39 protein-coding genes and 1 tRNA gene (1 of these 40 running past the window's edge) are annotated in these 46,294 nt (G+C 68.3%); 23 read left to right on the top strand and 17 right to left on the bottom strand.

Translation table 11 applies throughout. The features are described from left to right. Positions 1-258 precede the first annotated feature (258 nt). Genes tilS through AC5P8R_RS15860 form a run of 3 tightly spaced genes read left to right on the top strand, consistent with a single transcriptional unit; the run spans position 259 to position 2,710 of the window. Complete coding sequence (gene tilS / locus AC5P8R_RS15870; RefSeq protein ID WP_495223608.1) at positions 259-1,545, top strand: tRNA lysidine(34) synthetase TilS; 1,287 nt, start codon at positions 259-261, stop codon at positions 1,543-1,545. A 36-nt stretch (positions 1,546-1,581) separates the two neighbouring features. Further along, the gene (locus tag AC5P8R_RS15865) at positions 1,582-1,842 is read left to right on the top strand and encodes an exodeoxyribonuclease VII small subunit (RefSeq protein ID WP_014647931.1); all 261 of its coding nucleotides are present in this window, start codon (positions 1,582-1,584) and stop codon (positions 1,840-1,842) included. Further along, positions 1,832-2,710, top strand: coding sequence for a polyprenyl synthetase family protein (locus AC5P8R_RS15860; RefSeq protein WP_014647932.1), 879 nt, complete (start codon positions 1,832-1,834; stop codon positions 2,708-2,710). The genes AC5P8R_RS15865 and AC5P8R_RS15860 overlap by 11 nt, the downstream gene beginning before the upstream one ends. A 76-nt stretch (positions 2,711-2,786) precedes the next feature. On the opposite strand, the gene AC5P8R_RS15855 is transcribed toward AC5P8R_RS15860, so the two are convergent. Both AC5P8R_RS15855 and pmbA read right to left on the bottom strand, forming a co-directional pair. Further along, positions 2,787-3,158, bottom strand: coding sequence for a DUF4870 domain-containing protein (locus AC5P8R_RS15855; protein WP_014647933.1), 372 nt, complete (start codon positions 3,156-3,158; stop codon positions 2,787-2,789). A gap of 87 nt (positions 3,159-3,245) precedes the next feature. After that, positions 3,246-4,613 (bottom strand): metalloprotease PmbA, encoded by a 1,368-nt coding sequence (gene pmbA / locus AC5P8R_RS15850; protein ID WP_014647934.1) that lies wholly within the window; start codon positions 4,611-4,613, stop codon positions 3,246-3,248. A gap of 68 nt (positions 4,614-4,681) precedes the next feature. Between pmbA and yjgA the strand changes: the two genes are divergently transcribed. After that, positions 4,682-5,269 carry a ribosome biogenesis factor YjgA gene (gene yjgA, locus AC5P8R_RS15845; protein ID WP_014647935.1) on the top strand — a complete coding sequence of 196 codons (588 nt, stop codon included), beginning with the start codon at positions 4,682-4,684 and terminating at the stop codon, positions 5,267-5,269. A 41-nt stretch (positions 5,270-5,310) separates the two neighbouring features. Here yjgA and tldD read toward each other — a convergent pair whose 3' ends face one another. From tldD to AC5P8R_RS15825, 4 genes are read right to left on the bottom strand one after another with little or no spacing between them, the layout of a single operon-like run. Continuing rightward, positions 5,311-6,756, bottom strand: a complete 1,446-nt coding sequence (gene tldD, locus AC5P8R_RS15840; RefSeq protein ID WP_014647936.1) for a metalloprotease TldD — start codon at positions 6,754-6,756, stop codon at positions 5,311-5,313. A gap of 58 nt (positions 6,757-6,814) precedes the next feature. Further along, on the bottom strand, positions 6,815-10,672 hold the full coding sequence (locus AC5P8R_RS15835; protein ID WP_495223607.1) for a YhdP family protein: 3,858 nt from the start codon (positions 10,670-10,672) through the stop codon (positions 6,815-6,817). Positions 10,673-10,702: 30 nt separating this feature from the next. Next, the gene (rng, locus tag AC5P8R_RS15830; RefSeq protein WP_005418079.1) at positions 10,703-12,190 is read right to left on the bottom strand and encodes a ribonuclease G; all 1,488 of its coding nucleotides are present in this window, start codon (positions 12,188-12,190) and stop codon (positions 10,703-10,705) included. Then, positions 12,183-12,791: a Maf family nucleotide pyrophosphatase gene (locus AC5P8R_RS15825; protein ID WP_032961948.1), complete on the bottom strand. Its 609-nt coding sequence runs from the start codon at positions 12,789-12,791 to the stop codon at positions 12,183-12,185. The genes rng and AC5P8R_RS15825 overlap by 8 nt, the downstream gene beginning before the upstream one ends. A gap of 129 nt (positions 12,792-12,920) precedes the next feature. Here AC5P8R_RS15825 and AC5P8R_RS15820 point away from each other — a divergent pair, with 129 nt between their 5' ends. The 4 genes from AC5P8R_RS15820 (at position 12,921) to AC5P8R_RS15805 (ending at position 19,110) form a co-directional block, all read left to right on the top strand. Next, positions 12,921-13,658 (top strand): SIMPL domain-containing protein, encoded by a 738-nt coding sequence (locus AC5P8R_RS15820; RefSeq protein WP_049406598.1) that lies wholly within the window; start codon positions 12,921-12,923, stop codon positions 13,656-13,658. A gap of 219 nt (positions 13,659-13,877) precedes the next feature. After that, positions 13,878-14,528 carry an energy transducer TonB gene (locus AC5P8R_RS15815; RefSeq protein WP_495223606.1) on the top strand — a complete coding sequence of 217 codons (651 nt, stop codon included), beginning with the start codon at positions 13,878-13,880 and terminating at the stop codon, positions 14,526-14,528. Between the two features lie 197 nt (positions 14,529-14,725). Beyond that, a complete protein-coding gene (locus AC5P8R_RS15810) occupies positions 14,726-17,521 on the top strand; it encodes a TonB-dependent receptor (RefSeq protein ID WP_014647941.1) in 2,796 nt (931 codons plus the stop codon). A gap of 167 nt (positions 17,522-17,688) precedes the next feature. Then, complete coding sequence (locus AC5P8R_RS15805; RefSeq protein WP_046431885.1) at positions 17,689-19,110, top strand: basic amino acid/polyamine antiporter; 1,422 nt, start codon at positions 17,689-17,691, stop codon at positions 19,108-19,110. A gap of 49 nt (positions 19,111-19,159) precedes the next feature. Here AC5P8R_RS15805 and AC5P8R_RS15800 read toward each other — a convergent pair whose 3' ends face one another. The 9 genes from AC5P8R_RS15800 to AC5P8R_RS15760 form a co-directional block, all read right to left on the bottom strand. Beyond that, positions 19,160-20,125, bottom strand: a complete 966-nt coding sequence (locus tag AC5P8R_RS15800; protein WP_052728164.1) for an alpha/beta hydrolase — start codon at positions 20,123-20,125, stop codon at positions 19,160-19,162. A gap of 77 nt (positions 20,126-20,202) precedes the next feature. After that, positions 20,203-20,279: transfer RNA gene (locus tag AC5P8R_RS15795), tRNA-Asn, on the bottom strand. Positions 20,280-20,301: 22 nt separating this feature from the next. Beyond that, positions 20,302-20,772 (bottom strand): 23S rRNA (pseudouridine(1915)-N(3))-methyltransferase RlmH, encoded by a 471-nt coding sequence (rlmH, locus tag AC5P8R_RS15790; protein ID WP_014647944.1) that lies wholly within the window; start codon positions 20,770-20,772, stop codon positions 20,302-20,304. A 66-nt stretch (positions 20,773-20,838) separates the two neighbouring features. Further along, positions 20,839-21,249, bottom strand: coding sequence for a ribosome silencing factor (gene rsfS / locus AC5P8R_RS15785; RefSeq protein ID WP_005418109.1), 411 nt, complete (start codon positions 21,247-21,249; stop codon positions 20,839-20,841). A gap of 58 nt (positions 21,250-21,307) precedes the next feature. Further along, a complete protein-coding gene (gene nadD / locus AC5P8R_RS15780; protein ID WP_014647945.1) occupies positions 21,308-21,973 on the bottom strand; it encodes a nicotinate-nucleotide adenylyltransferase in 666 nt (221 codons plus the stop codon). A gap of 3 nt (positions 21,974-21,976) precedes the next feature. Then, positions 21,977-23,014 (bottom strand): DNA polymerase III subunit delta, encoded by a 1,038-nt coding sequence (holA, locus tag AC5P8R_RS15775; RefSeq protein WP_046431874.1) that lies wholly within the window; start codon positions 23,012-23,014, stop codon positions 21,977-21,979. A gap of 12 nt (positions 23,015-23,026) precedes the next feature. After that, positions 23,027-23,602: an LPS-assembly lipoprotein LptE gene (locus AC5P8R_RS15770; protein WP_495223605.1), complete on the bottom strand. Its 576-nt coding sequence runs from the start codon at positions 23,600-23,602 to the stop codon at positions 23,027-23,029. A 137-nt stretch (positions 23,603-23,739) separates the two neighbouring features. After that, positions 23,740-26,505 carry a leucine--tRNA ligase gene (gene leuS / locus AC5P8R_RS15765; RefSeq protein ID WP_329890529.1) on the bottom strand — a complete coding sequence of 922 codons (2,766 nt, stop codon included), beginning with the start codon at positions 26,503-26,505 and terminating at the stop codon, positions 23,740-23,742. 105 nt (positions 26,506-26,610) lie between these two features. Continuing rightward, positions 26,611-27,210 carry a DUF998 domain-containing protein gene (locus AC5P8R_RS15760; protein WP_046431876.1) on the bottom strand — a complete coding sequence of 200 codons (600 nt, stop codon included), beginning with the start codon at positions 27,208-27,210 and terminating at the stop codon, positions 26,611-26,613. A gap of 323 nt (positions 27,211-27,533) precedes the next feature. Here AC5P8R_RS15760 and trxA point away from each other — a divergent pair, with 323 nt between their 5' ends. The 5 genes from trxA to AC5P8R_RS15735 all read left to right on the top strand — a co-directional run bounded on the left by trxA (position 27,534) and on the right by AC5P8R_RS15735 (position 33,105). Beyond that, positions 27,534-28,391 (top strand): thioredoxin, encoded by an 858-nt coding sequence (gene trxA, locus AC5P8R_RS15755; protein WP_014038035.1) that lies wholly within the window; start codon positions 27,534-27,536, stop codon positions 28,389-28,391. 107 nt (positions 28,392-28,498) lie between these two features. Then, positions 28,499-30,199, top strand: coding sequence for a FecR family protein (locus AC5P8R_RS15750; RefSeq protein ID WP_041863677.1), 1,701 nt, complete (start codon positions 28,499-28,501; stop codon positions 30,197-30,199). Then, positions 30,196-31,821, top strand: coding sequence for a CHASE2 domain-containing protein (locus tag AC5P8R_RS15745; protein WP_069116173.1), 1,626 nt, complete (start codon positions 30,196-30,198; stop codon positions 31,819-31,821). The genes AC5P8R_RS15750 and AC5P8R_RS15745 overlap by 4 nt, the downstream gene beginning before the upstream one ends. A gap of 67 nt (positions 31,822-31,888) precedes the next feature. Then, on the top strand, positions 31,889-32,341 hold the full coding sequence (locus AC5P8R_RS15740; protein WP_014647953.1) for a DUF4442 domain-containing protein: 453 nt from the start codon (positions 31,889-31,891) through the stop codon (positions 32,339-32,341). A 47-nt stretch (positions 32,342-32,388) separates the two neighbouring features. Further along, positions 32,389-33,105 carry a hypothetical protein gene (locus AC5P8R_RS15735; RefSeq protein ID WP_495223604.1) on the top strand — a complete coding sequence of 239 codons (717 nt, stop codon included), beginning with the start codon at positions 32,389-32,391 and terminating at the stop codon, positions 33,103-33,105. Between the two features lie 8 nt (positions 33,106-33,113). Here the strand turns inward: AC5P8R_RS15735 and AC5P8R_RS15730 are convergent, their stop codons facing one another. Next, the gene (locus AC5P8R_RS15730; protein ID WP_014647955.1) at positions 33,114-34,430 is read right to left on the bottom strand and encodes a hypothetical protein; all 1,317 of its coding nucleotides are present in this window, start codon (positions 34,428-34,430) and stop codon (positions 33,114-33,116) included. A gap of 76 nt (positions 34,431-34,506) precedes the next feature. Here AC5P8R_RS15730 and AC5P8R_RS15725 point away from each other — a divergent pair, with 76 nt between their 5' ends. From AC5P8R_RS15725 to rnfB, 9 genes are all read left to right on the top strand, one after another. Then, positions 34,507-35,190, top strand: a complete 684-nt coding sequence (locus tag AC5P8R_RS15725) for a DUF502 domain-containing protein (RefSeq protein ID WP_014647956.1) — start codon at positions 34,507-34,509, stop codon at positions 35,188-35,190. Continuing rightward, complete coding sequence (locus AC5P8R_RS15720) at positions 35,187-35,972, top strand: queuosine precursor transporter (RefSeq protein ID WP_495223603.1); 786 nt, start codon at positions 35,187-35,189, stop codon at positions 35,970-35,972. The genes AC5P8R_RS15725 and AC5P8R_RS15720 overlap by 4 nt, the downstream gene beginning before the upstream one ends. 94 nt (positions 35,973-36,066) lie before the next feature. Next, positions 36,067-38,007, top strand: a complete 1,941-nt coding sequence (locus tag AC5P8R_RS15715; RefSeq protein WP_014647957.1) for a DUF885 domain-containing protein — start codon at positions 36,067-36,069, stop codon at positions 38,005-38,007. A 16-nt stretch (positions 38,008-38,023) separates the two neighbouring features. After that, positions 38,024-39,094 carry a serine hydrolase domain-containing protein gene (locus tag AC5P8R_RS15710; protein ID WP_014647958.1) on the top strand — a complete coding sequence of 357 codons (1,071 nt, stop codon included), beginning with the start codon at positions 38,024-38,026 and terminating at the stop codon, positions 39,092-39,094. Then, complete coding sequence (gloA2, locus tag AC5P8R_RS15705; RefSeq protein ID WP_495223602.1) at positions 39,091-39,495, top strand: SMU1112c/YaeR family gloxylase I-like metalloprotein; 405 nt, start codon at positions 39,091-39,093, stop codon at positions 39,493-39,495. Before AC5P8R_RS15710 ends, gloA2 begins: the two co-directional genes overlap by 4 nt. Before the next feature lie 418 nt (positions 39,496-39,913). Further along, positions 39,914-40,357: a DUF2147 domain-containing protein gene (locus tag AC5P8R_RS15700; protein ID WP_032958676.1), complete on the top strand. Its 444-nt coding sequence runs from the start codon at positions 39,914-39,916 to the stop codon at positions 40,355-40,357. A gap of 102 nt (positions 40,358-40,459) precedes the next feature. Next, entirely contained in the window at positions 40,460-42,541 is a 2,082-nt protein-coding gene (metG, locus tag AC5P8R_RS15695; RefSeq protein ID WP_495223601.1) for a methionine--tRNA ligase, read from the top strand. A 78-nt stretch (positions 42,542-42,619) separates the two neighbouring features. Beyond that, positions 42,620-43,210: an HAD family hydrolase gene (locus AC5P8R_RS15690; RefSeq protein WP_032958670.1), complete on the top strand. Its 591-nt coding sequence runs from the start codon at positions 42,620-42,622 to the stop codon at positions 43,208-43,210. 25 nt (positions 43,211-43,235) lie between these two features. After that, entirely contained in the window at positions 43,236-43,649 is a 414-nt protein-coding gene (gene rnfB, locus AC5P8R_RS15685) for an Rnf electron transport complex subunit RnfB (protein WP_014647962.1), read from the top strand. A 50-nt stretch (positions 43,650-43,699) separates the two neighbouring features. Here the strand turns inward: rnfB and AC5P8R_RS15680 are convergent, their stop codons facing one another. Beyond that, complete coding sequence (locus tag AC5P8R_RS15680; RefSeq protein ID WP_005418155.1) at positions 43,700-44,047, bottom strand: RidA family protein; 348 nt, start codon at positions 44,045-44,047, stop codon at positions 43,700-43,702. 192 nt (positions 44,048-44,239) lie between these two features. Between AC5P8R_RS15680 and mprF the strand changes: the two genes are divergently transcribed. Continuing rightward, positions 44,240-46,294, top strand: partial view of a bifunctional lysylphosphatidylglycerol flippase/synthetase MprF gene (gene mprF / locus AC5P8R_RS15675; RefSeq protein WP_180834825.1) — the 5' portion only. The gene runs 510 nt beyond the window's last position; 2,055 of the gene's 2,565 nt are visible here — the first part of the coding sequence; it begins with the start codon at positions 44,240-44,242; its stop codon lies off the right edge, out of view.

The raw sequence follows: 46,294 nt of genomic DNA, 5'->3' as shown, positions 1-46,294 counted from the left end.
TGCGGGAGTGTCCGCGGCATGGATGCCGCGGCCAAGCCCCCATGGGTGAGGGCGCTTTGCTTGCGAAGCACTGCTTCGCAAGCGCCCGAACGCACAGCCGCCAGCGGCTGGGCCGGCCTGGGGGTTTACGGCGTCTCCCGCTACCGGACCCACCCCGCCTCCCCTCAGGAAACCAGCTTCTGCTGTTGCTGTTGCCGTTGCTCTGGATCGTAGCGGGTGCAGGGCGCAGCCCTGCCGAGCAACCCTATACTTGCCGCCGTGACTGCCTTCCCTGCCCTCGTTCTGCTGGATGCGCCACTGCTGGTGGGCTACAGCGGCGGTGTCGACTCGACCGTGCTGCTGCACTGGCTGTGGCGCAGCGCCAAGGCCTCCGGCACGGCGCTGCGCGCGGTGCACGTGCACCATGGCCTGCACCCCGATGCGGACGACTGGGTGCTGCATTGCCAGCACCAATGCGCAGCGCTGGGCATCGAACTGGCCGTGCATCGCGTGCAGATCGCCCCTACATCGGGCCTGGGCCTGGAAGGCGCAGCACGGCAGGCGCGACGCGCCGCGTTCGCCACCGAACTGCGCGACGGCGAAACACTGGCGCTGGCGCAGCACCTGGACGACCAGGCCGAGACCTTCCTGCTGCGGGCCCTGCGTGGCTCCGGCGTCGATGGTCTTGCCGCGATGTCCGCAGACAGCCGCGTAGGCGAACACGGTGTGTGGCGACCGCTGCTGGCGGTGCCGCGCCGTGCGCTGCTCGATTACGCGCACCAGCACGCGCTGCGCTGGGTTGAAGACCCCAGCAACGCCGACGACCACGCCGATCGCAATTTCCTGCGCCTGCAGGTGCTGCCGTTGCTGCGCCAGCGCTGGCCGCACGCCGCCGCGGCATTGGCGGGCAGCGCCCTGCATTGCCGGCAGACCCGCGAACTGCTGGACGAGGAGGACGCCGAGCTGATCGTGCATCTGGAGGTGGCACCGCGTGTGCTGTCGCTGCAGCTGCTGCGCCAGGTGTCACCGGGCCGCGCCGCGCGCGTGCTGCGTGCCTGGGTGATCGGCCATGGGGCCGCCCCACTGCCGGCCACGGTGCTGCAGCAGGCGCTGGACGAGCTGCTACCAGCCAGCAACGATCGCCAGGCGCGGGTGCGCTGGCACGATCATGCCATCCAGCAATGGCGCGATCACGCCTATCTCCTGCCCGCGCAACTGCCGGCGCTTCCCCATGATTGGCAGGCCGGATGGGATGGACGCGCGCCATTGGCGCTGCCCGATGGCGGTCAGCTGCACCTGCACGGCGCCGAGGCCTTCGAACGGCCGCTCCAGGTCCGTGCGCGTGTGGGCGGCGAACGCATCCTGCTGCCCGGTCGCCAGCATTCGCATGCGCTGAAGGACTGCCTGCAACGCGAACACCTTGCCCCCTGGCGACGCGCCCAGCTGCCGCTGGTCTTCGATGGAGCGCAGCTGCTTGCCGCCGCCGACGTGGTCATCGCAGCTCCCCTGCAGGCCTGGTTGCAGGCCCACGACGCGCAGCTGCAGTGGCGTCCCGGCGGCTGGTGAATTGACCCCCGCGCGCAGCCCGTCCACACTTGCCGCATGGCCAAGAAGTCCCCCGAAAACGCCTCCCCGGTCGCCCAGTTCGAGCAGTCGCTCGAATCGCTGGAGCAGCTGGTGGAGCAGATGGAAACCGGCGAGCTGAGCCTGGAAGCGTCGCTCAGTGCTTACGAACGCGGCGTCGGTCTGTACCGTCAGTGCCAGCAGGCGCTGGAGCAGGCCGAATTGCGCGTGCGCCTGCTCAGCGATCCGGCCCAGCCGGAAACGGCCGAGCCTTTCGATCCGCCCAACCATGACGGCTGAAGCCCTGTTCGCGCGCTGGCGCGACCGTATCGAAAGCCAGCTCGATGCCGCCCTGCCCTCGCCCGCCGAAGCACCGCAGCGCCTGCACCAGGCCATGCGCTATTCGGTGCTGGGCGGTGGCAAACGCATGCGCCCGCTGCTGGTGTATGCCAGTGGCCACCTGTTCGGCGCGCAGCCGGAACAGCTGGACGCGGCGGCGATGGCTGTCGAGCTGATCCACGCCTATTCGCTGGTGCATGACGACCTGCCGGCGATGGACGACGACGCCCTGCGCCGCGGCAAGCCGACCACCCACATCGCCTTCGACGAAGCCACCGCGATCCTGGCCGGCGACGCCCTGCAGACGCGTGCCTTCGGCCTGCTGGCCGATGCGCCGCTGCCGGCCACGCTGCGCGTGGCCTGCCTGCAGACCCTCGCTCACGCGTCCGGCGCCTCCGGCATGTGCGGTGGCCAGGCGCTGGACATCGATGCCACCGGCCAGCAGCAGACCCTGGCGGCACTGACCCGCATGCATGCGCTGAAGACCGGCGCGCTGATCCGTGCAGCGGTGCGCATGGGGGCGCTGTGCGGCCAGGCCCACGAGCCGCAGCTGGCCCAGCTCGACAGTTTCGCCGATGCACTCGGCCTGGCCTTCCAGGTCCGCGATGACATCCTCGATGTCGAAGCCAGTTCCGAACAGCTGGGCAAGACCGCCGGCAAGGACGAGGCGCAGGACAAGAGCACCTTCCCCGCGCTGCTCGGCATGGACGGCGCGAAGGCGCAGCTGCGCGAACTGGCCGCACGCATGCAGGCCACGTTGGCCGGCCATGGCGAAGAGGCCGATGCGCTGCGCGCGCTGGCAACGCTGGCGGTGGAACGCGATCACTGATCGCCGCCGGTGGCGCTGCCCTCAAACAGGAACGCCCGGCAATGCCGGGCGTTCCTGTTTGCGCATGCGGCCGGTATTACTTGATCAGGCGCAGGGTGAACGGGTAGCGATAGGCTTCGCCGTTGTTGGCCTTGACTGCGGCAATGATGCAGAACACCAGGTTGATGATGCCCACGATCGGCGCCAGGATGCCGCCGATGATCACCACCATCAGGATGATGCTGATGACCATGGCGATGGTCACGGTGATCTGGAAGTTCAGCGCTTCCTTGGCCTGGTCGGTCACGAAGGCCTTGCTGGCGTCATCCTTGTTGATCAGCCAGATGATCAGGGCGCCGATGAACCAGGTGAAGATGCCCAGCAGGTGCGCAGCCAGCGCCATGGTGCGCTGGTCGGCCGGGGCATCGGTGGTTGCCGGCGGCGGCGGGACGTTATCGAATTCGCTCACGACAAAACTCCTTTTCATTGGGTGGTCTTGACCCACCAGCACCAAGCTGGTTGCGTCAGGCGCGCATAGCTTACGTCATCAATGCCATCAATCATTACCGGCGACGGTCATCCGCCCCAGCAGGATCGAACCGGTCCGGATGTGCGAGCGCGGGTCGACGTCGCTGCCGACCGCCTCGATGCTGCTGAACATCTCGCGCAGGTTGCCGGCGATGGTGACGCCGTCCACCGGGTACTGGATCTCGCCGTTCTCGACACGGAAGCCGCCCGCGCCTCGTGAGTAATCGCCGGTCACCCCGTTCACGCCCTGCCCCATCAGCTCGGTCACCAGCAGGCCGTCACCCATCTGCCGGGCGATCTCTTCCAGCGGGCCGGCATTGGCCGCCAGCTGCAGGTTGTGCACGCCGCCAGCATTGGCGGTGGTCTGCAGGCCCAGCTTGCGCGCCGAATAGCTGCCCAGCACGTAGCGCTGCAGTACGCCGTCACGGACCAGCGCCGAACTACGGGTGGCCACGCCGTCGCCGTCGAAGGCGGCCGAGCGCAGGCCACGGCGCAGGTGCGGCAGCTCGTCGATCTGCATCCATTCCGGGAACAGGCGTTGGCCGACGCTGTCCAGCAGGAAGCTGGCCTGGCGGTACAAGGCGCCGCCGGACACCGCCGACAGCAGGTGGCCGACCAGGCTGCGCGCCACTTCCGGGGCGAACAGCACCGGCATGCTGCCAGTAGCCAGTGAACGCGGCTGCAGGCGGGCCACGGTGCGCTCGGCGGCACGACGGCCGACCAGGCCCACGTCTTCCAGGTCCTCCCGGGCAAGCGCGCTGGTGTACCAGCCATCGCGCTGCATGCCATCGCCCTGCCCGGCGATCAGCGCGCAGCCGACCGAATGGTGGGTGCCGCGCTCACGACCAAAGAAACCATGCGAATTGGCATACACCGACAGGCTCTGCATGCTCGACACCGATGCGCCGTCGGAATTGCGGATCTGCGCGTCGGCCTCGCGACCGGCCGCCTCGCAGGCCAGGGCAAGGTCCACCGCCTCATCGGCCTGCAGCGCCCACGGGTGCCAACCGTCCAGCTCCGGGAAGTCGGTGGCCATCAGTGCGGCCTCGGCCAGGCCGGCAGCCGGGTCATCCTCGGTATGCCGGGCAATCGCGCAGGCCTGCTCGACCGTAGCGGCCAGGCTGGCCTCGTTCAGGTCACCGGTGCTGGCACTGCCCTTGCGCTGGCCGAAATAGACGGTCACGGCGATGCCGCGGTCACGCGTGGACTGCACGGTCTCGACCTCGCCGAGGCGGACATTGACCTCCAGTCCGCGGTCCTCGCTGCAACTGACCTCGGCCTGGCTGGCGCCCAGCGCGCGGGCGCGGTCGAGCAGCTGCTGGGAGAGGTCGGCCAGCCGTTCCAGCCGGGCCGGGCTGTCGTCGCCGACGGCCACTTCAGGGGCGATCACGTTCAATGCTTTATCCTGTACAGGTTGGGCCCGGCATCACGCCGGGCGACTTTTTTTGAGATCAGGTAGGGACGATGCGCGGACGCGACGAAGAAACCGGTGAATTCCACGACAAGAGCCGCAGCCAGAACCGGCGCGACGCGCTCGACGTCCTGGCCCTGGGCGAGAAGCTGGTGTCGTTGACCCCGGCCCAGCTGGCGCGCCTGCCGATCCCGGAAGACCTGCTGCCGCATATCGCCGAGTGCAAGCGCATCACCGCCCACATCGCCCACAAGCGCCAGCTGGCGTTCCTGGCCAAGCACATGCGCCGCGAGGACGAGGCAACGCTGGACGCGATCCGCGATGCGCTGGACGCCAACAGCGAGACTGGCCGCCGCGAAGTGGCGATGATGCACCGCGTGGAAGACTGGCGCGACCGCCTGTTGGCCGACGGTGACAAGGCGCTGGCCGCCCTGCTTGACGACTACCCGCAGGCCGACCGCCAGCAGCTGCGCACCCTGGTACGCAACGCGCAGGCCGAAAAGGCGAAGAACAAGCCGCCGCGCGCCTACCGCGAGATCTTCCAGGTGCTGCGTACGCTGATGCTGCCGGCGGCGCTGGGCTTGAAGACGGCAGGCGACGAACACGCCGGCGATCCGGTCGACGAGGCCGACGAGGACTGAGTCCGCGCCGGCCCGGGCGGTGGCCGCGGCCATCGCCACGCTCAGGCCTGCGTACCGCCGACGGTGATGCCCTCGATCAACAGCGAGGGCTGGCCGACACCCACGGGCACACTCTGCCCGTCCTTGCCGCAGATGCCCACGCCCTCGTCCAGGGCCAGATCGTTGCCGACCATGCGCACCTTCTGCATGGTCTCCGGGCCGTTGCCGATCAGGGTCGCGCCCTTCACCGGGGTGGTGATGCGGCCATCCTCGATCAGGTAGGCCTCGGTGGCCGAGAACACGTACTTGCCGCTGGTGATGTCGACCTGGCCACCGCCGAAGTTCACCGCGTACAGGCCCTTCTTCACCGAACGGATCATCTCCTGCGGGTCGTGCTCGCCGGCGCGCATGTAGGTGTTGGTCATGCGTGGCATGGTCAGGTGCGCGAACGATTCGCGGCGCCCGTTGCCGGTCGGGGCCATGCCCATCAGCCGCGCGTTGAGGCTGTCCTGCATGTAGCCGACCAGGATGCCGTCCTCGATCAGCGGGGTGCACTGGCTCGGGTGGCCTTCGTCGTCGATGTTCAACGAACCGCGGCGACCGTCGAGGGTGCCGTCGTCGACGATGGTCACCCCCGGTGCGGCGACGCGCTCGCCGATGCGGCCGGCGTAGACGCTGGTGCCCTTGCGGTTGAAGTCGCCTTCCAGGCCGTGGCCGACCGCTTCGTGCAGCAACACGCCCGGCCAACCCGGGCCGAGCACCACCGGCATCATGCCGGCCGGCGCCGGCACCGCGTCCAGGTTCACCAGCGCCTGGCGCAGCGCTTCCTGGGCCAGGGCTTCGGGGCGGCCGCTGGCGAACAGCGCTTCGTAGCCATAACGGCCACCACCACCGGCGTAGCCGGACTCGCGACGGCCGTTGTGTTCGACGATGACCTGCACGTTCAGGCGTACCAGCGGGCGCACGTCGGCCGCCAGCACGCCGTCGCTGCGGGCGATCAGCACCGTATCGACGCCGCCGGACAGGCTCACCATCACCTGCTTCACGCGCGGGTCGGCGGCACGCAGGTAGCCATCCAGGCGCTTGAGCACCTCGACCTTGGCCTCGTTGCCGATGCCGTCGATCGGGTCCAGCGCCGGGTACAGCGCGCGCGCATTGCCGCGCAGCAGCGAACGTCCGGTCTGCGCACCGCCCTCGCGCGAGATCGCGCGCGCCGACTGCGCCGCCGCCAGCAGCGCATCGGCATGGATGTCATCGGAGTAGGCGAAGCCGGTCTTCTCGCCGGAAATCGCCCGCACGCCCACGCCCTGCTCGATGGAATGGGCGCCGTCCTTGACGATGCCGTCTTCCACGCTCCAGCTCTCGCGGCGGGCGTGCTGGAAATAAAGGTCGCCGAAGTCGACACCAGGGCCGAGCAGCTGCCCGAAGGTGCGCTCCAGGCCGGCGGTATCCAGGCCGCCGGGGCGCAGCAGGCGGTCTTGGGCAAGCGTCAGGGCGATATCAGTCATGGTTTCGATCTGGGGGTGCGGGGGCGCTCAGGCAAGCCCCGTGAACAGGAAGCCGTGCTCAGCGCGAGCGCGGCAGGTCGGTGACGGTCGGCGGAATGGCCGGTGCAGGTGCCGGCACGGGCGGTGATGGGGTCTTGTCGCGGCTGCGCTCGATCACTTCCACCTTCGGCTCCTTCCATGGACCGGTCACCTTGTAGGTACGGGCGCCAATCTCGCCCAGCGGCTTGGACAATACCGCATTGGTGGCCGCGCCCAGCGCCGCCCCCACCGGGCCGCCGGCCACCGCACCGACCACGGTCAGCAGGTTGCCCGCGCGCGGGTTGACGTCGATGGTCTGGTCGAACTGCTGGTTGCGCAGGTCGGCCTGGCCACGGATGGTGATGTTGGCCGCCGGGCCTTCGATCAGCACCTTGTCGGTGCGCGCCATGCCCTGACCGAACTGCATGCTGCCCTCGATCTGGTTGAACGCGAAGCCCTTGGAGAAGAAGTCGCGGAAATCGAACATCAGCCGCCGCGGCAGCTGCGCGACGCTGAGCAGGCCCAGCACGCGGCCGGCGCCCGGCTCCAGCTCCAGCAGCTGGCCATTGCGCGCATGCAGGTCGAGGCTGCCCTGCAGGTTGCCCAGCTGGAAGTCCGACGGCCCCCCGCTCCAGGCCGCCTGCAGCTGCGCCTGGCCGGAACCGCCGCGCAGCTGGCCGCCGTAATCAAGGTTCTGCATCAGCCCGCCCAGGTCCTCGCTGCGCACCTGCGCGGTCAGTTCGGTACGGGCGCCGCCCGTACGGCCGAGCCAGCGGCCGGTGATGTCGATTTCCTGGTCCGGCGCGCGGAAGCGCAACGCGTCCACGTTCAGGCCGTTGGCTAGTGGGCGCGTGCGCAGCACCGCCTGGCCCAGCACCACCTTGCCGAACTTCAGGTCGGCGATGTCCAGCGCGAACGGCGGCAGCTTGGCCGGGTCCATGTCATTGGCACCGGCCTGTACCCGCGCCGGCGCGGCGGCCGCACCCGGTGCCGCCGGCAGTGACTGCCAGTGCACGCGGTCAAGCTGGCCGCTGATGGTGCCGCCGTCGGCGTTGGGTACGGTCAGGCGGCCGGCCAGCGACGGCCCGTCCAGGCGCACGTCCAGTGCCTGCGGGCCCGGGTGCAGCTGCAGCCGGGTCTGCTCGAAGACTCCGCCGATCAGCTTGAGCTGGCCGACCTGCACGTCGACCGCGCGCAGCGGCATCGCGTCGTCGTCACTCCCCCCGCGCGCCAGGCTGATCCACTCCAGCGCATCCAGGGTCGGGCTGCGGCCATTGACCGTCAGTCCGCTCGCCGGCGGCTCGCGGTCGACATGGTCGCTGCCCAGCGTGACCTGCACACCGGTCTGGTTGTTGTGGCTGCGCGCGGCCAGGGCCAGGCGCTGGCCGAACGCCACATCGATGCGGCCGGCGCCCATCGGCAGCTGCGCGGCCACCGTGGTCGCCAGCGGCTCGGCGGCCGGCTTGTCCAGCGGCGCCGGCAGGTCGAGCCGGGTGCCGACCAGGTCCGAACTCAGTCGCAGCTCGCTCGGCGGCGCAGGCGCGCCGGGCGCCACCTTGGGCAGGTTGACGCCGATGGTCCAGGCCGAATTGCCGTTGATGTAAGGCTTGAGCCAGGCCATCTCCGGAGCACGGTCGATCAGCACGCTGGCATCGAGGCGGGCGGTCAGCTGCGACTCGAAGGCGCGCGTGCTGTCATGCACGTAACCGCCGGCACGCAGGCTCAGCCGTCCTTCCTGGCCGAGGTGGCGCACCGCCAGGTCCTCGGCGCCGAAACCGCCATTGCTGTAGCGCGCCTGCCCGTGCATGTTGTCAAAGGTCAGCTGGAAGCGCTTGTCGACCAGCTTCACGCCGGCCAGATCGACCGTGCCCTGCAGGTGGCCCTCGCCCTCGTCCTGATGCAGCGGCTGCAGCAGATCGAAGGTCACATGGGCCGGACCACTGGCGACCAGATTGTCCAGCGTATCGCCGTAATCCTTGTGCAACGGGCTCTGGCGCAGCATCGCCAGCAGCTTGCCGGCCTCGCTCGGCGCGTCGGCACGTACGTACAACGGCTGGTGCCCGAAGTCCGGAATGCCCGCTTCGAATTTCTGTACCGCCACGCCGGCAAGATCACCCCGTCCACGCATGTCGAAGCCAGGGCCGATGAAGGCGATGTCGGCGTCGACCTGGCTCATCAGCGGCCAGTCGTGCTGGAAGCGGATGTCGCCATTGGTGATGTGGCCGGTGGCCTCGAAGCGGCCATCATTGTTGTCGAACGGCCAGTCGTCCAGGTCACCGGTGACCAGGCCGACGCCATTGCGCACCTGGCCGCCAGCCAGCGCCATGTCCAGCCAGTCGGTGGCGCCCTTGCTCATCTTGGAGTGGATCCAGAAGCGCTTGGCCGCCGTCATCGGCACGTCGTCCAGCTTCGCGGCCAGCTGCAGCCACGGCCGCGTGCCGTCGCCCTGGAACCAGACCCCGCCGCGCACGTCGGCCGCGTAGTCGGTGCCTTCCACACGCATCGCCGGCGTCCCGATCCGCCAACCACCGCCCTCGTCGCGCCAGCCCACGATCTGTCCGGCCAGGTGCAGGTCATGGCGCACGCCGAAGCCGGTCGGCCAATCGAACTGCAGCTGCCGTTGCGGTTGCAGCTGCAGGCTGAAGCCGTCGGCGTCGCCTTCAAAGCGCCCGCCCAGGCCGCGCAGGCCGGGCGAGTTGCCCACGCTGGCGAAACCCAGCGACTGCAGTTCACCCTGCGCCCACAGGGGGCCATCGCGTTCGCCCGACAGCTGCAACGCGCGCACGTCCAGCTGCGGCCTGGACAGGAACAGCCAGCGACGCAGGCCCGGCTCAAGGCGATCACTCAGGGCCAGCGCACGCAGTGCGATGCCGGCCTGCACTTCACCGGAACGGACCTGCAGCTGTTTGCCGACCTGCAGCTGCAGGCCATCGAGGCGCTGCTCGCCGTCTTCATTCTTCAGCCGCAGCTGCGGTACCTGCAGCGCCCAGCCCTCGGCCTGGCGCTGCCAGCGCAGGCGGGCCTGCAGTCGCTGCAGCTGCAGCTGCGGCGCCGCCATGCCGGGTATCGGTGCGCCATCGATACGCACGTCGCGCAGGTCCGAATCCGTGGTCAGCGCCACCGGCGCGAAATCGCGCAGGGTCAACCACAGGTTCAACTCGCCCTTGCCCTCGCGCAGGCGCACGCCGCCAGCCGCCAGCAAGGGCGCCCAGGCGTGGAAATCGACCGGGTCGGCGCCCAGCCAGGCCTCGCCGTTGCCGCGCGCACGGTCCACGTCCAGCACCGCGGTCAGCGGCAGCGCTTCGGGCTGCGCCCAGGCGCGTACGCCCACGCGCAGGCGATCGCCATTGACCCGCATGCGCAGGTCGATGCGCGGCAGCGTGGTGTCGATGCCCAACGTCGGCGCGTGCACGCCCAGGCGCCCCCCGATCACCTGCAGCTCGCCCAGCCGGCGCAGCGCATCCAGCGGATCGCCGCCGTTGTCCGATTGCGGCAGCCCGCGCACCGTCCAGCGTCCGTCCTCGCCCTGCTGCAGATCCAGCGCCAGGCCACGCAGGCGCAGCTCGGTCAGCGAGCGCCCGGGCAGCAGCCCGCTGTACATCGATACCAGCACCTCGGCCTCGCCGATCGCCAGGCCCTGCCCGGCGCCGATGCGCAGGCCTTTCAGCTGCAGCAGCGGGCCACGACGGGTCCAGGCGGTCTGCAGCTGGTCGAAACGCACCGGCTGGCCGGCACGCTCGCTCAGCCAGGCGGCAATCCTGTCAGGATGACGCTCGGCCAGCGGCAGCAGCTGGCTGAGCGTGCCCACCAGCAGTGCAAGCCCGACCAGGCCCACCGCACAGGCGGCAATGAAATGACGGCGGATCCTTCGCGGTCGCAGGCGCGGCGGCGCGCTCATCGGCCACCGCCGGCCTGCAGCCGGCGAGGATCAGAGCAGAACGACATCGAATTGCTCCTGCAGGTACTGCTCGTCCGCCTGGAAGCGGATGCTCTTGCCGAGGAACTCTTCCAGCTCGGCCACCGCCGAGGATTCCTCATCGGTAATGCGCGCGACCACCTTGGTCGAGGCGATCACCAGCAGGCGCGCAGCGTCGAACTGGCGCACGGCACGGGTGATCTCGCGGAAGATCTCGTAGGTCACCGTCTCGGTGGTCTTGATGCTGCCGCGGCCGCTGCACTGCGGGCAGGTCTCCGACAGCTGGCGCTCCAGGCTTTCCACCGTACGCTTGCGGGTCATCTCCACCAGGCCCAGCGGCGAGAAATCATAGACCGTGGTCTTGGCATGGTCGCGGGCCAGCGCCTTTTCCAGCGTGCGCAGCACCTGGCGACGATGCTCCGCATCATCCATGTCGATGAAGTCGATGATGATGATGCCGCCCAGGTTGCGCAGCCGCAGCTGCCGCGCCACCGCCTGCGCCGCTTCCAGGTTGGTGCGGAACACCGTTTCTTCCAGGTTGCGCTGGCCGAGGAACGAGCCGGTGTTGACGTCGATGGTGGTCATCGCCTCGGTCTGGTCGATCACCAGGTAGCCACCGGATTTCAGCGGCACCTGCTTGTCCAGCGCGCGGCCGATCTCGTCCTCCACGCCGAACATGTCGAAGATCGGGCGGTCACCGGAGTACAGCTCCAGCTTCTCGGCCAGCACCGGCATGTACTTGGCGACGAAGGCCTGCAGTTGGCCGAAGGTTTCCTTCGAGTCCACCTTCACCTTGTCCACGTCCTTGCGGATCAGGTCGCGCACCGACCGCAGCGGCAGGCTCAGGTCTTCATAGATGATGCTGCACGACGGCGCTTCGCGGCCGCGGCGCTCGACCACGTTCCACACGCGCGACAGGTAGGCGATGTCCTCGGCGATGGCCTCGGCCGGCTGCCCTTCGGCGTTGGTGCGCACGATGTAGCCGTAGCCGCCGTGCTGCGCCGACAACTCGGTCACCAGCGCCTTCAGGCGGGCGCGCTCGGTTTCATCCTCGATGCGCGCGGACACCCCCACCACCTTGGACTGCGGCAGCAGCACCATGTAGCGCGAGGGAATGCTGATCTGCGTGGTCAGGCGTGCACCCTTGGTGCCGATCGGGTCCTTCACCACCTGCACCACGATGTCCTGGCCGTCACGCAGCAGCTCGACGATCGGCACGCTGGCCGGCGGCGGCAGGGTCGTGTTCTCGGTGTCGGCACTGGCCACCGGGGCCGGGCGCACCACGTCGTTGGCGTGCAGGAACGCGGCGCGCTCCAGGCCGACCTCGACGAACGCGGCCTGCATGCCGGGCATGACCCGCTGCACCTTGCCCTTGTAGATGTTGCCGACCACACCCCGGCGCCAGCCGCGCTCGATGTGCAGTTCCTGCAGCATGCCGTTCTCGATCACCGCGACCCGGGTTTCGCGGGGGGTCACATTGACCAGGATTTCCTCAGACATCGGCAGCCTCCCTGGCGGCATCGGCAGTGGGGGCCGGCACGCCACAGCGCGCCAGCAGACGATCGGTATGCAGCAATGGCAGCCCCATGACGCCGGAGTAGCTGCCGGAAAGATGTTCGATCCAGCGCTCGGCCCCGCCCTGGATGGCGTAGGCCCCGGCCTTGTCCAACGGCTCGCCGGTGGCGACATAGGCGGCGATGTCGGCGGCGGCGATCGGGGCGAAGGTCACTTCGGAAATGACCAGTTCGCTGTCCAGCCCGTCGGCGCCGACCACCACCACCGCAGTCATCACCTGGTGGGTGCGCCCGGCCAGGCGCGCCAGCATCGCGCGCGCGCCGGCGGCGTCGGCCGGCTTGCCGAACACTTCACCGTCCAGCACCACCTCGGTGTCCGAGCCGAGCACCCGCGCCTGCGGGTCTTCGGCCAGCACCCGGGCCAGCCCGGCGCGCGCCTTGTCGGCGGCGACCCGGCACACATACTGTTCGGCACTCTCGGTCGCGGCGCGCTGCTCGACGACCTCCAGGTCCAGGGCCTGGAAGGGGCGTCCGAGTCGGGCCAGCAACTGGTTGCGTCGGGGGGAGCGGGAAGCAAGATAGAGCATCGGCACAGCATAACCTGAGCCCGTCACCTGAATCGTCGGCAACCCGTTACGGAACGCGTACAACCCCGTACAGGCTCACAGCGCGTTCATCGCTACGACACCACCCTCACCGCACAACAAGGAGATCCCATGCGCCTGACCGCCACCCCGCTGCTGCTCGCCCTGTCCCTCGCCCTTGGAACCTCGATGACTGCCCATGCTGCTCCTTCGTCGCCCTCGATCGCCGCCGCGGCCGAAGGCACCCTGCTGAACATTTCGGCCAACGCCGAGGCCACCCGCGTGCCGGACGTCGCCACCCTGTCGGCCGGCGTGGTCACCCAGGCCGCCGACGGCAACAGCGCCATGCGCCAGAACGCCCAGCAGATGGACAAGGTGTTGGCCGCGATCAAGGCCGCCGGCATCGCCGAGCGCGACGTGCAGACCAGCGGCGTCAGCCTCAACCCGCAGTACCGCTATGCCGACAACGAGGCGCCGAAGATCACCGGCTACCAGGCCAGCAACACGGTCAGCCTGAAGGTCCGTGACATCGCCAAGCTCGGCAAGGTGCTCGATGCGCTGGCCGCTCAGGGCGCCAACCAGATCAACGGTCCGCAGTTTGAGATCGACCAGCCCGAACCGGTCTATGACGAAGCCCGCCTGGCCGCGCTGAAGAAGGCCCAGGCCCGCGCCCAGACCTATGCCAAGTCGCTGGGCCTGCAGGTGCGCCGCATCGTCAGCATCTCCGAGAACAGCAGCGGCGGTTTCCGCCCGATGCAGATGATGCGCACCATGGCGGCCGGTGCGGCGATGGACAAGGCCACCCCGGTCGCACCGGGCGAATCGACCGTCTCGGTCAACCTGGACGTGGTGTTCGAACTGGGCCGCTGATCGCGTCCGCCGCGGTCGACGACACAGGCGGGTCCCGCAGGGGGCCCGCCTTTTTCGTGCCCTCCGCCGACACTGGCTGAAGGCCAGCCCAACGATCATGCCCCTGCCTCTAGGCAGTAGCCGTCGTGCCGCGCTACTGATGGACTGCCAGCCGCGTGCGGCAACCCCGCCACGGGCCCTGGTGCGTTGAGGACTTCGTCACTGGCATGGAGGTGGATCATGGTTCGTACGTACCCCGTTGCATCCCTGCATTTCGACGCCGCCCGGGTGGCCGCCTGGAGCGCGGCGATCGCCCTGCACCTGCTGGCCTTCCTGTTGCTGCTCATCCCTGCGACCTACCAGGCCGTGCAGGTCCCGCGTGAAAAGACGCCGGTCCGGCTGATCGAGAAGATCCCGCCACCGCCAACGCCGCCGGTTCCGGTCACGCCCAAGGAGATCGTCCAGGTGGTGCCGAAACCGCGAACGCAGCCGGTGGTGCCGCCACTGCCCGCGCCCACCGCGACCGTGGAGGAGACCCAGGGCATCGCGTTGCCGGCCACCGAACCGGCTCCGCCGCAGCTGGCGCCCAGCATCGACACGTCCACCCCTCTGGCCGGCGCCCAGCTGCAGTACCGCAGCGCCCCGCCGCCGACCTACCCCATCCAGTCCCTGCGCAACCACGAACAGGGCACGGTGCTGTTGCGGGTGGAAGTGGACAGCCATGGCCAACCGGTCGCGGTCAGCGTCGAGCGCAGCAGCGGCTCGCGCAACCTGGACCAGGCCGCCCGCCAGCAGGTGCTCCGGCACTGGCGCTTCGAGCCTGCCCAGCGTGACGGCGTGGCAGTTCCGGCCATCGGCCTGGTACCGGTGCAGTTCTCGTTGCCCGACTGAGCCCCACCACCGGCCCGGCCTCGCGCCGGGCCGGTCCCTGCCGCTGCCCGGGAAATGCGGAGAGGCCAGGGACCAAGCGTTACCGATTAAGCAAAATTTCACGACTTCGTCACCTGCAGGAAACCTAGATTGGCGCGTCCCGGTATCGATCCGGCGACAGCCCTCAACGCTACGGTTTTCCAGTTAGGAGAGAAGCTGTGAAACACCCGATCCAACGGCCCGCCAGCCGCCGCCGCAGCACCCTGGCATCGTCCATCACCCACATCCTCACCGGCGGCGCCCTGCTGCTGGCCGGCGCCGTCGCTTCCTCCTCCGCCTTCGCGCAGGAAAAGGCCACCAACCTCGACCGCATCACGGTCACCGGCTCCAACATCCCGCGCACCAACACCGAGACACCGTCGCCGGTGCAGGTGGTGACCCGCCAGGAAATCGACCGCACCGGCAAGACCTCGCTGGCCGAGTACCTGCAGACCATCACCGCCGATGGCGCCGGCTCGATTCCCAAGACCTTCGGCAACGGTTTCGCCGGCGGTGGTGCCGGCATCTCGCTGCGCGGCCTGGGCGCCGGCTCGACGCTGGTACTGTTGAACGGCCGCCGCATGGCCACCTATGGCCTGGCCGATGACGGACAGAAGGTCTTCACCGACCTCAGCACCATTCCGCTCGATGCCGTCGAGCGCGTGGAAGTCCTGAAGGACGGCGCTTCGGCGATCTACGGCTCCGATGCCATCGCCGGCGTGGTCAACATCATCCTGCGCAGCGACTTCCAGGGCGCCATCCTGCGTGGCTCCTACGGCCTGTCCGGTGACAGCGATGGCGACGCCCGGAAGGCAACCCTGACCGCCGGTACCGGCGACCTGGCCACCGATGGCTGGAACGCCTTCTTCAGCCTGGACGTTGGCAAGACCGACGCGATCAAGATCAGCGACCGCAAGAACCGCAAGTGGATCGGTACCGGTGACACCCGCCCGTGGGGCTATGACAAGACCGCCCAGTTCCTCGGCGGTGCCTACACCCGTGGTGGCACCTCCGGCGGTTCCGGCCCGAACGGCTCCTACCTCGACGCCACCGGCCATCTGGTGCCGCTGCCGGGTTGCGCCGGCCTGACCACCATCGGTGGGCAGACCCCGGCCAGCATCGCCGCCGATGGCTGCCTGTGGGATCCGGCGCAGCAGTACCGCGACCTGATTCCGGAAGAGAAGTACGTCAACGTGTTCGGTCGCGCCAGCTTCGCCTTCGGTGAAGGCGGCGAGATCTACACCGAGATCGGCTACTCGAAGAAGGAAACCATCTTCAGCAACACCCCGTCCGGCGTGTCGGGCGGCTGGGGCTATCCGGGCGGCCCGGTCAATGCCAACAGTGGCCCCGGTGCCACCGTGCTGGGCCCGAACCATCCCGACAACCCGACCCCGGGCACGGCGCGCCGCGTGCGTTACTCGGCCTGGGATGTCGGCCCGCGCGTGACCGACAACACCAATGAGTTCAACCGCTTCCTGGTCGGCATCAAGGGCAACTGGGGCGACTGGAGCTACGACACCGCCTACCTGCACTCGGGCACCGACCTGACCAACAAGCGCACCGGCTTCCTGCGCTACAGCGCCGTCCAGTGTGCACTGGGCAATGCCAACTGCGCCGGTGGCGTGTGGCGTATCGGTGATGATGCCGGCAAGAACTCGCAGGCGCTGTACGACTACATCTCGCCCACGATCAGCGCCCGCGCCAAGTCCAGCCTGGACATGTTCGACTTCACCGTCTCGCGCAGCCTGATGGACCTGAAGGGTGGTCCGCTGGGCCTGGCGATCGGTACCGAGTGGCGCAAGACCAGCAACAGCCTGACCCCGCAGACCTACACCGACCAGGGCGACATCATCGGCCTGGGCTACTCGGCCTATGACGGCACCCAGAACGTCTATGCCGGCTACGTCGAACTGTCGGCACCGGTGCTGGAACAGCTGGAACTGTCCGGCGCCCTGCGTTACGACAAGTACGAAAGCGGCGAAGGCAAGGCTACGCCGAAGCTGGGCGTGAAGTGGACCCCGGCCGACTGGATCGCCCTGCGCGCCAGCTACGCCGAAGGTTTCCGCGCGCCGAACCCGGCCGAGAACGGTGACGGTGGCCTGGCCGCCTTCTCCACTGCGGTCGACCCGGTGCGTTGCCAGATCAGCGGCGGCGCTGCCAGCGAATGTGGCGCCAATTCGGTGGCGATCATCACCAAGCCGAACAAGCTGCTGAAGCCGGAAGAGTCCAAGAGCTACTCGGTCGGCATCGTGCTGCAGCCGACTTCGACCACCTCGATGACCGTCGATGCCTGGCAGATCAAGCGTACCAACGAGATCGTGCAGGGCAGCACGGCGGCGGCGATCCTGGCCGGCAACGTGCTGCGCGACAGCAACAATCTCAATGGCGTGGCCAACAGCGGCACCATCCTGGCGGTCAACACCGGCTACGTGAATGCCAGCTCGTCGCGCGTGCGCGGTATCGATACCGATATCCGCCAGACCTTCGAGATCGGCCCGGGCCAGCTGGAGCTGGACCTGCAGTGGAGCCACATCCTGAAGTTCGAGCGCACCGAAGGCGGCGACACGGTTGATTACGTGGGTACCCACGGCAACTGCGACGTCACCAACTGCATCGGTACGCCGAAGGACAAGGTCAACTTCGGCACCACCTGGAAGCAGGGCCCGTGGAGCGTCAGCGGCATCGTCAACTACATCAGCAAGATGGACAACATCGACAGCCGTGGTGGCAGCTACCTGGCCTTCTACGCTGACGGTACGCCGGTGAAGAAGATCTCTTCGTTCACCACGATGGACCTGTCCGGTCGCTGGAGCATCAACGACTCGTTCGAACTCAACGCCTCGGTGGCCAACGTGTTCGACCGCATCGCCCCGCTCGATCCGACCACCTACGGCGCGGTGAACTACAACCCGATGCACTTCTCCGGTGCGCTGGGCCGTTACTACACCGTCGGCTTCAAGTACACGTTCAAGTAAGACCGGTTGCAGCGTCACCTTCGAAGGCCCGGGCCGTTGCCCGGGCCTTCGTCGTTTTCACGCGGGCCGGTTCCTGCAGGCTGGCGCTTGCCTGCTGACTCTTGCGGACATGTTCACGAGGACATGGCTACCGTATGCTCGCGGCATTCGCGCCGCAGGGGATCTCCATGGCCGCGACATCGCAACGGCTGGGCCTGCCCGCGTTGACTGCACTGGTAGTCGGCTCGATGGTCGGCGCCGGCATCTTTTCACTGCCGCAGAACGTCGCGCGCAGCGCCGGCCCGGCCGCCGCCTTGATCGGCTGGGCGGTCAGTGGCGCCGGCATGCTGATGCTGGCCTTCGTGTTCCAGGCCCTGGCCAATCGTCGCCCCGACCTGGATACCGGCATCTACGCCTATGCGCGCGAAGGCTTCGGCAACTACATCGGCTTCTCCGCGGCGTGGGGCTACTGGGTGGCGTCGGTGCTCGGCAACGCCAGCTTCTTCGTACTGATCTTCAGTGGCCTCGGCCACTTCGTGCCGGTCTTCGGTGAAGGCAATACACCCGCCGCCGTAGCCGCTTCATCACTGCTGCTGTGGACCGTGCACCTGCTGGTGCTGCGCGGCCTGCGCACGGCCGCCATCGTCAACGGCCTGGTGACGGTGGCCAAGCTGCTGCCCATCGCGTTGTTCCTGATCCTGGCGGCGGGCGCGTTCCGCATGGACGTGTTCCGCGCCGATTTCCTCGGTACGCCCGCACTCGGCGACCTCGGCCAGCAGCTGCGCGGCATGATGCTGGTGACCGTGTGGGTGTTCATCGGCATCGAAGGGGCCAGCATCTATTCGCGGCGTGCCGCGCGCCGTGCCGACGTCGGCCGTGCCACGGTGATCGGCTTCCTCGGGGTCTGGCTGCTGCTGGTACTGGTCAGCCTGCTGTCGATGGGCGTGCTGTCGCAGGCCGAACTGGCCGGGCTGCCCAATCCGTCGATGGCCTACGTGCTGCGCGCCATCGTCGGCGAATGGGGCGCGACGGTGATCATCATCGGTTCGATCGTCTCCGTACTCGGCGCATTGCTGGCCTGGGTGCTGCTGTGCGCCGAAGTGCTGTATGCCGCCGCCGGTGACGGCACCATGCCGGCCTTCCTCGGCCGCGAGAACGCGCGTGGCGTGCCGGCCAATGCACTGTGGTTGAGCAATGGCCTGATCCAGTTGTTCCTGCTGATGGTGCTGGTCAGTTCGGGCAGCTACACCGGGCTGGTGCTGCTCGCTGCGTCGATGAGCCTGGTGCCCTACTTCCTGTCCACCGCGTTCGGCGTGCAGCTGGCCTGGCGCGGGCAGGCCTACGCCGGCGAACCAGGCGTGCGCTGGCGCGATTTCGGGGTCGCACTGCTGGCCAGCGCCTATGCGCTGTGGCTGGTGTATGCCGGCGGCCTGGACAACCTGCTGCTGTCGGTACTGCTGTACGTGCCCGGCGTGGTGTTGTTCGCTTTGACCCGGCGCCAGCGCGGCGAGCGGGTATTCACGCGCTGGGAGTGGGTACTGTTCGGCGCGATCCTGGCGGTGGCGATCGCCACGCTGGTGGCCTTCTGCAGAGGTGAGCTGGCACTGTAGAGCCGAGCCCGCGCTCGGCTTCACACAGGCAGCCGAGCATGGCTCGGCTCTACAACTGGCGATCCGCCAGCATGCCGATATCCTGCATCCAGCGCTCGGCCAGCTGCGGCCACGCCGCGACCGGTGCATCCTTCATGCGCAGCCCGAATGCGTGGCCGCCGCGTGCAAACAGATGCATTTCCACCGGCGCGCCCGCGTCCGCCAGGGCACGGTAATAGGCCAGCGATTCGCGCACGTCATCGGTGCGATCGTCGGTGGCCTGCGCGATGAACGTCGGCGGCACCTTGTCATCCACGGTGATGTCCCTGACCAGCGACAATCCCTTCCCGTGCCCTGCCCACAGGTGCCCGGAATACATCACCATCGCGAAATCGGGACGGCTGGGTTGCTTATCCGCAGCATCGACCGGCGCGTAGCTGCGCAGCGCGTGCGTGCTCAGTCCCGCCACCACGTGACCACCGGCGGAAAAGCCGATCGCCCCGATCCGCTTGGGATTGATTGACCAGCGCTCGGCCTGTGCGCGCAGCAGGCCCATTGCACGCTGTGCATCCTGCAGGGCCATCGGCACTTTCGGAATGTCGCGGCAGTTGCACTCGGGGTCCCAGTTCGGGCCAGAGGCTGGCACCCGGTACTTCAGCAATGCACAGGTGATGCCCTGTGCGGTCAGCCAGCCGCAGATCTCGCTGCCTTCCAGGTCCATCGCCAGCACCCGATAGCCTCCGCCAGGCACCACCATCACTGCGGTGCCGGTGGCCGGTCCCTTCGGTGGAAACACGGTGAGGGTCGGCGCAGCGACGTTCTGCAGCATCATCCAGTGTTCGCCACTGGCTTCGGAGATCACTTCGCTGACCTGCTCGGGCCCCTTCAACTTCGGCGGCGCGATCACCGTGCCCTGCGGCCACAACGGAAGCTCGGTGGTGCCCTGTGGCGGATGCCAGGTGGAAGGCGCGGCCTTCGTTGTGGCGAACGGCACCATCGCCAGCAGCAGGAAGCTCGAGGACAGCAGCACGCGCATGATCGGCATCCATGGTTGCAGCAGCAGAGTGTAGCGACAAAAAAAAACCTGCATCTTGCGATGCAGGTTTCTCAAGGTGGCGCCCGAAGTTGGACTCGAACCAACGACCCCCTGATTAACAGTCAAGTGCTCTAACCGGCTGAGCTATTCGGGCAGACGACTAGTATAACCACTCTTCACGCGCGATGGTAGGGGTGATTGGCAATCATTGCGGCGGCCCGATACAGCTGCTCGGCCACCACCAGGCGCACCAGCATGTGCGGCAGCGTCAGCGGTCCGATCGACCACTTCTCATCGGCCAGCGCGGACACCTCCGGCGAATGCCCTTCCGGGCCACCAATCAGGAACGCCAGGTCGCGGCCCTGCCCGCGCCAATGCTCCAGGCGCTGTGCCAGCTGTTCGGAACTCAGCTGTCGTCCTGGCACATCCAGTGCCACCACATAGGCGTTCTTCGGCAGCGCAGCGATGACCCGCTTGCCTTCCTCTTCAGTGGCGCGGCGCGGATCACGCCCCTTGCCGCGCAAGCCGGGCTCGATTTCCACCAGCTCGAACGGCAGCCAGTGCGACAGCCGCTTCTGGTACTCGGCGAAGCCCTGCGCGACCCAGCTGGGCGCGCGTTCACCGGTGGCGATCAGGCGGGCTTTCATCTACACGGTCCTCCAAAACGTCGACGGCGCCATCGGCGCCGTCGAAGGGATGCATCAACGTGCGGCTCAGGCCACTTCGTCGTCGCTGGACGGCGGCTGGTCGCCAACGGTCCACAGGCGCTCGAGGGCGTAGAACTCACGCACGCGCGGCAGCATCACGTGGACGATCACGTCGCCCAGATCGACCAGCACCCACTCGGCTTCGCGCTCGCCTTCAACACCCAGCGGCATCACGTCGATGTTCTTGGCGAAGCGCACGACTTCATCGGCGATCGACTTGACGTGGCGGGTCGAGGTGCCCGAAACGACGATCATGTAGTCGGCAACGCTGGACCGGCCGCGCACGTCGATCTCGACCAGGTCCTTGGCCTTCAGGTCTTCGGTGGCTTGGCGGACGCTGGCCAGCAGTTCCGGCACGGACGGCGGCGGGCTGGGCAGATCGACCTTGATGGTCTGGGGCTGGGTCTGGTTGCTCAAAGTGGATCGACTCGATAAACGTGGGGGCGATTATACGGGGATGGCACGGCGGCGCCATTCACGCTGTGGCCGGGCGGTACAGCCCGTGTGCAGCGACGTAGTCCGCGACGGCCGGCGGCAGCAGGGCGCGCCAGGGGCCACCGGCGGCGATCTGCGAGCGCACGGCGCTGGCCGATTCCTCGCGCAGCGGGTGGTGCAGGCGCAGGATGCGCCCGGCCGGGCTGGCGAACAGGGCCTGTTCGTTGTCGGCCCAGCGCCCCTGCAGGGCACGCCCCAGTTCACCGTCGATCGACGCCTGCAGCGGGCTGCCCGGCCGCTCGGCCACCACGAAGTGGGCCAGCCCGAACAGGGCCTCCCATTCGTGCCAGCCGGACAGGCCCAGCAGGCTGTCGGCGCCCACCAGCCAGGCCAGTGGCCGGCTTGGGCCCAGCTCGCCACGCAGCTCGCGCAGGGTATCGACGGTGTAGGACGGACGACCGGGATAGCGCGTGGCACGGTCCAGTTCACGACGGTCCAGCAGCAGGCCCGGTTCGTCGCCGATGGCCAGCGACAACATGGTGCAGCGCTGCTCGGCGGTAGCGCCGGGCACCGCACGGTGCGGCGGATCGCCTGCCGGCAACATGCGCACGGCCACCTGCAGTTCGTCCCGGGCGGCTCGCGCGATTGCCAGATGCCCCAGGTGCACCGGATCGAAGGTGCCCCCGTAATAGATCCGCAGGCTCATCGCTCAGGCCCGCGCCAGCAGGCGCACGGCACGCGGTTCGGCCACGGCCACCAGCAGGCGCTCCAGCGCCAGCCAGGCATCGCCGTCGGCCCGCCCCTTGGCGATGCGGTCGACCAGCCCGGCTTCGGCCACGAAGCGTTCCCAGCGCTTGCCTTCCGGGTGCCGCTGCAGCGCGCGCTTGTAGGGCGCCTGCCGTGATTCCCAGATGCCACGCGATTTCATTTCGGCGGCCAGGTTGCCGCCACGGGCCTGCACACGGGCCAGGCCGGCACCGGCCAGCAGTTCACGGATCACGATCGGCATCAGTGCGGCCACCGCTTCGCCTTCGCCGCGCAGGCCAGCCAGCATGCGCAGCACGGCCGGCGGCTGGCCGGAGAACGTCGCCTCCACCAGCCGGAACACGTCGTAGCGGGCAGCGTCAGCCACCAGCGATTCCATCCGCTCCACATCCAGCGGCTGGCCATCGGCCAACAGCGCCAGCTTGTCGATTTCCTGGGCGGCGGCCAGCAGGTTGCCCTCCACCCGCTCGGCCAGGCGTTGCACGGCGGCCGGGTCGGCACGCAGGCCCTTGCCGCGCAGGCGGCGCTCGATCCAGTCCGGCAGTTCGTGCGGCTTGATCGCCCAGGCCACCGACAGCACGCCGATGCGGCTGACCGCCTCGGCCCACTTGCCCTGATGGGCCTTGCTCCATTCATTGGCGGTGATCATCAGCACCACGTCCGGCGCCGGATTGGCGCAGAACTGGCTGATCACTTCGGCGCCGTCCTTGCCGGGCTTGCCGCTGGGCAGGCGCACCTCGACCAGGCGGCGGGCGCTGAACAGGCTGGGCGCATTGAAGCTGGCGTCGAGCTGGTTCCAGTCGAAATCCCGCCCGTCGGCGTCGAACACTTCGCGTTCGCCGATGCCGGAGGCGCGCGCGCGCGCGCGGACGGCATCTGCCGCCTCCAGCACGCGCAGGGTTTCCGGGCCTGCGATCAGGTACACCGGCGCCAACGGGATGTCAGCGCCCTGGCTGGCCAGCTGCTCCGGACGCAGTTCCATCGTCGCTGCCGCTCAGTGCTTGGCGTCGGCGGCCGGCACCGCACCCTCGATCGGCTTGGCCTTCGGCGCGGACAGGCTGCCGCCCTTCTCGATCTCGGCGCGGACCACGCTGTCGATACGGCGGATGATCGAGGCGGACATTTCCCGGCGCAGCTCCGTGGCCAGGATTTCGCGTTCGGTGGTGGTACCGGTGGCGTCGGTCGGCGGCGACACATAGTCGCGCGACAGTTCGATCACCTGCTGCGGCACCAGTTCGCTGCCATCCTCGCGACGGAAGATGAAGATCACCGCGTAGCGCAGGCTGTATTCCTGTGCGCGGCCCTGCGAGTCGATGGCGATCGGCAGGTCACCCCAGCGCTCGGACAGCACCTGCAGCTGGGGGTTGGGTCCCTTGCTGTCCTCATCGGCCAGCTTGGCACCGGAGGCCAGCAGGCTGCGGTTGAGCAGCTTGACCAGTTCACTGTACGGGGCGGTGGAGACCACCTTCACCGGGGCAGTGTCGGTCGGCAGCATCAGCTTGTTGCGCAGATGGAAACCGCAGCCGGCGAGGCCGAGGACAAGAACGAGGGCAAGCAGGATTCGGGTCATGGAGACAGTCTGGCGGAGCCGGGCGATCACGGCAACACACAGCGTGCCCGAAGCCGCGTGAATGCAGGGCCATCAGGCGCCCGGCCCTGCTCATGGAATGGCACCGGCCACCGCGCGGGTGACCGGTGCCGGGGACATCAGGCAGCGACGATGTTCACGATCTTGCCCGGGACGATGATGATCTTGCGCACCGTCAGGCCTTCCATGAACCTGGCCGCGTTGGGCTCGGCCAGGGCCAGCGCCTCGACCTGCTCGCGCGCGGCATCGGCCGCCACCTCGATGGTGCCACGCAGCTTGCCGTTGACCTGCACCGCCAGGGTCAGCGCATCGCGCACCAGCGCGCTGCTGTCGGCCTGCGGGAACGGCTGGTCTTCCAGCAACGTCTCGCCATGACCCAGCACCTGCCACAGGGCGTGGCTGGCATGCGGGGTGATCGGGTTGAGCAGCAGCACGATCGCCTGCAGCGCTTCCTGGCGCACCGCGCGGCCCTGCTCGCTGCCATCCTCGAACTTGGCCAGCGCGTTCATCAGCTCCATCACCGCAGCGATCGCGGTATTGAAGCTGTGGCGGCGGCCATAGTCGTCACCGACCTTGCCGATGGTTTCATGGGTCTTGCGGCGCAGCGCCTTCTGGTTGGCATCCAGCGCCGCGGCATCCAGTGCCGGGGCGGCACCGTCGGCAGCGTGCTTCTGCACCTGGGCCCAGAGGCGGCGCAGGAAGCGGGCCATGCCGTCCACGCCGGCTTCGTTCCACTCCAGCGACTGTTCCGGCGGTGCGGCGAACATCGAGAACAGGCGCACGGTATCGGCGCCGTACTTGCCGACCATCGCCTGCGGGTCCACGCCGTTGTTCTTCGACTTGGACATCTTCTCGGTACCACCGACCACCACTGGCTGGCCGTCGGCGATCAGGGTGGCGCCGGTGATGCGGCCGCGCTCGTCGCGCTGCACTTCCACGTCGGCCGGGTTGATCCAGTCCTTCGAGCCGTCCGGGTTCGGGCGGTAATAGGTTTCGGCGATCACCATGCCCTGGCACAGCAGGTTGCGCGCCGGTTCGTTGCTGTCCACCATCCGCGCGTCGCGCAGCAGCTTGTGGTAGAAACGGAAATACATCAGGTGCAGGATCGCGTGCTCGATGCCACCGATGTACTGGTCCACCGGCAGCCAGTAGTTGCCGCGCTTGTCGACCGCATCACGGGCACCCGGCGAGGTGTAGCGGGCGTAGTACCAGCTCGACTCCATGAAGGTGTCGAAGGTGTCGGTCTCGCGCTCGGCCGCGCCGCCGCAATCCGGGCAGGTGGTCTTGCGCCATTCCGGGTCGGTCTTGATCGGCGAGCCGGTACCGGCGAAGGCCACGTCTTCCGGCAGCACCACCGGCAGCTGCTCTTCCGGCACCGGCACCGCGCCGCACTTGGCGCAGTAGATCACCGGAATCGGGCAGCCCCAGTAGCGCTGGCGGCTCACGCCCCAGTCGCGCAGGCGGTAGTTGACGCGGCGCTGGCCCTGGGCCTTGCGCTCGAAACGTTCGGCCAAGGCTTCAAAGGCGCCCTGGAAGTCCAGGCCGTCGAACTCGGCCGAATTCACCAGCTGCCCATCCTTTTCCAGATACGGCAGCCGGAGATGCTCCGCGAATGCGGCGATTTCATCCTGCAGCTGGCTTGAATCAACCATGGATTGCGCTGCCGACAGTGCCGCGTTGATATCGTCAAGATCTGCGGGGTAATCGGGGCAACCCACCCAAGCGCTTTTCAATCTAGCCTTGATCTGTGCCCAGCTCTCAACCCAGGCGGCCGGAGCCACGACATACTTGATGCGGCTGTTAGTGACGCCAATGGCGAACTCATGATCCCGCTGATCATGTGCCGGAACCGCCATCACTGCACCGGTCCCGTACCCCATCAGCACAAAATTCGCGACCCAAATTGAAATCGGGTCGCCGGTTACAGGGTGAATTGCCTTCAGCCCAGTGTTGACGCCTCTTTTCGCCTGAGTCTCCAACTCCGCCTCAGACACGCCGCCCTGCTTGAAATCGGCGAGCTTTTCCGCCAGCTCCGGGTTGTTCTTCGCCGCATGCAGCGCCAGCGGGTGCTCGGCGGCGATCGACACGAAGGTCACGCCCATCACCGTGTCCGGGCGGGTGGTGAACACGCGCAGCGGGTCCAGCGCGCTGCCATCGACATCGCGCACATCGAACTGGATCTCCAGGCCCTCGGAACGGCCGATCCAGTTGCGCTGCATGGTCTTGACCGATTCCGGCCAGCCGTCCAGCTCGTCCAGGCCGTCCAGCAGTTCCTGGGCGTAGTCGGTGATGCGCAGGAACCATTGCGGGATCTCGCGCTTCTCCACCAGCGCACCGGAGCGCCAGCCGCGGCCGTCGATGACCTGCTCGTTGGCCAGCACGGTCTGGTCGACCGGGTCCCAGTTCACCACCGCGTTGCGGCGGTAGGCCAGGCCCTTGCGCATCAGGCGGGTGAACATGCGCTGCTCGTGGACGTAATAGTCCGGACGGCAGGTGGCGAACTCGCGCGACCAGTCGATGGCATAGCCCAGCGACTTCAGCTGGCTGCGCATGTGGTCGATGTTCTTGTAGGTCCACGCCGCCGGCGCGGTCTTGTTCTTGATCGCAGCGTTTTCCGCCGGCAGGCCGAACGCGTCCCAGCCCATCGGCTGCAGCACGTTGTGGCCGGTCATGCGCTTGTAGCGGCTGATCACGTCGCCGATCGTGTAATTGCGCACGTGGCCCATGTGCAGCGCACCGGACGGGTACGGAAGCATCGACAGGCAGTAGTACTTCGGCTTGTCCGAAGTCTCGTCGACCTCGAAGGCACGGGTGGCGTCCCAGTACTGCTGGGCGGCGGATTCAACCTGCTGCGGGTCGTAGGCGTTGGTTTCAGCGCTGGTCATGGAACACGCGGATGCGGCGGCAAAGCGGTACAGCGTACCGCAGTGCGGCAAATGGCTCCAATCCTGCCTGCCGGACGCCGGCGCCGCGGCGCTCGGGGAGGCGTCTCAGCGCGGACGCGACAGCGGCAGGGCCGCCGCCAGCCAGACCAGCCAGCAGGCGAACGCGAGCCGTTGTGCCATCGGCGCCGGCAGTGTGCCCTGCAGTGCGAACGCCGCCAGCGCGGCCAGCACGCCGCAGCCCAGGGCCACTGCGCCCGAGGCCCGGCCATGCGCCTGGCGCAGATGGGACACGCCCAGCAGCACGGTGCCGGCGACGAAACCCAGCACCCAGATCATCCAGGCGCTGGCATGCAGCTGGCTGGCGGGCCCATGCAGGTCATCCACGTCCAGTGGCAGCAGCCCCATCGCGGCAAAGGCCAGACCGGCCAGCAGCAGCATCTGGCTGCCGACCCGTGGCGCCCAGCCAGCAGTGGCCGGCAGACTGCGGCGCAGGCGTTCAGCCACCGCCACCGCCAGCACGCCGGGCAGCACGAAACCCAGCAGATTGAAGGCCAGCGCATGCGGTACACCGCGCGCACCCAGCAGCGCCACCGGGTGGCGAGCCTGGGCATAGCCGTCCAGGCCGGCACCGAAGCCGGCCACGGCCAGGACGAATACGACTGCCGCAAGCAGCCCCAACCAACGATCAAGCCGGACCACGGACATTGCGCGCAATCACCTGGAAAGGAATGGACCACGGCATTGTCGCGGTAGCGGCGCGATGCGCCAAGCGCGGCGCATTCCAGAGCACTTCAATATCTGCCTGCTGCGCCTACCGTGATGCTCGAGGCATGGCAGTTCCGCCCTGTCGCAAGCGCGCCTCCCCATCGAAGCCTGTCGCCTCCGGCTAGTGGGTGATCCACACGCTGCACTGCGCCCCTGCCGGCCCGCCAGCACCACTCGAGGGCGTACTCCGTGATGGCAGGGTTGAGACCGACATCGATCGTCACCATAGAATCGGTCTCCAGATGCCAAGCGATGCCTCCCCCATGACCGAGACGACCTACGTATTCGACGCCACCACTGCGACCTTCGAGGCCGAAGTCCTGCAGAAGTCGCTGCAGACGCCGGTGCTGGTCGACTTCTGGGCCACCTGGTGCGGGCCGTGCAAGACCCTGGGCCCGATGCTGGAAAAGCTGGCTGCCGAGTACAACGGCGCTTTCGAGCTGGCCAAGGTCGATGTCGACAAGGAACAGCAGATCGCGGCGGCCTTCCAGATCCGCTCGGTGCCCACCGTGTTCCTGGTCAAGGGCGGCCAGCTGGTGGACGGCTTCCCCGGCGCCATTCCGGAAGGCCAGCTGCGTGAATTCCTGGCCCAGCACGGCATCGTGCCGGCCGATGTCGGCGATGCCGCCCCTGAAGATGACGCCCCGCTGGACCCGCAGGCGCAGGTCGACGTACTGCGCGCGCAGATCGCCGCCGAGCCGGACAAGGATGAGCTGAAGCTCGACCTGGCCCTGGCCCTGCTGCAGATCGGCGGCGTGGACGAGGCCGGTACCCTGATCGACGGCCTGCCGGCCAATCTGGCCACCGACGACCGCGCCGTGCGCGCCCGTGCCCGCCTGGCCTTTGCCGCTGCGCTGAAGGATGCCCCGGCGGCCGAGGTGCTGGAGGCCCGCATCGCCGCTGATGGCAAGGATCTCAAGGCCCGCCACCTGCGCGGCGTGCAGCTGCTGCTGGGCGGGCATGACGAGGCCGCCCTGGCGCAGTTCCTGGAAATGCTGCGGATCGACCGTGGATTCGAGGAGGGCCTGCCACGCAAAGCCTTGATCGACGCCTTCAATGTGATCTCCGACGAGGACCTGGTGGGCCAGTACCGCCGCAGGATGGCGTCGCTGCTGTTCTGAACGGAAGCCCGCTCCGTTCAGAATCCCTGCACTGAACGCGGGCAATAATGCGCGCGCTGGCGGCCTTGCGGTCGCCACGATCCGTTCGGGGGGATGAGGTCGGGGCCATGGGGTCTTGCAGCTGCACCCCCGCATTGCCGGGATTGCAAACTGTGACCGTCGTCCGCTCTCTGTCGTTCGCCATGCGTTTAACGGGCGCCCTGCTCTGCGCCCTCCTCCTGCCGCCTGCCATCGCCGGCGCCCAGGACTGGAACTACCGGGTCCGGCCCGGCGACACCCTGTGGGACCTGGGCGGGCTGTACCTGAAACCCTCGGTACGCTGGCAGCAGCTGCAGCAGCACAACCGCATCGACAACCCCTACCAGTTGCCGCCGGGCCAGCTGCTGCGCTTCCCGATCAGCTGGCTGCGCACCGAACCGGCGCCGGCCCGGGTGCTGTCGGTGCGCGGCAAGGTCGAGCTGTCCGGTGCCGATGGCACGGCGACCCGTGCGCTCCAGGCCGGCGAGCAGCTGCATATCGGTGACACCGTGGAAACCGAGGGCGATTCCAGCATCACGCTGGAATTTGCCGATGCCTCGCGCCTGCAGCTGCGCGAATACTCGCGCCTGCGCCTGGACCAGCTCAGCCGCTATGGCCACACCGGCATGGTCGACACCCGCCTGCGCCTGCAGCAGGGGCGCGCCAGCAACCGGGTGACGCCGGCGCGCGGCCCGGCCTCGCGCTACATCATCGATGCACCCACCGCGACCAGCAGCGTGCGCGGCACGGTGTTCCGGGTCAGCGCCGGGGATACCGGGCACGTCGGCGCCACCGAGGTCCTGCAGGGCAAGGTGCAGGTCGGCAACCCCCATGGCCAGCGGCTGGTACGGCCGGGGCAGTCCACCCGCAGCAGCAGCGCCGATGCGGCCCCCGCCGCGGTCTCGGCCCTGCTGCCGGCGCCGGCGCTGCGCAATGACGCGCTGCGCCTGGCGCCGCTGCCGACCCTGCTTGCCTGGGAACCGGTCACTGGCGCCGATCACTACCGGGTGGAAGTGGTGCAGGCGGCAACGCCGGAGATCCTGCTGTTCGCCACCTCCACCGCCGACACCCGGTTGGCGATCGGCGACCTGCCGCCCGGCCAGCTGCGCCTCCTGTTGCGCGCGGTCGACGCACAGGGCGTCGAAGGCCTGGATGCGAGCGCCGATTTCGAGCTCAGTGACCAGCCACCGCCGCCGCTGACCGTATCGCCGCTGCATGGGCAGACGATCAACAGCGACCGCCCGCGCTTCCGCTGGAGCCAGGCCCCCGGTGCACGCAGCAGCGTGCTGCAGATCGCCGCCGAACCCAGCTTCCGGCAGCCACTGCAGGAGCAGGCTACCCATGCGACCGACCTGCGCCTGGCGCAACCGCTGCCGCCCGGACAGTACTACTGGCGCGTGGCCTCGCGCGATGCCGAAGGCCACCAGGGCCGCTATGGCCAGGCGCTGCCGCTGCAGCTGAGCAACGAGCCGGTGGACCCGGCACTGCAACCGCCCGAGGCCGCGCACGGCGAGCTCACCCTGCGCTGGCAGGCCGGCAGCGAAGGCCAGCGCTACCGGGTGCAGGTGGATCGCCGCGGTGACTTCAAGGCCCCACTGATCGATGAAACCGTGGCCCAGCCGCAGGTGAGCTTCAAGCGCCCGTGGAGCGGCACGCTGCACGTGCGCGTGCAGTACATCGACGATGACGGCCACGCCGGCGAGTTCTCCCCTGCCCAGCAGATCCCGTTGCCATGCCGCCTGTGCTACGGCGCCGGTGGCGGTGCACTGCTGCTCTGGTTGTTGTTGTGAGGCGCTCGCCGCTGCCATGGTCGAAGCGGATCCTGCTGGCCCTGCTGGCCGGCGTGCTGACCATCGTGGCCAGCCAGGGCCAATGGCTGTGGCGGCAGGACGAGGCGGCCTATGACGCACTGGTCGGCAACTGGGACTACCGCCCCGACCCCAGCGTGCTGATCGTGGCCATCGACGAAGGCAGCCTGCAGCGTATCGGCCAGTGGCCCTGGCCGCGCTCGGTGCATGCCCGCCTGCTGGACCGCCTGACCGATGCCGGCGCCGAACGCGTTGCGCTGGACCTGATGCTGTCCGAACCCGACCGTCGCGACAGCCGCCAGGATGATGAGCTGGCGGCCGCGATCCGACGCAACGGCCGGGTGGTGCTGCCGGTGCTGGCGGCACCGGCGGCCGGCGACCGCATGGCCGAGGAAATGCTGCCGATCCCGCAGATCGCCGCCAGTGCCGCCGCGATCGGCCACACCGATGTCGAGGTGGATGGGGACGGCGTCGCCCGCGGCGTCTATCTGCACGCCGGTATCGGACGGCCGCACTGGCCGGCACTGGGCCTGGCACTGGCCGACCTGCCGGCGGGTGCGGTACGCGGCCTGCCCGACCCCGACCCGGCGCTGGGCTCGCCCTATCAATGGCGTCGCGATGATTACGTGCGCGTGCGCTACGCCGGCCCGCCCGAGCGGCTGCCGCAGGTGTCCTATGCGGACGTGCTCGATGGGCACGTGGATGGAGCGATGCTGCATGGCCGCCGCATCGTGGTCGGCATGACGGCCAGCGGCATCGCGCCTCGCCTGCTGACCCCGACCACCCGCGAGTTCTGGATGAGCGGCAGCGAGTACCAGGCCAACATCACCTCGATGCTGCTGCAGCACAAGCAGATCGACGTGCTGCCGCACGCCTGGCAGCACGCCATCAGTGGCGTGCTGGTGGCGCTGTGCGTGATCCTGCTCGGCCTGCGCCTGCCGTGGCTGGTCGCGCTGTGTTCGCTGCCGATGCCGCCGCTGCTGAGCTGGCTGCTGCTGCGCACCGGTGACCTGTGGTGGGCACCGGCCAGCGCGATGCTGGGCGTGGTGCTGGCACTGCTGGTCTGGGCGGTGTGGCGGATCTCGGCCTGGCACCGCCTGGCCAACCGCGATGCCCTCACCGGCCTGGGCAACCGCCTGCGCTTCGAGCAGTCACTGCAGCAGGAATGCGACGCCGCGCGGCGCAGTGGCAAGCCATTGAGCCTGGCGCTGATCGACGTCGACCACTTCAAGCGCCACAACGACCGCCATGGCCACCAGGTCGGTGACCGCGTGCTGCGTGATGTCGCCCGCCTGATCGGCGCGCATGCCCGTCGCCCGCGCGACATGGCGGCGCGCTACGGTGGCGACGAATTCGCACTGGTGCTGCCGGATACGCCGGCCGAGGGCGCGCGCCGGGTGATCGAGGACCTGATTGCCTGCGTGCGTGCACTGCCGGCGCCGGGCGACGGCAGCGATGACGGCGTCACGCTCACCATCGGGGTATTCACCCGCGTGCCCGACGGTGACCTGCAACCGCACCATTTCGTGGAAGGCGCCGACACCGCCCTTTACCAGGCCAAGGCCAACGGCCGCGACGGGTTCATGATCGACGGCGGGACGTGACTCCCGGGGTGCAACATACGCATGCGAATGGTTAGACTGGGCACCTCGCCTCGCGCCCCGGACCCGCATGAACGCCCGCCTGTTCCGCTTCGGCATCAACCTCTGGCCGCCGTTCCTGTTCACCGGCATCCACGTCACCCGGATCACGCCCGATTACCGGCAGATCGACGTGGCACTGCGACTGCGGCCGTGGAACCGCAATTACGTGGGCACGCATTTCGGCGGCAGCCTGTTCGCGATGACCGATCCATTCTGGATGCTGGGCCTGCTGCACATCCTCGGCCGTGACTATTACGTGTGGGACCGGGCCGGTGCGATCGATTTCCTCAAGCCTGGCCGGGGCACGGTGCGCACTTCGTTCCGCATCGATGATGCACTGCTGGCCGAACTGCGTGCCGAAGCGGCCGGCGGCGAAAAGGTGCTGCGCTGGTTCAGCAACGATGTCGTCGACGAAAGCGGCGAAGTGGTCGCCCAGGTACGCAAGCAGGTGTACCTGCGGTTGAAGCCGCACGCACGCTGATCCAGCACGCGCGCGCTATCCTCGGCCTCCCTGCCATGGAGGCTCCGATGCGCCCGTATGCGCTTGCCACACTGCTGACCCTGCTGTCCTTCACCGCCCACGCCCTCGACCTGCCACCGGTGCAATATCCGACGCTGCCGGCCCAGGCGGCCAATGCCGCCGGTTTCGTCCCGCAGGGCTGGGCACTTGAATCGAGTGTCGAAGGCGATCTCGACCAGGATGGCCGCGCGGACCTGGCGCTGGTGCTGCGTCACCAGGCGCCACGCAACGTCATCGAGCACGATGGCTTGGGTCCCTCGCCGTACGACAGCAACCCGCGCATTCTCGCCGTGGCGTGGTCGCGCCCGTCAGGCTATGTGCTGGCGGTGCAGGACCACCAGCTGATACCGCGCCCGGACAATCCGGTGATGAGCGACCCGCTCGAAGACGGCGGCGTCAGCATCCAGCGGGGCACCCTGAAGGTCGCACTGTTTTCATTCGCCAGCGCGGGCAGCTGGTCAATGGGCACGACCGCCTTTACCTTCCGTTGGCAGGACGATGCCTTTGCGCTGATCGGCTACGACCAGAATTCGGTGATGCGCAATTCCGGGCAGACCGAGTCGGTGAGCGTGAACTTCTCCACTGGCAGGGTAAAGCGGAGCGAAGGCAGCATCGAGGACGACAAGGACAGCGTGCACTGGGAGCCCCTGCACAGCCGCCGCCGCTGGACGCTGCAGACCATCGGTGATGGCTGGGCATTCGATCCGCTGGCGGGCAGCGACTGAGACGCTGCTCAATCGCGCGCAGCAGCGGCCGGGGCGTTCTCCATCACCAGCGGCACCGACAGCCATGGGCTCTCGTCGGTGCTGCGCGACGGTGAACGCCGCGGCACCTGCAGACGGCGGCCATCGGCCGACAGCTGCGGTGCCCGCACCGGCGAGCGGAACTGCGCAGGCAGGCGCTGCAGCGCATCCACCGGATCCTGCGCCTGCTGCCGCAGCCAGCGCTGCGCGCCGATCAGCCGCACCATCGCGGCGGCATCCTGGGTCCGTGACGAATAGGCCGGATAGACCGGGCGGGCAATATCGGTCAGCACGCACCCCAGGATGTTCGACAGGCAGCCAAAGTCATGCTGCGGCGGTGCCGGCACCGGCAGCGGGCGATCCGCTTCCAGCGCCGCCATCGCCGCCGCGCCGCAGGCCCAGCCCAGATTGCCCGCCGCGCGCGCCAGGGTGCTGCTGCGATCCAGGACCAGCACCCCGCCGAATTCCTGCGCCGAAGTTTCGATCGCAGCCCGGCTCATCGCGTACTCACCCTGCATCGCACGGCACAGGCTCTGTTCGGCGGCCAGCATCGGCTGCATTGCCTGATCGCATTCCGCTGGCAACGGATGGTCGGCCGGCAGTTCGACCAGCATGTCGGCCAGCAGTTGGGCATTGGCCTGCACCAGGCTGGCACCGATGATGCTCTCCACCAGGTAACTGCCGCCCGTCACCAGCCGCCGGCCCAGCTGAAGCCCCCTGCAACTGCCACGCAGCGCACCGTCGATATCGCCCTGCACATAGGCCAGCGCGCGTGCGCTGGTGGCATCGATCATCAGGCCATAGGTCGGCATCGGCACCAGGATGCCGTCGCCCTTGGGCCGGAATGGCGACACGAAGTGGTCCGCATCGGCCAGCTGGTCCAGGCGCGCATGCAGCTGCTGGTGGCCAGCGTGGGCATCGACGAAGCGCTGCGGGTCGGCGCGCACCTGGCCCAGGCAGTCACTGGCGGTCGGTCCGCAGCTGGCCGCCGGTCGTGATCGCAGCGCGTCATGGTCCTCCGCCAGCTGCGGTCCGGCGCCGCCATTGCCGCGCGGATCGGCCTCCCAACGCTGCACGTCGCGGGCCAGGGCCTGTTCGCGCTGGCGCGCGTCCAGATCGTCGAACGCGAGCGTCCACAGCAGCGCAAAACCGTTGTGGCCGTGGACAGGCAGGCGGGCCTGCAGGCGCTGCTGGGCCTGTAGCCGCGATTCCGGCACCGGCCACATGCGCGAGGCGCACCACACCACGATGGCCAGCACCAGAAGGCCTGCCAGGGTCCAACCCAGTCCGCGCAGAATCTTCAACACAGCTTCCCTTCCATGTGCCGTTGCCGCAGTCGATTGCCCAGCGTAATCGAGCGGCCGTGACCGCTACAATGCGCACATGTCGCTCGAAGCCCCCGCCCTGGTCCCCCGCCCCTCCCTGCAGCGCCTGTTCCTGACCGGCCTGCTGACCCTGCTGCCGATCTGGCTGACCTGGGTCGTGGTCAAGTTCGTGTTCGTGCTGCTGTCGGGCATTTCCAGCCCGTTGGTGGTGCCACTTTCCGAGCAGATCGCGACAAGCTTTCCGCACTACCTCGGCTGGGTCCGGGCCGAGTGGATCCAGAACACCATCGCCCTCCTGGCCACCCTGCTGGTGATCCTGGCGGTGGGCGTGGCCAGCCGCCGCGTGCTGGGCCAGCGCCTGCTGCGCTGGGTCGGCGCGGTCATCAAGCGCATTCCGCTGGCCAGCATCATCTACGACAGCGCCAAGAAGCTGCTGGACATGCTGCAGACCGAACCGGGCAGCACCCAGCGCGTGGTGCTGATCGACTTTCCGCACCGCGACATGAAGTCGGTCGGGCTGGTCACCCGCGTGATCAAGGAACACGGCACCGACCGTGAACTGGCCGCGGTGTACGTGCCCACCACGCCGAACCCGACTTCGGGTTACCTGGAAATCGTGCCGGTGGAACTGCTGACCCCGACCGACTGGACCGTCGACCAGGCCATGAGCTTCATCATTTCCGGCGGCGCCGTCGCGCCGTCCAGCGTTCCGTTCACGCGCGCCGGCGATCGCAGCGAATGACCGCGGCGCCGATCGAGCGCCCGTTGCAGGACCGCGCGGTCCTGCTGTTCATCGTGCTGGCTGCGTTCTTCTGCGGCAATGCGATGCTGGCCGAACTGATCGGAGTGAAGATCTTCGCGCTGGAAGACACCCTCGGCATCGATCCGCTGAACTGGAACCTGTTCGGCCAGACTGGTTCGCTCAGCTTCACCGCCGGCACCCTGCTATGGCCGGTGGTGTTCATCATGACCGACACCATCAACGAGTTCTTCGGCAAGCGCGGCGTGCGCTTCATCTCGTGGCTGGCCGTGGTCCTGATCGCCTATGGCTTCCTGTTCGCCTTCGCGGCGATCTCGCTGGCGCCGGCCAGCTGGTGGGTCACCTCCATGGACGGGCACGGCGTGCCGGACTACCAGGCCGCATTCGCAGCGGTGTTCGGCCAGGGCATGTGGACCATCGCCGGTTCACTGGTGGCCTTCCTGCTCGGCCAGCTGATCGACGTGGCGGTGTTCCATCGCATCCGCCAGGCCACCGGCGAGCGCCACGTGTGGCTGCGTGCGACCGGGTCCACCGCGATCTCGCAGGTGGTGGACAGCTTCGTGGTGATCTGGATCGCCTTCGTGCTCGGCCCGCAGCACTGGCCGACCTCGCTGTTCCTGGCCGTCAGCAGCGTCAACTACATCTACAAGATGGGCTTTGCAATTGCCCTGATTCCGCTGCTGTACCTGATGCGGCGTGCGATCACCCGCTATCTGGGCGCAGACAGGGCCGCTGCGCTGCGCGCGGCGGCGGCGGCTGACTGAAGCCCCAGCGGCGGCAAGCTGACTGCGCCTTCACGCTGGCCGTACGCGGCCGGATCGTGCAAGCTCCACGGTCTGTGTTCCACGGAAGCTCCTGATGCCGCATCCCACCCGCGCCCTGGCCGCCGCCATCGCCGCGTTGTTCCTGTTCAGTGCCGTGCCGTCGGCCGAAGCAGCGAAAAAGAAGGCCAGCCGCCCTGCCGCCGCGCAGACCCGCCAGGCTGCCAAGCCCAAGGCCAGGCCCGCCCGCGCCACCGCGCCGGCGCGTGGCAGTTCGGCACGCCGCGCCGCGCCGCGTCCGGTCGCGCCGGCACGTGCCGTACCCAAGCAGGTACAGCTGGAGCGCCTGTACGACGAGTACTGGGATGCCTCGATGCGGTTGAACCCGCTGCAGGCCACCTTCCAGGGCGAATCCCGTTACAACGACCAGCTGCCCAACATCCTGTCCGCCGCCTGGCGCCAGCAGTCGCACGACTTCACTACGCAATGGCTGGGCAAGGTCGAGAAGCTCGGCAGTGATGGCCTGCAGGGCCAGGACCTGCTCAGCTACGAGATCTTCGTGCGCGACGCACGCGCCTCGCTGGCCGCCGAGCGCTACCCGGGCTGGATGATGCCGATCAGCCAGTACTACAACATCGGCAGCATCATGGCGATCCTCGGTGCCGGTGCCGGCGCGCAGCCATTCAACACCGTGCAGGACTACGACACCTGGTCGCGCCGTTCGCTGGGCATTCCCGAACTGTTCGACCAGGCCATCGACAACATGCGCCAAGGCATGAAGGCCGGCGTGGTACAGCCGCGCGACCTGATGGAAAAAGTGCTGCCGCAACTGGATGCGGTGATCAAGCCGACCGCCGAAGAGAGCATCTTCTGGTCGCCGATCCGCACCATGCCCAACACCATCCCGGCCGAGGACAAGGCGCGCATCAGCGCCGAGTACAAGCGCATGATCGAACTGCGCATCATGCCGGCCTATCGCGCCCTGCGCGGCTTCATCGCCACCGAATACCTGCCGGCCACGCGCGCCAGCAGCGGCCTGGGCGCACTGCCCGATGGCCAGGCCTGGTACGCCAGCCTGATCGTGCAGACCACCGCCAGCGACCAGACCGCCGCGCAGCTGCACGCGCTGGGCGAACAACGCGTGCAGGAACTGCAGGCGCAGATCGCCACGGTGATGAAGGATGCCAAGCTGCGCGGCACCCCCACCAAGCTGCTGCGCAGCATGCGCAACGACCGCCAGTTCCAGTACGGCGATGCCAATGCGCTGATCAACCGTTACCGCCAGGTGCAGCAGCAGGTCAACGCACGCCTGCCGCAGGTGCTGGATACCTTGCCGAAGGCGCCGCTGGACGTACGCGCGGTGGAACCGGAGCGTGCGCTCACCGCCGCTGCCGCTGCCTACCAGCCGGCACTGCCCGGGCAATCCGCGGTGCTGTACGTGAACACCCGCGACCTGCCCAGCCGCAAGCGCTGGAACGTGCCGGTGCAGTACCTGCATGAAGCGATCCCCGGCCACCACGTGCAGCTGGGCCTGCAGCAGGAGCTGGCCAAGCTGCCGCGCTTCCGCCGCCTCGGTGGCGATCTCGCCTTCGTCGAAGGCTGGGGCCTGTACGCCGAAACGCTGGGCGAGGACCTGGGCATCTACACCGATCCCTACGACCGCATCGGCTACCTGTACTCGCGCCTGCTGCGCGCCGCCCGCGTGGTGGCCGATACCGGCGTGAATGCCCAGGGCTGGAGCAAGCAGCAGGCTGTCACCTACCTGCAGAAGACCGTGGACATGAGCAGCGACGATGCCAACGCCGAAGTCGAGCGGGTCATGGCCCAGCCTGGCCAGGCACTGTCGAACGTGGCCGGCCTGACCACCATTGTCGCCCTGCGCGACAAGGCCAGGGCGCGCCAGGGCGCCGCCTTCGACCTGCGCCGCTTCCACGCCGAACTGCTGAAGGACGGCTCGATGCCGCTGGACGTGCTGGACCGCAAGATGGAACGCTGGATGGCCCAGCCGGCCAGCGCCACGCCCGCCCCGTCACCCTGAGCCTTCCGGAGCCGCCATGCGTCCTGCCGTCGCCCTGTTCGCCGCCGTGCTGGGCCTGCTGCCGCTGGCCACCGTTGCCGCACCGGTGCTGGCCCCACCGGATGCGGGCATCGACGGCCTGATGCAGGCCTACGACGGCCAGGTGCCCGGCGCCGCCGTACTGGTGCTGCATGACGGCAAACCGGTATTCCGGCGCGGCTATGGCCTGGCGGTGGTGGAGGACGGCACGGCGGTCACCGCGGCCAGCAACTTCCGGCTGGCCTCGGTCAGCAAGCAGTTCACCGCTGCGGCGGTGCTGCTGCTGGTGGAAGATGGCCGGCTCGGGCTGGACCAACCTGCCCGGCAATGGCTGCCCGAACTGCCCCCGGCTGCGGCCGCCATCACCATCCGCCAGCTGCTCTCGCATACCGGTGGCCTGCCCGACTACGAAGACCTGATGGACCCGGCTGATGCTCGGCAGGTGCATGACGCCGATGTGCTGACCCTGCTGTCGCGCCAGGACCGGCTGAACTTCGCGCCCGGCACGCAGTACCACTACAGCAACAGCGGCTATGCGCTGCTGGCACTGATCGTCGGCCGCGCCTCCGGCCAGGATTTCGCAGCCTTCCTGCAACAGCGCATCTTCCGCCCGCTGGGCATGGCCCACACCGTGGCCCATCAGGACGGCATCGATACCATCGCCGCACGCGCCTATGGCTACAGCTGGATCGATGGCCGTTGGCAGCGCACCGACCAGAGCACCACCAGCGCCGTGCTCGGCGATGGCGGCATCTATTCCTCGCTGGACGACCTGGCCCGCTGGGATGCGGCGCTGTACGACGACCGCCTGCTGTCGAAGGCCTCGCGCCGCGCGATGTTCAGCCCCGCCACATCGACGCCCGAACCGGATGTACCGCACTACGGGTTCGGCTGGCGGCTGAATGGCCCCGTGCAATGGCACAGCGGCGAGAGCATCGGCTTCCGCAACGTGATCGTGCGCCACCCGGAAAAACACCTGACCGTGATCGTTCTGACCAACCGCAACGACCCCGAACCCTATCCGCTGGCGCTGAAGATCGCCCAGCGCTGGCTGGACACCCTGCAATGACCGCCGATTCCGGTGCCCTGCTGGGCATCCACCACGCCGCACTGATCTGCAGCGACTACGCACGTTCAAAAGACTTCTACGTGCGCATCCTCGGCCTGCGCGTGCTGGCCGAGAACCACCGCGCCGCGCGCGATTCCTGGAAGCTGGACCTGGCCCTGCCCGACGGCGGCCAGCTGGAACTGTTCTCCTTCCCCTCGCCGCCGCCCCGTCCCAGCCGCCCGGAAGCCCAGGGCCTGCGCCACCTCGCGTTCCGCGTGGCCACGCTGGAACCCTTCATCCAGCGCCTGTCAGCGCACGGCGTAGCGTGCGAACCGATCCGCGTGGACGAGTACACCGGCCGCCGCTTCACCTTCTTCGCCGACCCCGACGACCTGCCGCTGGAGCTGTACGAAGCCGGTTGACGTCCCCGGGGGTCAGATCCCTTTTCCGACGGAAAAGGGATCTGACCCCATCGCCGCCACCGGAAACGTCATCCACGCATGGCATGGATCTGTGTCGACCAAGGTCGACACCCACCAACCGCACCAGCACCGGCAGATCGCCGGAAACTGTCGAAGGCGGGGCATTGTGGGTTTGCGGGGTGTGAGCCGCATGGATGCGGCGACCAAGCCCCCAGGGACGGGTTTACGGCGGCCCCGCAAACCCACAGTGCCCCGCCATCCCTCAGCAAGTCCGCTTTTGCTGTTGCTCCGGCTGTTGCGGCTGCCTCTGCAGGTGCAGGGCGCAGTCCTGCAAAGCCCCCCTTCCCCATACCCCGCCGAATGGGTATACAGTCGACCCATGCCGGCACCGTGCCGGAATGAACCCTGGGAGGGGACCATGCGCAACACCTTCAAGACCCTGCTGCTGGCACTGCCGCTGTGCCTGGCCGCCCTGTCGGCCCAGGCCGCCGACGGCGCCGCCGGCCGCTGGAAGACCATCGACGACAAGACCGGCAAGGTGAAGTCGATCGTCGAGATCAGCCAAGCCGCCAACGGCACCCTGACCGGCAAGGTGGTCGACATCCTGCACTCGGACAAGGGCCCGAACCCGGTCTGCGATGGATGTGAAGGCGCCAACAGGAACAAGCCGGTGAAGGGCATGACCATCCTCTGGAACCTGAAGGCCGATGGCGCCAACAAGTGGTCCGGCGGCACCATCCTCGACCCGGCCAACGGCAAGACCTACAAGTCGAAGATGGAGCTGCAGCCGGGTGGCACCAGGCTGGACGTGTCCGGCTGCATCGCCTTCATCTGCCGCGCGCAGACCTGGCAGCGCGAATAAGCGCCCCGGCCCCCGCTTCATCCCCGTGACCCGGCCCCGGCCGGGTCACGTCGTTGCGGGCATGCGATACTCTGCGGTTCCCCTCGGCTTCACCCCGCGACCATGACCCGTACCGCGCTCGTCACCACCGCCCTGCCCTACGCCAACGGCCCGCTGCACCTGGGCCACCTGGTCGGCTACATCCAGGCCGACATCTGGGTGCGTGCGCGGCGAATGAGCGGCGGCAAGGCCTGGTTCGTCTGCGCCGACGACACCCACGGCACGCCGATCATGCTGGCCGCGGAAAAGGCCGGGGTCACCCCGGAAACCTTCATCGCCAACATCCAGGCCAGCCACGAACGTGACTTCGCCGCCTTCGGCGTGGCCTTCGACCACTACGACTCGACCAACTCGGCGGCCAACAAGGCACTGACCGAGCAGTTCTACCTGAAGCTGGAAGCGGCCGGCCACATCAGCCGCCGTTCGGTCGCCCAGTTCTACGACCCGGCCAAGGGCATGTTCCTGCCCGACCGCTACGTCAAGGGCATCTGTCCGAACTGCGGCAGCCCCGACCAGTACGGCGACAACTGCGAAGTCTGCGGCGCGACCTATGCACCGACCGACCTGAAGGAGCCGCGTTCGGTCATCTCCGGCGCCACGCCGGAAATGCGCGATTCGGAGCACTTCTTCTTCGAGGTGGGCCACTTCGATGCATTCCTGCGCGAATGGCTGGCCGGCGATGTCGCCCTGCCGGGCGTGAAGGCCAAGCTGGGTGAGTGGCTCAACGCCGAAGGTGGCCTGCGCGCGTGGGACATCTCGCGCGATGCGCCGTACTTCGGTTTCCAGATTCCCGGCCAGCCGGGCAAGTACTTCTATGTCTGGCTGGATGCGCCGATCGGCTACCTGTCCAGCTTCCAGACCCTGTGCGGCAAGCTCGGCGAGGACTTCGACGCGCACCTGCGCGCCGGCACCGCCACCGAACTGCACCACTTCATCGGCAAGGACATCGTCAACTTCCACGGCCTGTTCTGGCCGGCGGTGCTGCACGGTACCGGCCACCGCGCGCCGACCCGCCTGCACGTCAATGGCTACCTGACCGTGGACGGTGCCAAGATGAGCAAGTCGCGCGGCACCTTCGTGATGGCGCGTACCTTCCTCGATGCCGGCCTGGAGCCGGAAGCGCTGCGCTATTACTACGCCGCCAAGTCCGGCGGTGGCGTCGACGATCTTGACCTGAACCTGGGTGATTTCATCGCCCGCGTCAACGCCGACCTGGTCGGCAAGTTCGTCAACCTGGCCAGCCGCTGCGCCGGCTTCATCAGCAAGCGCTTCGACGGCCAGCTGGCCGCGCAGCTGCCCGACGCGGCGCAGTACCAGCGCTTCGTCGACGGCCTGGCGCCGATCCGTGAAGCCTACGAGCGCAACGACCCGGCTGCGGCGATCCGCCTGACCATGACCCTGGCCGACGAAGCCAACCGCTACATCGACGACGTCAAGCCGTGGGTCATCGCCAAGCAGGAAGGCGCCGACGCGCAGCTGCAGGCCGTGTGCAGCCAGGGCCTGAACCTGTTCCGCGTGCTGGTCACCGCACTGAAGCCGGTGCTGCCGGCCACCGCCGCGCAGGCCGAGGCCTTCCTGGCCGCGCCGGTCAATGACTGGACCGAACTGGCACAGCCGCTGCTGGGCCACCGCATCACCGACTACACCCCGCTGTTCACCCGTATCGACCCGAAGAAGATTGACGCCATGATCGACGCCTCCAAGGACACCCTGCAGCCGGCCGCCGCTGCCGCCCCCGCCGCCAGGACCGACGCCGCCAAGCCGGCCGCACCGGCCCCGGCCAGGGACGACGCGAAGAGCGCCGATGCTCCGGCCTATATCGGCATCGACGATTTCGCCAAGCTCGACCTGCGCATCGGCAAGGTGCTGGTGTGCGAGTTCGTGGAAGGTTCGGACAAGCTGCTGCGCTTCGAACTGGATGCCGGCGAACTGGGCAAGCGCCAGATCTTCTCCGGCATCCGTGGCAGCTACGGCGAGCCGGAAGCCCTGGTCGGTCGCAGCGTGGTGTTCATCGCCAACCTGGCCCCGCGCAAGATGCGCTTCGGCCTGAGCGAAGGCATGATCCTGTCGGCCGGTTTCGACGGCGGCGCGCTGGCGCTGCTGGACGCCGACAGCGGCGCGCAGCCGGGCATGCCGGTCCGCTGATGCCTGCAGCGGGCGCGGCCACCGCCGCGCCTGCCGGCAGCATCGGCCAGCGGAGGCAACGCGATGGGAAGCAATGGAATGGAACTGGCGCTGTTCGACTTCGACCACACCGTGACCACCTGCGATACCTATGGCCGTTTCCTGCGCCGCGTGGCCACCGCCGAACAGCTGGCGCAGGCGTGGTGGAAGGTCGGCCCGTGGCTGGCCGCATACAAGCTGAAACTGATCTCGGCCGAACGCATCCGTGCACGCGTCACCCGCCTGACCTTCAGCAACCGCCACAGCGATGACATCGCCACGCTGGCCGCAGGCTTCTCGCGTGAGTTCCTGCCCGAGGTGGTGCGCCCGGAAATGCTGGAGCAGATCCGCTGGCACAGGGAACAGCAGCATACCGTGGTGATCGTGTCCGGCTCGCTGGACCTGTACCTGCGGCCATGGTGCGAGCAGCTGGGCCTGCAGCTGATCTGCAACCGGCTGGAAAGCCAGGACGGCCGCCTGACCGGTCGCTATGCCGGTGGCGACTGCGGCCCGCGCAAGGTCGAGCACATCCGTCGCCAGTTCGATCTGTCGCGCTACGTGCGCATCCATGCCTACGGTGACAGTTCCGAAGACAAGCCGATGCTGGCGCTGGCCCACGAGCGCTGGTTCCGTGGCAAACCCCTGAAGTAACCCCGACGCGCAGCCTTCGCCACGCATGAGCCTGATCCCGCCCCTGACCGAACGCCTCGACCGCCTGCTGCCGCAGACCCAATGCGGGCAGTGCGGCTACGACGGCTGCCGCCCGTATGCGCAGGCGATGGCGCGCGGCGAGGTGGGCGTGGACCGCTGCCCGCCGGGCGGCGATGCCGGCGCGCGCGCGCTGGCGCAGGTACTGGGCGTGCCTGCCATTCCGTTTGATCGTTCGCGTGGCGAACACAAGGTGCCGCAGGTGGCGCTGATCGTGGAAGCCGACTGCATCGGCTGCACCAAGTGCATCCAGGCCTGCCCGGTGGACGCCATCGTCGGCGGCGCCAAGTACATGCACACGGTCATTGCCGATCTGTGCACCGGTTGCGAACTGTGCATTCCGCCGTGCCCGGTGGATTGCATCGAGTTGCTGCCCCTGTAACAGGGGTCGGATTCCTTTCCGCGGGAAAGGGATCCGACCCCATCCCGCAGTTACGGCACGGCCGCCGTCACCACGATCTCGACCTTCCACTCGGCGTGGGCCAGCTTGGCTTCGAAGGTTGCGCGGGCCGGGGTCGCGCCCTCGACCACCCACTCGTCCCACGCCTTGTTCATGCCGTCGAAGTCGGCGATATCGGCCAGGAACACTTCCGCGCGCAGCACGTGCTGGCGATCACTGGCGACCAGTGCCAGCAGCTTGTCGATCTCCGCCAGCACCTGCCGGGTCTGCCCGGTGATGTCCTGGCTGGTGTCTTCCGGAATCTGGCCGGAGAGGTAGGCGACCTTGTTGTACACGGTCATTTCGGACATGCGTGGTCCGACGTCGTAACGCTCCATCATGGGCGTGGCTCCTGCGGGTGATCAGGCCTGCATTGTCCTCCAATCCGGTCGACGGTGGGTGCACGGGCACCTTCCGCGACACGTCACTACCGGGCTCCGACGGTCCCACTGGTCAAATGACGATGACAGGCGCACGATGCGCCACGCCCGCGTTGACACCGCCCTCGCCCCTCCTGCCGCACCCTTGCGCCGATGACCGTCCCCGTCGATTCCACCACTGCCCCTTCCACGCCAGCCTGGAAGCGGGTTGCCACCATCGTCATCCCGCTGCTGATCCTCGCCCTGGCCCTGCACGGCCTGGCCAACGAGTTCGACGAGCACGGCTACCGGGCCATCCGCCAGGCGTTCCGCCAGCTCAGTGGCATGCAGATCGCGCTCACCGTGGTACTCGGCCTGGCCAGTTACGCCTGCCTGATCGGCTTCGATGCCATCGGCCTGCGTCGCAGCGGCATCCGCGTGCACCCTGCGCGAGTCGGCATCACCGCGTTCCTTGCGCACACGCTGGGCCAGACCGTGGGCTTTGCCGCGTTGACCGGCGGCGCGGTGCGCCTGCGTGGCTACCGCAGCGCCGGCCTGGACCTGGCGCAGATCGGCCAGGTGGTGCTGATGAGCACGCTCGGCTTCGTGTTCGGGGCATGGCTGCTGATCAGCGTGGCACTGTGCATGGAACCTGCAGCGGCAGCGTTGGCATTGCCATTGAATCCCGATGCCGTGCGCATCGTCGGCATCGTCGCCCTGCTCGCATATCTCGGCACCGTGCTGCTGGTCGGCCGCGATGGACAGCAGTTCAGCGTGTTCGGCCATGCGTTGTGGCTGCCCGACCGCCGCACCATGATCGGCGTCACCGTGCTGAGCGTGATCGAACTGGTGCTGGCCAGTGCCGCGTTCTACGTGCTGCTGCCGGACTCCACGCCGACCGGACTGCCCGGCTTCGTCGGCCTGTACCTGGTGGCCGTGCTGGCCGGCCTGGTCTCGACCGTGCCCGCCGGCCTTGGCGTGTTCGAGTGGAGCCTGCTGAAGCTGTTGCCGCAGGTGGCACCGGCGGCGGTGCTGGCAGCGGCGCTGATCTACCGCGTCACCTACTACGTGCTGCCGCTGGTGCTGGCCACCCTGCTCGCGCTCGCGCCCGCCCTGCGCCAACCGCTGCAGGCCAGCGCCGGGGCAACCCGTGCGGGCTGGAACGCGCTGCGCCCGTGGCTGCCGCAGATCATCGCGCTGGCGGTGTTCAGCATCGGCGCCGCACTGGTCATCGACGGCACGCTGCCGACGCCACGCCGTCACCTGGTCAATGCCTCGCTGCCGATCCTGGAGACCTCGCACCTGATCGGCAGCCTCAGCGGCGTCGCACTGCTGCTGATCGGCCAGGGCCTGGCCCGGCGCAGCCACGCCGCGTGGGTGCTGGCGATGGCGGTGTGCGTGATCACCCCGCTGCCGCTGTGGCTGCGGGGTGGCCAACTGTTGATCGCCGTCTCGGCAGTGCTGGTGGCGATGGCACTGTGGGCCGCACGTCGCGAGTTCTACCGCCAGGGCGCGCTGCTGGACGAAGCCTGGTCATGGCCGTGGCTGCGCAACCTCGGCCTGGTGCTGGTCGCGGTCACCTGGCTGCTGTTCTTCACCTACAGCCATGTCGAGTACCAGAACGAGCTGTGGTGGCAGTTTGCGATATCCGGCAACGCACCACGCGCGCTGCGCGCGTTGCTGGTCGTGGCGATCGCGCTGGTGATGTTCGGCCTGGCGCGGCTGCTGCACAGCACGCGCAGCCCGCTGCCAGCCGCCGACGAGGCCACGCTGCAATCACTGGCGCCGGTACTGGCCGGTGCCACCGATACCCAGGCCTGCCTGGTGCTGACCGCCGACAAGGCGGTGCTGCGCGACGAGGCGAAACAGGGCTTCGTGATGATGCAGCGCTACGGCGGTTCGCTGATCGCGATGGGCGATCCGGTCGGCCCGCCGGAGGTCGCCCGCGCATTGATCTGGCGCTTCCGCGAAGAAGCCGACCGGCTCGGCCTGCGCCCGGTGTTCTACCAGGTCGGCGAGTCCTACTGGCAGACCTACCTCGACCTGGGCCTGGGCCTGGTCAAGCTGGGCGAAGAAGCGATGGTGCCGCTGCACGATTTCGGCCTGGAAGGCCGCGAACGTGCGGACCTGCGCCAGGCCTGGAACCGGGGCAAGCGCGGCGGCCTGTCCTTCCGTGTGGCACCGGTGGAGGAAATTCCCAGCCTGCTGCCGCGCCTGCACGCGATTTCC

Source organism: Stenotrophomonas sp. YJH_SMC_73, assembly GCF_059370155.1.
Note: the sequence above shows the minus strand (reverse complement) of the source record. Positions and strands in the feature narration are given on the sequence as shown.

Coding starts and splice junctions, on each gene's coding strand:
- gloA2 (WP_495223602.1), top strand. CDS start 39,091: ATGACCGCCGATTCCGGTGCCCTGCTGGGCATCCACCACGCCGCACTG.
- AC5P8R_RS15760 (WP_046431876.1), bottom strand. CDS start 27,210: ATGTCCGTGGTCCGGCTTGATCGTTGGTTGGGGCTGCTTGCGGCAGTC.
- AC5P8R_RS15815 (WP_495223606.1), top strand. CDS start 13,878: ATGGTTCGTACGTACCCCGTTGCATCCCTGCATTTCGACGCCGCCCGG.
- rng (WP_005418079.1), bottom strand. CDS start 12,190: ATGTCTGAGGAAATCCTGGTCAATGTGACCCCCCGCGAAACCCGGGTC.
- tldD (WP_014647936.1), bottom strand. CDS start 6,756: ATGACTGATATCGCCCTGACGCTTGCCCAAGACCGCCTGCTGCGCCCC.
- AC5P8R_RS15710 (WP_014647958.1), top strand. CDS start 38,024: ATGCGTCCTGCCGTCGCCCTGTTCGCCGCCGTGCTGGGCCTGCTGCCG.
- AC5P8R_RS15860 (WP_014647932.1), top strand. CDS start 1,832: ATGACGGCTGAAGCCCTGTTCGCGCGCTGGCGCGACCGTATCGAAAGC.
- AC5P8R_RS15700 (WP_032958676.1), top strand. CDS start 39,914: ATGCGCAACACCTTCAAGACCCTGCTGCTGGCACTGCCGCTGTGCCTG.
- AC5P8R_RS15865 (WP_014647931.1), top strand. CDS start 1,582: ATGGCCAAGAAGTCCCCCGAAAACGCCTCCCCGGTCGCCCAGTTCGAG.
- metG (WP_495223601.1), top strand. CDS start 40,460: ATGACCCGTACCGCGCTCGTCACCACCGCCCTGCCCTACGCCAACGGC.
- AC5P8R_RS15680 (WP_005418155.1), bottom strand. CDS start 44,047: ATGATGGAGCGTTACGACGTCGGACCACGCATGTCCGAAATGACCGTG.
- trxA (WP_014038035.1), top strand. CDS start 27,534: ATGACCGAGACGACCTACGTATTCGACGCCACCACTGCGACCTTCGAG.
- AC5P8R_RS15800 (WP_052728164.1), bottom strand. CDS start 20,125: ATGCGCGTGCTGCTGTCCTCGAGCTTCCTGCTGCTGGCGATGGTGCCG.
- AC5P8R_RS15725 (WP_014647956.1), top strand. CDS start 34,507: ATGTCGCTCGAAGCCCCCGCCCTGGTCCCCCGCCCCTCCCTGCAGCGC.
- AC5P8R_RS15690 (WP_032958670.1), top strand. CDS start 42,620: ATGGAACTGGCGCTGTTCGACTTCGACCACACCGTGACCACCTGCGAT.
- leuS (WP_329890529.1), bottom strand. CDS start 26,505: ATGACCAGCGCTGAAACCAACGCCTACGACCCGCAGCAGGTTGAATCC.
- AC5P8R_RS15825 (WP_032961948.1), bottom strand. CDS start 12,791: ATGCTCTATCTTGCTTCCCGCTCCCCCCGACGCAACCAGTTGCTGGCC.
- AC5P8R_RS15770 (WP_495223605.1), bottom strand. CDS start 23,602: ATGACCCGAATCCTGCTTGCCCTCGTTCTTGTCCTCGGCCTCGCCGGC.
- AC5P8R_RS15740 (WP_014647953.1), top strand. CDS start 31,889: ATGAACGCCCGCCTGTTCCGCTTCGGCATCAACCTCTGGCCGCCGTTC.
- AC5P8R_RS15735 (WP_495223604.1), top strand. CDS start 32,389: ATGCGCCCGTATGCGCTTGCCACACTGCTGACCCTGCTGTCCTTCACC.
- yjgA (WP_014647935.1), top strand. CDS start 4,682: ATGCGCGGACGCGACGAAGAAACCGGTGAATTCCACGACAAGAGCCGC.
- AC5P8R_RS15715 (WP_014647957.1), top strand. CDS start 36,067: ATGCCGCATCCCACCCGCGCCCTGGCCGCCGCCATCGCCGCGTTGTTC.
- AC5P8R_RS15835 (WP_495223607.1), bottom strand. CDS start 10,672: ATGAGCGCGCCGCCGCGCCTGCGACCGCGAAGGATCCGCCGTCATTTC.
- AC5P8R_RS15820 (WP_049406598.1), top strand. CDS start 12,921: ATGCGCCTGACCGCCACCCCGCTGCTGCTCGCCCTGTCCCTCGCCCTT.
- rlmH (WP_014647944.1), bottom strand. CDS start 20,772: ATGAAAGCCCGCCTGATCGCCACCGGTGAACGCGCGCCCAGCTGGGTC.
- nadD (WP_014647945.1), bottom strand. CDS start 21,973: ATGAGCCTGCGGATCTATTACGGGGGCACCTTCGATCCGGTGCACCTG.
- AC5P8R_RS15720 (WP_495223603.1), top strand. CDS start 35,187: ATGACCGCGGCGCCGATCGAGCGCCCGTTGCAGGACCGCGCGGTCCTG.
- AC5P8R_RS15750 (WP_041863677.1), top strand. CDS start 28,499: ATGGGGTCTTGCAGCTGCACCCCCGCATTGCCGGGATTGCAAACTGTG.
- holA (WP_046431874.1), bottom strand. CDS start 23,014: ATGGAACTGCGTCCGGAGCAGCTGGCCAGCCAGGGCGCTGACATCCCG.
- AC5P8R_RS15805 (WP_046431885.1), top strand. CDS start 17,689: ATGGCCGCGACATCGCAACGGCTGGGCCTGCCCGCGTTGACTGCACTG.
- rnfB (WP_014647962.1), top strand. CDS start 43,236: ATGAGCCTGATCCCGCCCCTGACCGAACGCCTCGACCGCCTGCTGCCG.